Raw genomic sequence first — 56,722 nt, forward strand, 5'->3', positions numbered from 1 at the left:
AATTGCGCCGCCTGCGCGAGCAACGGAACATGACGGCCGAGGAGGTCGCGGACCGGCTGCTGGTGTCCCAGTCGAAGATCAGCAGGCTGGAGAACGGCAGGCGCAGCATCAGCCAGCGGGACGTACGCGATCTGTGCGGGGTCTACGAGGTCGAGGACCGGCGGATAGTCGACTCCCTGATGCAGATGGCGAAGGAATCGCGCCAGCAGGGGTGGTGGCACGCGTTCGGCGACATCCCCTACAGCGTCTACATCGGCCTGGAGACCGACGCCGCCTCGCTGCGCGTCTACGAACCCCAGGTCGTGCCGGGGCTTTTGCAGACGCAGCCGTACGCGGAAGCCGTCGTCGCCGGCGCGCTGCCGGAGGCCACGGCGGCGGACATCGAGCGGCGGGTACAGGTGCGTATGCGCCGCCAGGAACGCATCAAGGACGAACGCAACCCGCTGCGGCTGTGGGCGGTGCTGGACGAGTCGGTGCTGCGCCGCGAGGTGGGCGGTAAGCACACGATGGCCGAGCAGCTCGAATACCTCAACGAGATGTCGCAGCAGCCCCATGTGACGCTCCAGGTGATGCCGTTCTCGATGGGCGCGCACCCGGGGGTGAACGGGCAGTACGCCATTCTCGAGTTCCCGGAGGCCACGGACTCGACCGTCATCTACCTGGAGGGGGTCACCAGCGACCTCTATCTGGAGAAGGCCAACGACGTGCAGAACTACAGCGTCATGTATGAGCATCTGCGGGCGCAGGCGCTGAACCCGGACCAGACCCGGGAGTTCATCGAGACCGTGGCCAAGGAGTACGCCCGCGGCTGAGACGCCGGGGCTGGGAAGAAAGCACCGCGGAACTGTGACGGCCCGGCAATCGCCGGGCCGTCTGGCATGTGCCGGAAGAGGATGCCGAAAAAGGCGGGAAGGTTACACCGCAGCACACCGCGATGTGAAGAGCTGCTTGGAATATGCCATCCGGTTGAGTGAACGGCTCCTTCGTGCGCCCGAATCGCCGCGTAATGTCGTTCACACGTCAGGAGACAACCCGGAACAACCGGAGCAGACATGCCGATTCAGCAGGGAAACACCCACGCGTGGACCAAGTCCAGCTACTCGACCGGCAACGGTGCCTGCGTGGAGGTGAAATCACCGGCAGTGCGCACGGTGGCGGTGCGTGACTCGAAAGAGCCGCAGGGTCCCGCGCTCAGCTTCCGGCCGGAGGCATGGGGCGCGTTCGTGACCCAGGTCGGCGCCGGGGAGTCCGGTATCCGTCAGGCCTGAGGCCGCGCGCCGGAAATCCGTATGGCGTCGGCGGTGGCACGCCCCCGAAGTGCCGCCCGGTGACGCACCAGTGACACAAGAGCCCTCTCGACTGGTCCGCCGTCCCGGCCGAGGGGGCTCGGCTCTGCCGCCAACGCTCAGTGCAGCCGGTCGTCTCAGCGGAGCTGGTCCACATAGGTGTCCGTGCCCGGGATCGTCGGGATGAAGGGCGCGACCAGTTCCGTCCTCCCCAGCCCGGAGTCGGCGACGGCTTCGTCCAGGCCCGTGAAACATGCCTCCCAGCTCTCGCGCGGGTCCTCTTGGAGAAACCACAGCAGGGTCAGCCGGGTGCCGGTTCCCTCCACCTGCTTCACGTACGACATCCGGTCGACGGGCAGCGGGGTGGGACGGAAGACGGTGACCATGGCGGCCGGAGAGTCCTTGAGACGGGACGGGAGGTGGCGGGCTCGCAGCCACTCCAGTAATTCGGCCCGCTCGCCGGGGCCGGCCGCGTCGACGACCTGGAGCACCAGGCCCTGGTAGGGGTGGTCGAGTGCGTGGTGGTCGCGGGGACCGGCGGCGCCGTCGCGGTAGACGGTGGTCTGGTGGTCCTGGAAGCTTGTAAAGACATGGGTGCGGTCGCGGTAGACGCGCCCGTCGCGGTTGAGACGCTTGTTGATGGCGACGGTCCACCGCATGTGTTCGCCGTAGCGCCCCTCGGTGATCCAGTACGTCGACAGATAGCACCCCGTGGTGACCGGCTGCGCGACAGCGGACTCGGCCGGATAGCGCAGCAGTTGGAGGTCCCGGGTGGCCACCCAGCGGCGGCCCGCGTAGATCCAGGGCATGGCCATGGCGCCCGCGATGTAGTGGTCGTCCTCGTACCAGCGGTTGTACGCGTACTCATGGCCCGGGTGCGGTTCCACCATCGTGATGAGGGCGTGCCCGGGGCGCACTCCGTAGGGGCCGACGGAGGCCAGTTCGGCGTAGCCGGCGTGGGTGTCAGCGGGTGGTTCGGCAGGTGTTCCGGTCGTCGGCTCGGTCGCTGGGTCGGTCGCTGGGTCGGTCGGGGTCTCCATCGGGGTTCCTCCGGCTCGTCGGCTCCCGTACGGTGTCTCCGACCGGTCTACCTGACTGGGCGTCAGAATCCGAGACCCCGGCAGGCCGGGACCCACCTCGTATGGAGCTGAGCGGGAGGCGATCCGGCGTGCTGCTTGCGGACAGGACCGTGGTGGTGTCGGGAGTCGGCGCCGGGCTCGGGCATGAGGTGGCCGCCGCCTGTGTACGGGAGGGTGCCCGCGTTGTGCTCGGCGCCCGTACGGAGGCGAACCTGGCGGCCTGCGCCGCCGCCGTCGACCCCGACGGCGCGCACAGCGCCTACCGGACCGTGGATATCCGGGACGAGGAGCAGTGCGCGGCGCTCGCCGCGCTGGCCCGGGAGCGCTTCGGCGGTATCGACGCTGTTGTGCATGTCGCGGCACTCGACACCGTCATGGGCGGGCTCGACGGCGCCGACCTCGCGGAGTGGCAGCGCGTGCTGGACGTCAATCTGCTGGGGACGCTGCGGATGACCCGGGCCTGCCTGCCCGCGCTGAAGGCGGCCGGGGCCGAGCGAGGTGACGGCTCCGTCGTGATGATCGGCACCCAGTCCTCCGTCGCCCCGCCCACGCAGGTGCAGCAGGCCGCCTACGCCGCCTCCAAGGGCGCCCTCGTCTCGGCCATGTACTCCCTCGCCCGCGAACTGGGCCCGCACGGGGTGCGGGTCAACACCGTGCAGCCCGGCTGGATGTGGGGCCCGATGGTGGAGGGGTACGTGGCGTGGACGGCCGAGTCGGAAGGGGTGGCGCCCGAGGTGGTGCGGGGGCGGCTGGAGGAGCGGATGGCGTTGCCGAGGATGGCGGAGGACGGGGATGTCGCCGAGGCCGCGGTGTTCTTCGCTTCCGGGCGGGCGCGCGGGATCACCGGACAGTGCCTGCTGGTGAACGCGGGAGAACTCATGCGGTAGCCGGCGTGCCCGCCGGCTCACGGAAGTGCCGTACGACCTGTGCCGCGACCGCACGTGCCGCGCGGGAGGGCCGGCGGCGTCCGTGGCGTGCCAGGTGGACGGAGATGTCCGGGAGGGCGGGGCCGCGCACTGCGGTGAGCCGGCCGCCGTCCAGCGATCCGGCCACGTTGGCCTGCGGGAGGACCGTCAGACCGAGCCCCGCTGCGACGCAGGAGCGGGCGGCTTCGATGCTGCCGAACCGGGTCAGCCGAGGCCGGGCACCGGCGACCGCCTGGAGCCGTTCGGCCAGCCAGTCGCTGTAGGAACAGCCCTGCTCATGGAGGAAGAAGTGCTCCCGCGCCAGTTCGTGCCATGTCACCGGCCGTGCGCGGCCGGCGAGGGGGTGGTCCGGGGCGCACAGCAGAGCCAGGGACTGGCCGGCAACACGCTCGGCCGCGATGCCAGGGAAGTCGACCTGCTCCTCCAGCAGCAGCGCACAGTCCAGTCGTCCCGCCCGGAGTCCTTCCACGGCAGTGGTCGTCCCGCACGGTTCCAGATGCACTTCCACCTCGGGATGGAGTCCGCGCAGCGCGGTGATCACGCCCGGCAGATGGGCCGAGCAGAGGGTCTCGCCCGCGCCCACCACCACCGTCCCGCTGACCGGGCCGCCCTCGGTGGCCGCGGCGAACAACCGTGACTCGGCCTCCAGCACCTCTTCGGCCAGGGTGAGCAGCCGCCGTCCCGCCTCGGTGAGCAGCGCGCCTGTGGGCAGCCGGTCGAAGAGCCGGGTGCCCAACGCCTTCTCCAGGGCTCTGATCTGCACGGTCACCGTGGACTGGGCGAGCTGCAGCTCGGCAGCGGCGCCGGTGAAGCTTTCCGTCCTGGCGAGCGCGGTGAAAGTCTGGAGCAGCCGGGTGTCCATGGCCGGACCCTAACAAGCCATCGGAGACTTCGATCGCTTTTATGCATATCTATCGTTGGCAATAATGCGGCGCAGGTGGAAAGGTGAGGTCATGACTTCCTCAGCGGCGACAACGCCCACAGCAGCCACTCCTGCTACCGCGGATACCGATGTCCTTCGCTATACCGCGTTCACCTCCGACCCCAGCGGCGGGAATCCGGCCGGAGTCGTTCTCGACGCCGCGGGACTCGACGAGCAGCAGATGCTGGCGATCGCCGCCGAGGTCGGTTATTCGGAGACCGCTTTCGTCACCGCCTGGGACACCCGGCAACGCCGATTCACGCTCCGCTACTTCAGCCCGCTGGCCGAGGTCGCCTTCTGCGGGCACGCCACCGTCGCCGTATCGGTGGAGCTCGCCGAGCGGATCGGCACCGGCGAGCTGGTCTTCGACACTCCTGCCGGGGAGATCAGGGTGGGGACCGTGGCCGACGGCAACGGTGCCGTGCGGGCGACGCTCACCAGCGTCCCCACCCGGTCCCGCCCCGCTCTGGACGCCGAGGTGGATGCCACACTCGCGGCGCTGGGGTGGGCGAGGGCCGACCTCGACGCGGCACTGCCGCCGCACGTCGCCTTCGGCGGCAACGAGCATCTTGTGCTCGCGGCCGGCTCCCGTGCCCGACTGGCCGAGCTGGGCTACGACTTCGAGGCGCTGGCCGATGTCATGCGGCAGTACGGCTGGACGACGGTGCACCTGGTGTGGCGCGAGAGCGACGACCGCTTCCACGCACGTGACCCGTTCCCCGTCGGCGGTGTCGTCGAGGACCCGGCCACCGGAGCCGCAGCCGCCGCGTTCGGAGGCTATCTGCGCACGCTCGGCCTGCTGCCCGCATCGGGCGTGGTCGCCATCCGCCAGGGCGAGGACATGGGACGGCCCAGCGATCTCACCGTCCAGGCGGGGCCGGAGGACGCACGGGTGCGCGTCTCCGGCCACGCCGTACCGGTCACCGGTTGATCAATGACGCACCGCTCACTCGCTCCCTTGATGCCCGTACCGCCGCTCGAACAGCAGCGGTACGGGCATGGAGGGAACTACCGCCAGATGGCTGGTGGAGCGGTGGTTCGCGGCCTGCGGGAGACTGGGCAGTTTCGCCGCTTCCAGGGGGAGGCGGGGTGACTTGCGCTCGTGCCAGAGGCCCGGCACGAAGAGGCTGCGGCCCGCTCTGGGGCGGGTGGCCCGGAGCACCAGCGGGGTCGCGGCCAGCTCCGCCACCGCCTCCTTGAAGCGGGTCGGCTTCCAGCCTGTCCACGCCTTCACATTTCGGTCCGTCGGATCCGGGAGGGCCAGCAGCATCAGGTGCAGGGCCGCCGCGTCCTCGCTCAGACCGTGCTGCTCCGCACACCGGGTCACCAACCGCGGGACGGAGCGGGCCGGATGCTGCTCCCAGCCGACGGGCAGGTCGGCATCAGCGGCCAGATGCTCGCCCAGCGCCGCGAAGTCCTCGCTCAGCAGCAGCCTGAGGTCCGCCAGGGCCGGCAGCCCAGAGGGGGTCGGCAGCCACTGGGAGGGCAGGACGGCGTCCAGGTAGCTGTCCAGCGCTTCGAGCACCGGATCGTCGGCGCCTGACAGCTGTGCCGGATCCACATACAGATGACGGACATCGTGCGTCCTGTCCTCCGCCTCCGTCACGGCAGGGTGCGCGGTGAGCCCGTCGGTGGGCGGCGGGTCGCCCATCAGGTAGTTGCTCTGTACGGAGAAGACCCGAAGCGGGCCCGGGCCCGCCGACAGCTCCTCGCGGAGCCGGGATATGGCCGCTCCGACCGCCGGGCGCAGCGGATCACCCGCGGGGGTGCGGTAGGCGAGCCAGGTGGCGAGGCGCGGCAGCGCGAGCAGTTCGGGCTTGGGGCTGAGAGGTACGCCGGTGGCGAGGCAGTCCGCACCGGCGGCGATCCGGCCCAGCAGCGCAGAGCGCCGCAGCGGCGGCCACCACGGGCTGTCGGCGTCGTGGGTCGGAGGGGTGCTGGGGGGCAGAGGGGCGCTGGGGGACGAGGGGGTGGCGGCGGACGAAGAGGCGCTGGCGGACGACGAGCTGGCGGCGGACGAGGAGATGCCGGGGGACGAAGAGGCGCTGGCGGGCGCAGGGGTGGTGGACGCAGGGGCGCCGACGGGCGAAGAGGCGCTGGCGGACGAAGAAGTGCCGACGGACGACGGGGTGGCGGACGCAGGGCTTTCAGGGGACTGGCCGGTGCCGTCGGTCCGGGGTTCCGCTTCGGTGATCCGGCGGCGGGTGGCGGACTCGCCCGTGGGGGCGGCGAGTTCTTTCTCGGCCAGCGGCATCAGGGCACGCGGTGGGGGCAGCGGCCTGCCGATCTCGCTCAGCCACCATTCGGCGCCGCGCCGCACGTCCGGGCCCTCGGTCCACAGCTGTTCGGGGTCGTCGGGCAGCAGCCTGTCGTAGAGCACCGCAAGGTGTTCGGGGCTGAGGAAGTGGGCGAGTGCGTCCAGCGCCCTCTCGTTCTCCCGTGCCGGCACCTTCCACCGCTGGGCTCCGTAGGCCGCCGTGACACTGAAGGTGGGCTGTCCGACGCCCTGGTGCGGTGCGGAGGGCAGCGCTCCGCGCAGCAGCGCTGCTGCCTCCGGGACGGAGAGACCGAGCCGGTCGGCGAAGTCGGCGGCCAGTTCTGGGCGGGCCGGGGCCGGGCCGTGCTTCTCGTACAGCTCGGTGAAGCGTGCCAACCAGCTGAGCGGCCGCGCGGGTTCCAGCACCCGGGCCCACACCGGTTCGAGGCCCGCGGCGGCGAGCGGGCCGGCTGCGGGGAAGTCGCCCGCGGGCGCGTACTCCAGCATCCGCAGCGGAACGACGTTCCGGCCCGGCGGTACCCGCCTGCGCTCCCGGACCACCACAGCGGCCGAGGTCTCGGTGCGGATCGGCTGGTTGAACAGCGCGTTCAACTTCATGACCGTGGACGGTGCCAGCGCGTACTCGACGATCCGCCACTCGCCCGGGGCATCCGCCGCGAACGGCCAGCCCGCGTACTGAGCCAGTTCCGCCACGATGTTCTTGGGGTCCCGGGTGGTGCCCATCGAGACGCGCAGGGCTTCCAGGAAGGCGTGGCCGTGGAGGTGCCCGATGCTGAGCCGCTGCCAGGCGTTGTCCTGCTGCTCGCTGCCCTGCCTCAGGTCGCCGTCCCAGGGCGGGGTGTCGGAGGCCGCCAGCCGCATCAGCCGACGGGCGAGCGCCTGCCAGGAGTTGTCCTGCTCGGGGGCGGGCGCAGGTGCCGGGGCCCGCTCGGCGTCCGGCGTGAAGCGGCGCACCAGCCGGGCCTGTCCTTCGAGGCAGTTGGCCGCCATCACCAGGAGGTGGCTGATCCGGTGGAAGCCGGCACCCGCCTCCTGCCAGGTGGCGCCATGGGTGAGCTCGGGCAGTTCGTCGCGGAGCAGCACGAAGTTGTCGCCCCTGGCCCCGTCGCCCGGGCTGAGGTGTTCCGTCTTCAGCTTTGCGACGGTCTTCTCCACCCGCTCCCGGTCCAGCTGGGGCGGCAGCTCCCGCATCAGCAGCCCGATGACGTCGACCGCCGCGAACTCGCGGGCCGCCTCGGCGTCCTTGAGCAGCTGGTCGACCGCGCCTCCGACGTGGACGAAGCGGCCCAAGATCAGCACCAGTCCGTCAAAGTCCACCCCGGCGCGCAGCCGCTCCCGCTCGCGGGCGCACCAGGCACGCAGCTCCTCGTGGCCGACCCAGGTGGCGTACAGATGGCCGATCCCGCCCCAGCCCTTGGTCTGGTGCGGGTTGTACCAGCGGTTGGAGGACATGCCGTCGGTCGCCGTGCCGTTCGGCCCCACCGTCATGTCGAGGTCGGCGCGCATCCATGCGCGCACCTCGCGCTGGAAGCGTTCGTCGGCCAGCAGGTGGCGCAGCTCGGGGCGGCGCGAGACCAGCAGGTTGTACGGGGAGGCGGTGGCCAGCCGCTCCGGTGGGTCGCTGACCGGGACGCCGTACTCCAGGAGCAGATCCATCAGGTCGAGGGGGATGCGCTGACGTTCTCTCCAGTCCCGGTACGTCCACTGCCGGAACTCGACCGGTACGCCGTCGGCGGCCGCTTTGGGGGCGACGCGCTCCGTCAACTCGTACATTTCCGGCCATGGAACGCCGTCCATGCCCCTCCGCACGTTGACGCAGTCCGTCAGCCAGGCCGCGGTCGCTCCGTGGGGCAGCCCGGGGCGCTCGCCGGTGAGCTGGGCGAGCGCTCCGGTTCGCTCCAGCAGGGCACGCCACAGCTCCGGCTGTCCCTTGGACGCGTAACCGCGGGGGCGCAGATCCCGGACTGCCGCGCGGACCGTCTCCCCGCAGCGCTCGACCAGCAGGTCGAGGGCGCGCCCTTTGCAGCAGCGGATCCAGAACTCGGTGTCGCCCAGCGAGAGCGCGCCGTCCTCGATCAGCTCGGCCATCATGGTGGCCAGCTCCTCGTCCGGGTCCTGTCCGGCCGCCTTGGCGAGCTTGCGGATGTCGGCCGCCAGCTGCGGGTGCAGTTCGCCGTGGCCGCGGCGCCTGGCGCGCACCACCGCACGGAAACGGGCCGACTGCTGTGCGCTCGCGGTGCCCTCGGCAGCCAGTTCGTTCACCCACGCGCGCAGCACCGTCGCGGAGAGGGCGCCCGCCTCGGCGTAGCGCAGAAAGCGGGAGTACAGCCAGGTGTGGTCGGGAGTGCGGCCGGAGTTGCGCTCGGTCTTGCGGGCCCGGCCGAACCAGGCCGCTGCCTCGGCTTCGAAATCCTTGCCGAGGGCGAAGTCGGCCATCTCGTCCAGCAGTGTGACCGCCAGCGCGGGCGCGGACTCCTCAAGCCCGGACAGGACGCGGTCCATGTCCTTCTTGAAGACGTATTCCCAGTCGCTGGTCTCGTACTGGAGGGCGCGGATCTTCTCCATGGCGAGGCGCTGCTGTTGCGGGTGGGCCGCCAGCACCCGCTCGGGGAAGGGCAGCCGGCCGTCCGGATCCGGGGACTCCTCCGGCAGACCGGTGGCGAAGAGGCGGTCGGGCAGCCAGCCGTCCTCGCCCATCAGCAGATCGCGGTAGGGCACCACGTCCTCAGGCAGCAGCTGGGTAAGGGTCAGCCCGTGCGGGCCCGTGTAGGTGCCGGCGAACAGGCCCTCCTCGCCGTGCTCCTCGGTCAGCGGCACCCCCGCGTCCTCCAGCGCGCGCCGCCACTCCGGGTCGGTCTCGGCCAGCTCGCGCGGGACGCGGGTGCCCGCCTTCGCCCACGCACCGGCCTGCGCCTCGCACGTCGTACGGTGCGCGCTCAGCGCTTTCCGTACGGCGATCAGGGAAAGCAGGCCGGGGTCGCCGGCGAGCTGGGCGGGTACCGTCTTCAGCTTCCGGCCCCGCGGATTGCGGTAGACGATCTCCAGACCGTCGTTCGTCAACTCCGCCGTGTAGCCGTCCTTCTCGACGCTCGCCGCCATGTGCTGCCGCCTTCCCCGCTTACCCCGTTGTCCCCGTTCGTCCCCGTCCGCCCGCCGTCAGGGCACAGGTGTTCCCTGAGCGATCTGCCGTACGGGGATCTTGAGACAACACTACGCACCGCCACCGACAGCCGTCGGCGCCTGTGGAAAACCTCGGTCAAGCGCGCGGATAGCGGGCCAGCCAGGCCGGGGAGGCCTCGCCAGGGCCGTGCAGCGCGGGGCCCTGGGTCATCTCCATGGCGAAGTCGTCGGCCAGCTCCAGAATCGTCGCGCGGCCCTCCAACTCGGCCACCCAGCCGGGCGGCAGGGAGGTCTCACCGTGCATGGCGCCCAGCAGGTTGCCGCAGATGGAGCCGGTCGAGTCGCTGTCCCCGCTGTGGTTGACGGCCAGCAGCAGGCCGTGCCGGACGTCCTCGGCGACCAGCGCGCAGTAGACGCCGATGGACAGCGCTTCCTCCGCCGTCCAGCCCTCACCCAGCGCCGCCACCCGCTCCGGGGACGGCATGCCCTGGCGGACGGCGCCCAGGGCACGTTTGAGCGCCTCGGTGGTCTCCTGGTGCCCCGGGCGGGCGGCGAGGTGCACCAGGGCGCGCTGGACGGCGGTGTCCAGATCGTCGCCCCGGGCGAGCGTATGGACGATCGCGGCGAACGCGCCAGCGGCCAGATACCCGGTGGGATGGCCGTGCGTCTGCGCGGCGCACTCGACGGCGAGCTGGAAGACCAGTGCGGGCTCCCAGCCCACCAGCAGCCCGAACGGCGCCGACCGCATGACCGTTCCGCAGCCCTTGGAGTCGGCGTTCTTCGGCTGCTCCAGGGTGCCCATCCGGGGGTCGGCCAGCCCGCTGAGGCAGGCGTTGCCGGGTGCGCGGCGGGCGTAGAGCCACTCTTCGCGGGCGAGCCAGCCGTCGTCGGCGCGGCGCTCGTCGGGGCCCCAGTCCCGCTGGGTGACCGCCCAGCGGCGGTAGGCGGCGTGCACATCGGTGGGCGGGTGCCAGGCGCCGGTGTCGCGGCGTACATGGGCGCGGATGAGGCCGTCGACGGTGAACAGCGCCATCTGGGTGTCGTCGGTGACGGCACCCCTGCGACCGTAGGCGGGCACATAGTCGGTGACGCCCTGCGGGCCCCACTTCTCCCGGATGGCGGCCAGCGAGTCGAATTCGACACCCGCGCCCAGCGCGTCGCCGATCGCGCCGCCCAGCAGACAGCCGCGCACCCTGCTGCGGAAGTCCTGCTGCTCGGCACGCCCCCATATGGCCGTCGCGCCACCGTCCCCGCCACCCGCACCTGTCACGATTCGCCAGCCCTCCTGAAGCTCGTGGCTCCCGCACTTTATTAAAGATCCGGCCGGACGGAGGGGGTCTGTCGGGAGCCGTCCGGCGCCCTGCCACCGGCAGCGGGTGGCGTCATACCACCGGCAGCAGCTCCGGGAGATGTCCGTCCGAGGCGTGCGCTGCCTTGACGCGCTCCGCCGGCACCTCGCCGTAGCCGGTGGTACGCGGCCGGGCCGGGCGGCCCGCTGCTTCCGCGATGGCGACCAGGTCCTTGATGGAGCGGTAGGAGCCGTAGGAGGAGCCCGCCATGCGGGAGATCGTCTCCTCCATGAGGGTGCCGCCCAGGTCGTTGGCGCCGGAGCGGAGCATTTCGGCGGCGCCTTCGGTGCCCAGTTTCACCCAGCTCGTCTGGATGTTGGGGATCCATGGGTGGAGCAGCAGCCGGGCCATGGCGGTGACTGCGCGGTTCTCACGTGCTGTGGGGCCCGGGCGGGCGATACCGGCGAGATAGACGGGGGCGTTGGTGTGGATGAACGGCAACGTCACGAACTCGCTGAAACCGGACAGCCCCTTCTCCTGCGCCGAGCGCTGGATGTCGGCCACCAGCCGCAGATGGCCCAGCCAGTGGCGGGGCTGGTCCACGTGCCCGTACATCATCGTGGACGTCGAGCCCAGGCCCACCTCGTGCGCCGTCTTGACGACCTCGACCCAGGTGGCGGTCGGCAGCTTGCCCTTGGTGAGGATCCAGCGGACCTCGTCGTCCAGGATCTCGGCAGCGGTGCCGGGGATGGAGTCCAGCCCGGCCTCCTTGGCGGCTGTCAGCCACTCGCGGATCGACATACCTGTACGGGTGGCGCCGTTGACGACCTCCATGGGCGAGAAGGCGTGCACATGGATGCCGGGGACGCGTTCCTTGACTGCACGTGCGATGTCGAAGTAGGCGGTGCCCGGCAGATCCGGGTGGATGCCGCCCTGCATGCACACCTCGACAGCGCCCACGTCCCACGCCTGCTGTGCGCGGTCGGCGACCTGCTCCAGGGAGAGCGTGAAGGCGTCGGCGTCGGTACGGCGCTGCGCGAACGCGCAGAAGCGGCAGCCGGTGTAGCAGACGTTGGTGAAGTTGATGTTGCGGGTGACGATGTACGTCACATCGTCGCCGACCGCGTCCCGGCGTACGTCGTCCGCTGTGCGGCACAGTGCGTCCAGCGCGGGTCCGTCGGCGTGCAGCAGGGCGAGGGCCTGCTCGTCGGTGAGCTTCACCGGATCGTCGGCGGCCTGGGTGAGCGCCTCGCGTACGTCGGAGTCGACGCGCTGGGGCGCCATCCCCGGTGCCGCGCGCTCGCGCAGCTCCTCCCAGTCGCCGTACACCTCGTCGAAGTCGTCCCGCTTCTCGGCGGTGCGGCCCTCGGTGTCGATGGTGCGGTGCAGGTCGGTACGGCCGCTGGGGGCGAGCCCCGCGAACTCCTCGTCCGGCTCCTGCCAGGGCCGCCCCTGGGGGCGTACGTCGGCGCGCGCGAGGCCCGTCTCCGGGTCGGCCAGCGCCTGTACGTGCGGCAGGATGCGCGGGTCCAGCCACGGCTCTCCGCGCTGGACGAACTCCGGGTAGACGGCGAGCCGCTCGCGCAGCTCGAACCCTGCCGCCAGGCTCTTGTCCGCCAGTTCGTCGATGTGCGGCCAGGGGCGCTCCGGATTGACGTGGTCGGGGGTCAGCGGGGAGACGCCGCCCCAGTCGTCGATCCCCGCCTCGATCAGCCGTACGTACTCGGCGTCCACCAGGTTCGGCGGTGCCTGGAGACAGCCGGACGGGCCGAGAATGTGCCGCGCGACGGCGACCGTGGCGACCAGGTCGTCCAGTTCGGCGTCGGGCATCCCGCGCATGGCCGTGTCCGGCTTGGCGCGGAAGTTCTGGATGATCAGTTCCTGGATGCCGTGGTAGGCGCGCTGTACGCGGCGCAGCGCGAACAGCGAGTCGGCGCGCTCCTCGTATGTCTCACCGATGCCGATCAGCAGGCCGCTGGTGAACGGGACGTTGGACCGGCCGGCGTCCTCCAGCACCCGCAGCCGTACTGCCGGCTCCTTGTCGGGAGAGCCGTAGTGCGGGGCGCCCGGCTCGCTCCACAGCCGCTCGGCGGTGGTCTCCAGCATCATGCCCATGGAGGGGGCGACTGGCTTCAGCCGCTGGAAGTCGGTCCAGGAGAGCACTCCCGGGTTGAGGTGCGGCAGCAGGCCGGTCTCCTCCAGGATGCGGATGGCGACGGCCCTCACATAGGCGAGCGTGTCGTCGTACCCCTCGGCGTCGAGCCAGGCGCGCGCCTCGGGCCAGCGGTCCTCGGGCTTGTCCCCCAGGGTGATCAGGGCTTCCTTGCAGCCGAGCTCCGCGCCGCGGCGGGCGATGTCGAGGACCTCGTCCATCGACATGTACATCCCGTGGCCCTCGCGCCGCAGTTTGCCGGGGACGGTCACGAACGTGCAGTAGTGGCACTTGTCGCGGCACAGCCGGGTGAGGGGGAGGAAGACGCTCTTGGAGTACGTGATGACACCGGGCCGCCCGGCCGCGGCCAGGCCCGCGTCTCTGACGCGGGCCGCCGACGCGGTGAGGTCCGCCAGATCCTCGCCCCGCGCCTGGAGGAGCACGGCGGCTTCCGTCCGGTCGAGCGCGACCCCGTCCCGCGCCCGCTTGAGGGCCCGGCGCATCGCGTTGGCCGTCGGCGTCTGTCCGTGTGAGGTCATCCCCCGAGCGTAGCCCCGCCCTCCGACACGGCCGCAGGCGGCGGGAGGACCTGACCTGCGGAGGCCTGATCTGCGGCGGTGGCGCGAGGCGCTGCTCGGTCCGCGGCTTCACAGGTACTGCGCGTAGTCGTCGAGGGTGCGCAGGACCTCCGGCTCGGGTCCTGAGGGGAGTTGCAGCAGGACCTCTTCGGCGCCCAGGTCGCGGTAGTGCCGCAGTTTGCCGGGGGAGGGAAGGACGGAGCCGGGGACGACGGCCGGGGCGCCGGCGCGGCCGGCGGAGCGCCAGGCGGCCTGGAGGGTGGCGATGGTGTCCTTCAGGCCGCTGCCGCCTATGGGCAGCCAGCCGTCGGCGTACTCGGCGATGTGCGCGAAGAGCGTGGGCCCCGCGGCGCCGCCGACCAGCAGCCGTGGGCCGCCCGGGCGTACTGGTTTCGGGTGCGCGAGGGAGGCGCGTACGGAGCCGAACTCACCCTCGTAGGGCGTCGGCTCGGGCGCCCACAGTGCCCGCATCAGCGCGATGCGGTCGCGTACCAGGTCGCGGCGGCGGCGCCAGATGACCCCGTGGTCGGCGGCCTCCTCCACGTTCCAGCCGAAGCCCACACCCAGTGTGAACCGGCCGCCGCACATCCAGTCGAGGGTGGCGATCTGCTTGGCCAGCACGATGGGGTCGTGCTGGGCGACCAGCGTGATGCTGGTGCCCAGGGCGAGCCGTTCGGTGGCGGTCGCGGCGGCGGACAGGGCGACCAGGGGATCGAGAGTGCGGCCGTAGGGGCGGGGCAGAGGGTCGCCCATCGGGGCCGGTGTCTGCCTGCTGACGGGGATGTGGGTGTGCTCGGGCAGGTACAGCCCGCCGAAGCCCCGCTGTTCCAGTTCGCGGGCGAGCCGGGCGGGCCGGATGGTCTCGTCGGTGAGCAGGATGGTCGTCGAGATCCGCATCCCGTCACTGTGCCGGGGGGCGGTGGTGAACTCCATGCCCCCGCAGGGCCTTTGGTCCCGGTGCAGCAGTTGGCGTTTCGGCCACTCCGAGGACTTCTCCCCCTCACCGACCGCGCGTACAACTCCCCCATGGACACCCCGATGGACACTCCCACGGACACGCATATGGGCAGACGTGACGCCCTCCGGTTCTCTCTCGCCGCCGGGGCCGCGAAAGCAGTGACGCTTTCCGGGGCGAGCTTCGCGCGCGCTGACGACGGTGCGACAGTGCGCCGTACGCTGCGCGGGCATCTGCCGACAGGGGCTCCCGATTTCGTGTACCTGCCGGTGGAGATCCCCGAGGGGGTGCGTGAGATCGCGGTCTCCTACCGCTACGACAAACCGGAGGTGCCGCAGGGCACGCCCGGCAACGCGCTCGACATCGGCATCTTCGACCAGCGCGGCACGGCGCTGGGGGGACGGGGTTTCCGCGGCTGGTCCGGCGGTTTCCGGGACTCCTTCGCGATCAGCGCCGAGAAGGCGACGCCCGGCTATCTGGCGGGCCCGGTCCGGGCGGGCACCTGGCATGTGGCGCTCGGCCCCTACACGGTGGCGCCGCAGGGCATGGACTACGAGGTGACGGTCACCCTGCGGCACGGCGAGCCGGGGCACACGCCGCGGCCCGCGTATCCACCCGAGCGTGCCAGGGGGCGGGGCCGGGCCTGGTACCGGGGCGACTGCCACCTGCACACGGTGCACTCGGACGGGCGCCGTACGCCGGAGGAGGTGGCGGCCGCGGCACGCGCCGCCGGGCTGGACTTCCTCACCACCACCGAGCACAACACGACCTCAGGGCACGCCGCGTGGCAGGGACTGTGGGGAGACGATCTGCTGGTGCTGTGCGGCGAGGAGATCACCACTCGTAACGGTCACTATCTGGCACTCGGCACCGACCCGGGCACCTTTCTCGACTGGCGCTACCGGGCCCGGGACGACGCCTTCCCGCGGTTCGCACGGGCCGTGCACCGGGCGAGCGGCCTGGTGGTTCCGGCGCATCCGAACTGTCCGTTCGTGGGCTGCCAGTGGAAGTTCGGCTACGAGCACGCGGACGCGGTGGAGGTGTGGAACGGGCCGTGGACGGCCGACGACGAACTCGCGCTGGCCGCCTGGGACAACATGCTCGTCAGCCGCGACACCTGGCTGCCCGCCATGGGGAACAGCGATGCGCACCGGGAGGGCCAGGACGTGGGTGTGCCGCAGACCGTCGTCCACGCGGACGATCTGGCGCGCGGCCCGCTGCTGGCGGCGATCCGGGCGGGGCGGTCGTATCTGGCCGAGTCGTCGAAGATTTCCGTCGAGCTGAAGGCGACCACTACAAAGGGGGCACACGCCACACTCGGGGAAACGCTACGCGCGGAGCCGGACACCGAGGTGAACGTCACCCTCACCGTGCGGGGCGCACCCGAGGGCGCCACGCTGCACCTGGTCACGGACGAGGGCACCATGCGCACCGGCGGCGGCACGCAGCTCGGCTGGCGGACGACACCCTCGCTCGCCACCTACGTACGGGCCGAGGTGCGGCACCCCGCGAAGGAGGGGTCCGGGCTGCCCGGCGCCATGGCGGCGATGACGAACCCGGTATGGCTGGGAAGGTCCCGGAGGGTCGAGTGAGTCAGTGAGTGAGTGATTCCTCGCTCGTCCGGCCCGCGAGCCACCGCAGTGCGGCCTCCGAGGGGGAGCCGGGCTCGGCGGTGTAGGTGCACAGCGTCTGGTGGGGGTCGACAGCGAGCTGGAACGTCTCATAGGTCAGCTCCAGCTCGCCCACCTTCGGGTGGCGGATGCGCTTGCGGCCTGAGAGCTTTTCGCGCACCTGCTGGTCCTCCCACCGTGCGCGGAACTCGGCACTGGAGTCGAGCAGCTGCGTCAGCACCTCCTTGACCCGCGGGTGGCACGGGTAGCGCGCGCATTCGGAGCGCAGGGCCGCCACCGTCTCGGCGGCAACGGTGTCCCAGTCGGGGTGCAGAGCACGGCTGTCGGGGTGGAGGAAGACCAGCAGCGGGGCGTTGCGCTGCTGCGGCGGCAGGGCTTCCAGATCGAAGGCGATGCGGGCGCCCAGCGCGTTCCAGGCCAGATAGTCGATACCGGGGCCGTGCACAGAGGCGGGCACATACGGTCCCATGGCGTCCAGCAGTCGCTGGATCTCGGGCCGTACGACGGGCCGGGCCTGCGCGCCGTCGGCGAACCGGGGGTCGGCGAGGTTGCGCAGATAGGTGTGCTCGTCGTCGGTCAGCCGCAGGGCACGCGCCAGCCCGTCGAGCACCGGGTCCGAGATGCCCTGTGCGCGGCCCTGCTCGATGCGGATGTAGTAGTCGACGCTGATGCCCGCGAGCTGGGCGACCTCCTCGCGGCGGAGCCCGGGTACGCGGCGCCGGTTGTGGATGGGTGGCAGGCCCAGTTCCTCCGGGTCGAGCGCTGCCCTGCGGGACTTGAGGAAGGCGCCGATCTCCAGCGTCTCCTTCTTCTCCGTGGCCGTCATACGTCCAGTATCCGCCGAGGGTGGTACTGCCGGACCCAGGCTGGGCTTGATCTGGCTGGGGTGTGCGGCCTGGCCGACGCTTGCCAGGAACCCGAACACAGGGGATTCGACAAGCAGACACGACAAACAGGAGTGCAACTGTGCAACGGCGCATTCTCGGCGGTACGGGCATCTCGGTCAGTGACCACGCCCTCGGCGCCATGATGCTGGGTACCGCCAACACCGACCAGGACGACTGCGTCCGCATCATCCACCGTGCTCTCGACAGCGGCATCAATCTCGTGGACACCGCCGACGTGTACGGCAACGGCGCCAGCGAGGAGGTCGTCGGCCGGGCCCTCAAGGGCCGCAGGGACGAGGTCGTCCTGGCCACCAAGGGCCACCTGCCGATGGGTGACGAGCCCAACCACAGTGGCAACAGCCGCCGCTGGCTGACCCGCGCGCTGGACGACAGCCTGCGCCGACTGGGCACCGACCATGTGGATCTCTACCAGTTGCACCGCCCGGACCCGCACACCGACATCGAGGAGACGCTGGGCGCGCTGACCGACTTCGTCCGCGCGGGCAAGGTGCGTGCTGTCGGCACCTCCACGTTCCCCGCCGAACTCCAGGTGGAGGCGCAGTGGGCGGCACAGCGGGGCGGTCATGTGCGGCCGCGTACCGAGCAGCCGCCGTACTCGATCCTGGCGCGCGGTGCCGAGGCCGCGCTGCTGCCGACCGCGCAGCGCTACCGGCTCGGCGTGCTGGTGTGGGGGCCGCTGTCCGGCGGCTGGCTGTCGGGACGTATCCGCTCGGCCGACGACATCGATCTGCGCGCGGGCCGTACGGCCATCGAGCGGCACAAGTTCGATGTGAGCCGGCCTGCCAACGCGCGGAAGCTGGAGGCGGTGCACGCACTGGCCGAGCTGGCGGAGGAGGCGGGCATCGAGCTGCGGCACATGGCCACCGCGTTCGTCCGCAGCCACCCGGCCGTCACCTCGGTGCTGCTGGGGCCGCGCACGATGGAGCACCTGGAGACGCTGCTGCCGGGCACCGAGGTGACGCTGAGCGCGGATGTGCTGGACCGGATCGACGAGATCGTGCCGCCGGGCACGGATCTGAACCCGGAGGACAGCTACTACACGCCGCCCGCGCTGGCGGACGCGGCGCTGCGGCGGCGCTGAACTGCTCGCGGGGCCAGTGGGGGTGTGCCGCGGATTTGTTCACGGTTCCAGTGGTTGCGCCGACCGTCCGCGTGTGACGATCGTACGCCTGACCGACCGCGGGGGCGGTCGGCCACCGAACAGCCCTGGAGACACTCACGATGCGCACACACCGGGCAGCCGTCTGCCTTGCCGCCGCGACCCTGCTGCTGGTCGCGGGCTGCTCCGACAGCGAGGACGACAGCGACGCGGCCGGTGGCGGCTCCTCCCGCTCTCAGGCCGCTCCCGAGCAGGAGGATTCCCAGGTCACCGTCGAGCTGCGGGTCACCGGCGACTCGCCTGCCAGCCTCTACATCCCGGGTATCAAGTACCAGGCCGGTGACGATCCCAGCGGCGACCACGACCTCGACCTGGACAGCGTCAAGACGCCGTGGTCGAAGAAGTTCAAGTTCGAGCCGGGCAGGTCGCTCTCGCTCCAGGTCGCCTCGAAGGAGCCGAAGAAGGAGATCGGCTGCCAGATCCTTGTCGACGGCGAGGTCAAGGCCGAGGAGCTGAAGAAGAACAAGCCCGGCTACACCCTCAACACCACGTGCACCACGACGTCATGACCGCCGCTGCGGACTGCCCGGTGCTCACCTCGTACTGACGGTCTCGGTGTCGCGTCCCGAGCGCAGGACCTTGCCCGGCACGGCGCCGGTCACCTTGTCGTCGCGGATGGTCTCCACACCGTTGACCCATACGCCGACGACACCGACAGCGCGCGAGTCGAGCCGGGGGCTGTCGCCGGGCAGGTCGTGGACGAGGGTCGCCTGGCCGGCGTCGATCCGTTCGGGGTCGAAGAGCACCAGGTCGGCGTGCCAGCCCTCGCGCACCTGACCGCGCTCCCGCAGGCCGAACAGCCGGGCGGGTTCGTCGGTGAGCATCTGCACGGCGCGCTCCAGGCCGACCAGCTTCCGGCCGCGCAGACAGTCACCCAGAAAGCGCGTCGTGTACGGGGCCCCGCACATACGGTCCAGATGGGCTCCGGCGTCCGAGCCGCCCAGCATGACGTCCTCGTGCTCCCAGGTCTGCCTGCGCAGTTCCCAGCTCGCCGGGTCGTTGTCGGTGGGCATCGGCCACAGCACCGTACGCAGCTCGTCGTTGGCGCAGATGTCCACCAGGCAGCCGAACGGGTCCTGACCGCGCTCGGCGGCGATGTCGGCCACCACACGTCCTGTCAGCCCCTCGTTGGCGGCCGAGTAGGTGTCGCCGATGACGTACCGGTCGAAGCGGGCCAGTCGCCGGAAGACGCCTGCCTCCTTGCTGTCCGCACGGCGCAGCATTTCGGCCCGTACGCCCGCGTCGCGTAGTTTCGCGATGCGTTCCGGGACGGGCAGCCCGAGGATGTCGCCCCAGCCGGGGATGAGGTTGAGCGCGCAGAAGGTGCCCAGCGACATGTTCATGGGGGTCAGAATGGGCATGGTGAGCGCGACGACTCGGCCGCCCTCCTTGCGGGCGTGCTCGGCGGCGGCCAGTTGCCGTGGCACCCGTTCGGGGACGGCGGCGTCGATGGTGAGCACGTTCCAGTTCAGCGGCCGTCCGGCAGCGGCTGACATCCGGGCGAACAGGTCGATCTCGTCGTCGGAGAACTGGTCGAGGCAGCCGGCGACGATGGCCTCGATCTGGGTGCCCTCGTGGTCGGCGACCGCGCGGGAGAGCGCCAGCAGTTCATCCGGCTTGGCGTGCCGGGAGGCGACGGGGTTGCCGTCGCCGTCGGAGTGGGTGGACGACTGGGTCGTGGACAGGCCCCAGGCGCCCGCCTCCATCGCCTCGTGGAAGAGCCGCAGCAGCTGCGCCAACTGCGCCTCGTCGGGCTGTCCGCCGATGGCGTCCTGGCCCATCACATGCCGCCGCAGCGCGCAGTGGCCCACCATGAAGCCCGCGTTGACCGCCGTGCGGCCCTCCAGCGCGTCCAGGTAGTCGCCGAAGGAGTGCCAGTTCCAAGGCGCGCCTTCCTCCAGGGCGACCAGGGACATGCCCTCCACCTTGGACATCATCCGCCGTGTGTAGTCGGCATCCTCGGGGCGCTCGGGGTTGAGCGGGGCCAGCGTGAAGCCGCAGTTGCCGCCGGCGACCGTGGTGACGCCGTGGTTCATGGAGGGGGTGGCGTACGGGTCCCAGAACAGCTGCGCGTCGTAGTGCGTATGCGGGTCGACGAACCCGGGGGCGAGCACCAGCCCGGTGGCGTCCTGGCTGCTGCGGGCCTCCTCGCGGAGCGTCCCTGGCTCGGCGACGTAGGCGATCCGGCCGTCCCGGATGCCGATGTCGGCCCGGTAGGAGGGCGCCCCGGTGCCGTCGACGACGGTGGCGCCCGTGATGAGGTGGTCAAGCATGCTGCGGGGTCCTCCTTCGGTCGTCCTGCCGTCTCCGCGGCGCCGAGCGCGGGCGGGTCGGCTGTCGCGCGCCGGGCGCGGGTGGTCGGCTGTCGCGCGCCGAGCGGGGTGTCAGCTGTTGTGCCGCGCCGAGTGGTGTGTCAGCTGTTGCGCGCCAAGTGGGGTGTCAGCTGTTGCGCGCCGCGTCGCGGAAGCGGGTGGTGCGGTGCACCGGGTCGGTGTCGATCTGCGGGATCACGTGCTCGCCTATGAGCTTGATCGTGTTCAACGTGTCCTCGTACGGGATCCCGATGGGCAGTCCGAAGGAGAGCTGGTCGGCGCCGGCCTGCTCCCAGCGCTTGCACTGCCGCAGCACCTCTTCGGGGTTGCCGCAGATCATCAGCTCCTCGGCGATGAGCAGCTCGACGACCTCCTCGGTGTAGTCCGGGATCAGCTCCGGCCACTGCGGGATGCCCTCGGGCCGGGGGAAGGTGTCGTGGTAGCGGAAGAGCAGCGACTGTAGGTAGTTGAGGCCGCCGTCGACGGCGATCCGCTTGGCCTTCTCGGTCGTCTCGGCGCAGATCGCGGTGGACGTCACCATGACGTTGTCGTTGACATAGCCGCCGATGGGCCGGGCGTCCTTGACGGCTCCCTTGTAGGACTCCAGCACCCACTCCATGTCGGAGACCTTCTGCACGCTGAAACCGAGCACCCCCAGCCCCTTCTTCGCGGCCATCGCGTACGAAGAAGGCGAGCCGGCCGCGTACCACATGGCGGGGTGTGAACCCCCGTACGGCTTGGGCAGGATCTTGCGTGGGGGCAACGACCAATGCTTCCCCTGAAACCCCTGGTACTCGTCCTGGAGCCACATCCTGGGGAACTCGGCGATGGTCTCCTCCCAGATCTCCTTGGTGTGGTTCATGTCGGTGACGCCCGGCAGGAACCCGAGGATCTCGTGCGAGCCGGCGCCCCGTCCGGAGCCGAACTCGAAACGGCCGCCCGTCAGATGGTCGAGCATGGCGACCTTCTCCGCCACCTTCACCGGGTGGTTGACCTGCGGCAACGGGTTGAAGATCCCGGAGCCGAGGTGGATGCGGTCGGTGGCGTGCGCCAGGTAGCCGAGGAAGACGTCGTTGGCCGACAGGTGGCTGTACTCCTCCAGGAAGTGGTGCTCGGAGGCCCAGGCGTACTTGAAGCCGGACTTGTCCGCCTGGATGACGTATTCGGTCTCCTCGACCAGCGCCTTGTGCTCGGCCTGCGGATCGGCCTGGGCCCGCGCGGCGGGCACATACCCCTGAACAAAGAGACCGAACTCCACGGTGTCATCTCCTTAGACGGTCCTTGGACGGCCGCCGTTTCTGACGTTCCGTCAGATTGCGATGGGACCGACTGTGGCACCGCCGGGTGGGACCGTCAATACGACGGAGAGCCCCACTGCGGGCCAGGGGCACCCGCCGCCGACGCGGACGGCCCGCCTGCACGGACGCGCACCGGCCCTCTCTGCGGATCGCGCACCGGCCCTCTCTGTGGATAGGGAGCGGCCAGTGCGCAAGTGACGGAAAAGTGAAGAAGTGATCATGAAATGCTGAAGGACTTGCGAAGTCTTCCTGACGGAAACCGACGCACCCTCCCGCGCACCGGCACAGCCATTCCACAAGCGAAGGAGCAAATGCGCTGGTCCGGCGAGGGGTTGTGCCGAGCGGCCGGGCAGGCCTCAGAGCACCGAGACGCCCGCCAGCCAGCCGCCGTCGATGACGAACGGCTGGCCCGTGACGTACGAGGAGTCCGCACAGCTGAGGAAGAGGGCCAGCCGCGCGACTTCCTCAGGGCGGCCCATCCGGCCCTGGGGGATCAGCTTGGCGTAGAAGGCTGCCGTGCTGCCGTTGTCCTGTGCCCCGGCGGCGTCGAGGTGGAGGCCGTTCTCCGCCGCCTTCGCCGGGTTCGTCATCGGGGTGTCGATCGCGCCGGGGCACATGGCGTTGACGCGCACGCCCCGGCCCGCGAGTTCCATCGAGGCGACGCGGGTCATGCCGACGATCGCGGCCTTGGTCGCCGCGTACGCGGTCAGAAAGGCCATGCCGGTCAGCGCGGCGTAGGAGGCCGTGTTGACGATGGTGCCGCCGCCCGCCCGCTCGATGCGCGGGGCGAGGGTCTTCATGCCAAGGAAGCAGCCGGTCTGGTTGACGTCGACCACCTCGCGGAACTCGGCGACGGGTGTCGCGGCCAGCTCGTTGAAGCGGAGGATGCCCGCGTTGTTGATGAGGCCGTCGACTTTGCCGAAGGCGCCTTCGGCGGTGTCCGCCGCGGATTGCCAGTCGGCCTCTTCGCGGACGTCCAGGTGTACGTAGCGGGCCCGCTGCGGACCCAGCTCCGCGGCCACCCGTTCGCCCTCGTCGTCCAGTACGTCGCCGAGCACCACCTTGCCGCCTTCGGCGGCGAACAGCCGGGCTTCCTCCGCGCCTTGGCCGCGTGCTGCTCCGCTGATGAGGACGACTCTGCCGGTCAGTTTCCCCATTGGTGCCTCCTTGGGTTGGTACGGCACTTCTTCGCCGGAGCCGCCCCCGCCCGCCCCCCGGCCCCTCCCTTGGCCCGGCAACGGGCTGCCCCAGCCCGTGGTACGCGGGGTGCGAGTCCTCCCCCAAGCTCTTCGAGCAGGGAGGTACCCCCATGGCTGGTGGGGGCACCTCCCGGCCGGAGGCTGGGGGAGCAGTTCCCCGCGCTCCTTCGGGGCACGTCTTCCTCATGCCAGCCGCGGGGCGACCTGCTCCGCGAACAGGGCGAGCTGGTCGAGGAGTTCGTCGAGGGATCTGGAGCGGAAGCGGAGTTGGAGCTGCGTGACGCCCATGTCGCGATAGGGCCGGAGGGTGTCGGCGAGGGAGGCCGGGGAGCCGTGACGGGTGCGGCGTCCCACGTCCCAGGCGGGGCGGCCCACATAGAGGGGCTCGGCGATGGCGCCGACGGTGAAGGGGTGCTCCGCGAGTCCCGCCGACTCCCGGAGGCGGCGGATCCGCGCGATCTTGGGCGGCAGATCCTCGCGGGGGTCGCCCTGGGGGAGCCAGCCGTCGCCGCGCAGCGCCGCACGGCGTACCGCGGGGGGCGAGGAGCCGCCGACCCACACCGGGGGGCGGGGCCGCTGCGCGGGGCGCGGTTGCTGCCCCAGGTCGGCGAAGGAGAACCGCTCCCCCGCGAAGACGGGGAACTCCTCCTCGCCCAGGGCGGCCTTCAGCGCGTCGACGGTCTCGTCCAGCACCGCGCCACGTGCCTCGAAATCCACGCCGAGAGCGTCGAATTCCTCCCGTACGTGCCCGGCTCCCACGCCCAGGAGGAGGCGCCCGCCGGAGAGATGGTCGAGCGTGGCGTACTGCTTGGCGCTCGCCAGCGGATGCCGCAGGCCGACGACGGCGACATGGCTGAGCAGCGCGACGCGTTCGGTGGCGGCCGCCAGGAAGGAGAGCGTGGCCACCGGGTCGTACCACACGGTGCTCATGGCGCCGGCCAGCCTGCGTGGCACGGCGATGTGGTCACAGCAGCCGATGTAGGCGTATCCGTGCTGGTCGGCCGCGCGGGCCACGGCCAGCAGTTCGGCGGGGCCGGCGGCGGCCTCCCAGGATTCGGCGTAGAGGGTGCTCTGCGACTGGACCGGCAGCTGGATTCCGAACGCCAGCTGTCCGGGAGGGAAAGTCAGCACCCGGCCATGCTGATACCTGACGGCCCGTCAGGCAAGAGGGCTGCCCCGGCCGCGGACCGCTCGACTGAGCGTCGCTCAGGAGTGCTAGCCTCGTGCGCCGCGCGCTGCGCGCGTTTGCTGTCGGCAACCAGGAGTGCGGGTTCCGCATCCTGCTGCGCGCACAGCGCCACTGAGGGAACATGGCGGCACTGCTGTTTCCTGATCAGTTCGCGTTCAGTTGTGATCAGATCGCGGACTGGCCCGGCCCGCACGACAATCCAATCGCTCAAGGACGCCGATGACCGAGATACCGGTGGCGCTGACCGTCATCCTGTCCGTGGGGACGGCGGCCGCCGTGGCACTCGCCCTCCTGCTGGCGCGTTCGGCGCGGGAGGCCAAGCGGCTGCGGCAGCGCTCCGCCACCGCGGAGAAGGACCTGCAGGAAGCCCGGCACCACCAGGCGGTCCTCGCCCGGCGCGCACAGGCGACGGAGGCCGAGGTCCGGCATCTGGCGGGCGCCCGCATCCCCGACCTGACCGCGGCGCTCGCCCACCCCAACGTCCCCGTACGCGGACTGCTCGACGCCACGTTCCAGGGCACGGATCTGGACCGTGCGCTGACCACGGTCATGGAGCAGGTCAGCGACGCCGTCACCAAGGAGCGGCTGCGGGTGGACGGCGCTGCGCAGGCCTCCATGCGCGGTGCGACGACCACCATCCAGGCGCTGCTCTACCAGTTGCAGACGCGGTTGCAGACGATGCAGGAACGCTACGACGACCCGTTCGTGGCGGAGGATCTGCTGGCCGCCGACTTCCTCAACGAGCAGGCGCTGCGCCGTATCCAGTCCACCGCGATCGTCTGTGGTGCCTGGCCTGGGCTGACCCGGCAGAACTCGCACCTGGGCGACATCGTCGTCGGTGCGATGTCGCGGCTCAGCGGCTACGAGCGCGTCCAGGTCACCAACCAGCTGCGGGACCCGGTGGGCGTGGTGGCGCGGGCCGTGGAGCCCGCGGCCGTGGTGCTCACCGAACTGCTCGCCAACGCACTGCACTACTCGCACCCCGAACTTCCCGTGGCCGTGACGATCCAGCAGGGCAACCGCGGCGCCTCGGTGATCATCGATGATGCCGGTGTCGGCATGCACGCAGAGGAGATGGAACGCGCCCAGCGGATGATGGCGGGCCAGGAGAACGTGCTCCTGACCGAGCTGGGCGACCCGCCCAAGACGGGCTTCGCGACGGTGGGACAGCTCGCCCGGCAGTACGGCTTCACGGCGTCCGTCGAGGCGTCCCCGTACGGCGGCGTACGGGCCATCGTGCACATCCCCGGCGAACCGCTGCTGACGCTGCTCGACGAGGAGGAGCAGCCGATGTCCCCCATGGCCCCGGTGCCGCGCTCCGGCACGAGTGCCGGAGCGTCGGTCCCCTCGGCGCGGCCCGACCAGGCCGCCCAGCGTCCGGCCCAGCCCGAGCCCGAGCACACCGCGACCGTCCACCTGAACCGCTCCGCGAGCCGTACGCCCTCACGCACGCGGCCGTACGGCCAGGAGCAGGGCGGCCCGGCCGAGCCGCAGGCGCAGCCGTCCGAGGACGAGCTGCCGCGGCGCAGGCGCCGGAGGCCGGTGCCGGAGGCCACACTGGGCACCGCTCCGGAAGCGGCGGCCCCCGACGCCGAACCGGCCGGGCAGCCCGCCCCGGCCGCGCAGGCCCAGGCCCCGGAGACTTCGCCGGAGGAGAGCGCGGAGCGCTGGGCAGCCTTCCAGCGCGGTACCAACTCGGGCCGTGCGGCCGTCGACGAGGCCGTCGACACGGGTGAGTACCCGCAGGTGGCGGCGCCCCCGGCGGCGAGCCAGGGCCTCGATCACGGCAACGCGGTCCCCGACGACCACTACGCCGATCCTCGTTCCGCTGAAGGGAATCCGCAGGAATGACAATCCCCGCACGCAGGTCACTCCGGGACGACACCTCATGGGTGCTCGGTCCCCTCCTGGAGCTCCCGCACGTCATCCACGCGGCCGTCATCTCCGGCGACGGCCTCATCGAGGGGCGCTCGCCCAATCTGGAGCGGGACGCGGCAGAGGGCGTCGCCGCGATGCTCTCCGCGCTCCAGGGCGCCGCGCGTACGACCACGGCGGCGTTCGCCGGTACGTACGAGGCGCGGCTGCGGCAGACCGTGGTGGAGTCCGACCACGGCTGGGTCTTCGCGATCCCCGCGGGTGAGAACACCACGCTGGCCGTGTTCGCGGGGCCCGACGTGAACATGGGCGTGGTCACCCACCAGATGCAGGTACAGGTCGCGTCGCTGGGAGCGAAGACCATGAGCACCCCGGCGAGGAACGACACGGCGATATGACTCCGCCGCCCCGTGACAGCAGGCGCCTGGTGCCTGCGTATCTGGCGACGACCGGACGAGCCCGGCCCAGCCGTAACACGCTCGACCGCCTCACCGTGCTGCACGGCGCGGCGGACCCGTCGACGGTCTCCGGGCTGCGCCCGGAGGAGATCCGGCTGTTGGAGCTGCTGCGCGGTGGTGCGCTGTCGCTCGCCGAGGCCGCCGCGCATCTGCGGCTTCCGGTCAGTGTGGTCAAGGTCCTGGTGGCCGACCTGGTGGACGCGGGCCGTCTGATGGCCCGCGCCCCGATCCCCGACGCCGAACTGCCGGAGCGGCAGATTCTGGAGAAAGTTCTCAATGGACTCCGCACTCTCAAGTCCTCCTAGTCCGGACGCCCCGTCGGGCTCCGGGGCGCAAGGCGGCTCCATGTATCTGGACGACAGGCCGCAGACGCTGGTGAAGCTGCTGGTCGCGGGGCCGTTCGGGGTGGGCAAGACCACCTTCATCCGCTCGCTGTCCGAGACGCAGCCGCTGCACACCGAGGAGGTGATGACGCGTACCGGTGCGCTGGTGGACGATCTGGCCGGGGTGCGCGACAAGACCACCACCACGGTCGCCATCGACTTCGGGCGGCTGACGCTGCCGGGGGATCTGGTGCTGTACATGTTCGGCACCCCGGGGCAGCGACGGTTCCGCCCGCTGTGGCAGGACATCGCGCGGGGCGCGCTGGGCGCCCTGGTGCTGGCGGACACCCGTCGCCTCGCCGACTCCTTCGAGGTGATGGACATGATCGAGGAGGCGGGGCTGCGGTACGCGGTGGCCGTCAACTCCTTCCCCGACTCCCCCCAGCACCACCCCGACACCCTGCGGGACCATCTCGATCTGGCGCCGGACACACCGCTGGTGGTGTGTGACGCGCGCGATCGTGACCAGTCGGCTGACGCGCTGATCGCGCTCGTCGGCCATGTCCTCGACGCCCTCGACAAGCAACAGCAGCAGCAATCCGCCCAGCCGCACAGCCAGTCGCAGCAGCAGCCCCAGGAGCCCTCTTGAGCACCGCCCCAGCGCCGGGTCACCAGCCTTCCGGCCAGATGCCGCCGCCGCTGTCCCGGCCGAACCACGAGGTCACCCCGCTGTACGGGGAGGAGTTCGCGGCCGACCCGTACGCCGTCTACGAGCGGCTGCGCAAGTACGGTGCCGTCGCCCCCGTGGAGATCGCCCCCGGGGTGGGCGCGATGCTCGTGATCGACTACCGCGCCGCGCTCGACCTGTTGCACGACCCGGCCACCTGGTCGAAGGACTCCAGCATCTGGCTGGACAGCGTGCCGGAGGACTCGGCCGTGATGCCGATGCTGCGGGGCAGGCCCAACGCGCTGTTCACCGACGGCGAGACGCACGCCCGCTACCGGAAGGTCATCTCCGACAGCTTCGCGCGGCAGGAGCCGCACGAGATGCGGCAGGACGTCCGGGAGGTCGCCGACTCCCTGATCGCGAGCTTCGCCCAGGACGGCCAGGCCGATCTGGTCGGCCAGTTCGCACGCGTGCTGCCGCTGCTCTACTTCAACCGGGCCTTCGGTCTGCCCGACGAGAGCAGTGAGCTGCTGATCCAGGGCATCGCCGGGATGTTCGACGGCAAGACACCCGAGGAAGCAGCGGCCGCCGACGCCGCCTACACCCGCTACATCACCGAGCTGACCCAGCTCAAGCAGCGGGAGCCGGGGCAGGATCTGACGTCCTGGATCATGCAGCACCCCGCGGGGCTGACCGCCGAGGAGGTCGTCCAGCAGATCGTGGTGACGCTGGGCGCCAGCTACGAGCCGCTGTCCAACCTCATCGGCAACGCGCTCAGCCGGATGCTGGTCGACGACCGCTACTACGGCAACCTCTCCGGTGGTGCCCTGACGGCCCGCGACGCGCTGCACGACGTGCTGCGCAACGAGCCGCCGATGGCCAACTACTCGGCGCACTACCCCCGCCGGGACATCTACTTCCACGGTGTCTGGATGCGGGCCGGCCAGCTCGTGCTGGTCTCCTACGCGGCGGCCTCCACCCAGAGCGGCCGGGCGGCACCGGGTGAGAGCACCGGCGCGGCGGGCTCCGGAGGCGGGGCGCACCTGGCGTGGGCGGCCGGTCCGCACACCTGCCCCGCGCAGCAGCCCGCACTGCTGATCGCCACGACCGCCATCGAACGGCTCACCGCCTGGCTGTCGGACATCGAGCTGTCGGTGCGTTACGACCAACTGAAGTGGCGGCCCGGCCCGTTCCAGCGCGGACTGGTCTCGCTGCCCGCACGGTTCAGCCCCGTCAGCCCCGACACCGCAGGAGGAGCTCCGTGGAAGCACAGCAGGACACGGTCCGCCTAGACCCACTCGGCCGCGACATCCACGGCGAGGCCGAGCAGATCCGCCGCTTAGGCGCGAGCGCGACACTGGTCGAGCTGCCGGCAGGGGTGCGCGCCTGGTACGTCAGCGAGTTCGACGTACTCAAGCAGCTGCTGCGGGATCCGCGGGTCTCCAAGGATCCCCGCCGGCACTGGCCAGCCTGGCAGCGCGGCGAGTTCCGCGACAGCTGGCTGCTCACCTGGCTGGACCGCGAGAACATGCTGTGCTCCTACGGGGAGGACCACAAGCGGCTCCGCAAGCTGGTCGCCCCCGCGTTCACCGCCCGGCGTACGGCGGCCATGCTGCCCCGGGTGGAGCGGATCACCGGCGAGCTGCTGGACGCGATGGAGCGGGACGCCGAGCGGGACGGCACGCTCGATCTTCGCTCGGCCTTCGCCCACCCGCTGCCGATGAACGTCATCTGCGAGCTGTTCGGGGTGCCGGAGGACCAGCGGCCCGAGATGAAGCGGCTGATGGACCTGATCATGGACACCACGCTGACGGCCGAGCAGGCCGGGCAGACGGCGGTGGACATGATGGCGGCCTTCACCGCGCTGGCCGAGGCCAAGCGCGCCGAGCCGGGCGAGGATCTGACCAGCGTGCTGGTCTCGGCCCGGGACGAGGAGGGCGACGCGCTCTCCGAGAAGGAACTGCTGGACACCCTGCTGCTGATGATCGGCGCGGGGCACGAGACCACCGTCAACCTCATCGGCAACGCGGTGCACGCCCTGCTCACCCACCCCGACCAGCTCCAGCTGGTGCGGGAGGGCAGGGCCTCCTGGGACGACGCGGTCGAGGAGACCCTGCGCTGGGCGCCCAGCATCGCCAATCTGCCGCTGCGCTTCGCCGTCGAGCAGATCGAGCTGCCGGACGGCACCACCATCCGGCAGGGCGATGCCATCGTCTCCACGATCGCCTCGGCCAACCGTGACCCGGCCAAATACGGCGACACAGCCGCCGAGTTCGACATTCTGCGTACCGACGGCGAGCACCTCTCCTTCGGGCACGGCGTGCACTTCTGTCTGGGCGCGCCGCTGGCCCGGATGGAGGCGCGTACGGCACTGCCCGCGCTCTTCGACCGGTTCCCGAAGCTGTCACTGGCTCAGCCGGCCGAGGAGCCGCCGCAGGTCCCCTCGGCCATCGCCTTCGGTTATGCGGAGCTGCCGGTGCGGCCGCTGGGCTGACCGCCTCGGCGCCCCTGAGCCGGAGGCGGCGGGGAGCGGACGGCCCGGAGGACAGGGCCGGGCAGCCGCTCCCCGCCGCTTCCCCGCCGCTCCCGCGCCCTCAGGGCCCCGCCCACAGCCCGTCGTCCGTCAGCCCGAGCAGGTCGATGGCGTTGCCGCGTACGATGCGCTCGACCAGCTCGGCGGGCAGGTGCCCCATCTGCGCCTCGCCGACCTCCTTGGACTTGGGCCAGGTCGAGTCCGAGTGCGGGTAGTCGGTCTCGTACAGGACGTTGGGCACGCCGATGGACTCCACGTTCCTCAGCCCGAACGCGTCGTCGAAGAAGCAGCCGTAGACGTGCTCGGCGAACAGTTCGGAGGGCGGGCGCAGCACCTTGTCCGCCACGCCTCCCCAGCCCCGGTTCTCCTCCCACACCACATCGGCTCGTTCAAGGATGTACGGAATCCAGCCGATCTGGCCCTCCGCGTACATGATCCTCAGGTTGGGGAAGCGGTCGAAGATTCCGCTCATCAGCCAGTCGACCATCGAGAAGCAGCAGTTGGCGAAGGTGATGGTGGAGCCGACGGCGGGCGGTGCGTCGGCCGAGGTGGAGGGCATCCGGCTGGAGGAGCCGATGTGCATGGCGATGACGGTGCCGGTCTCGTCGCAGGCCCGCAGGAACGGGTCCCACGCGTCGGTGTGCACGGACGGCAGCCCCAGGCGCGGCGGGATCTCGGAGAAGCAGACGGCTCGTACGCCGCGCGCCGCGTTGCGCCGTACCTCCTCGGCGGCCAGCTCGGCGTCCCACAGCGGTATGAGGGTGAGCGGTATCAGGCGTCCCTGCGCGTCCGGGCCGCACCACTCCTCCACCATCCAGTCGTTGTAGGCCCGCACTCCCAGCAGGCCCAGTTCGCGGTCCTTCGCCTCGGTGAAGGTCTGGCCGCAGAAGCGGGGGAAGGTGGGGAAGCACAGGGCCGACTGGACGTGGTTGACGTCCATGTCCGCCAGCCGTTCGCGCACGTCGTAGGAGCCGGGGCGCATCTGCTCGTAGGTGATCGCCTCCAGCCGCACCTCGTCCCTGTCGTAGCCGACGGCCGTGTCCAGCCTGGTCAGCGGGCGGTGCAGCTCCTCGTACACCCACCAGTCGGCGATCGGGCCGTCGTCGCCGGGCTCGCCCATCTTCGGTGCGAACTTCCCGCCGACGAAGGTCATCTCCTTCAGTGGCGCACGGACGATACGGGGTCCGACCTCGCGATATCGGGACGGCAGCCGGTCCCGCCACACGTGCGGGGGTTCGACCGTGTGGTCGTCCACCGAGATGATCCTGGGGAAGGTCTCCATGCGGCCACGGTAGCGCTGACCTGACGGGCCGTCAGCTCCCGTGCGGCGCCTTCTTCCGGGCCGCCCGCCGGTTCGTCCGGACACCCGGCGTCGCGACCCGCATTCGAAGGCAGGTGCGGGCCGAATTCAAAGGCTTCGTAGAGAGGCTGGTACCTGAGCTGACGTAATTGCCATGAACAAGGCAGACTGACCTCTGCGGGGAACGGAGGAGTGCGGAGCTGCAGGGGAGCACACCAATGGGCGCCGGGGACCATACGCGAGTCGGAACGGAGCACCAGGAGCACCAGCTTCGCTTCGCTGTGCTCGGTCCCGTCCGCGCCTGGCGTGGCAACCAGCCGATCGGCATGGGCTCGCCCCAGCAGAAAGCCCTGCTCGCGGCGCTGCTGCTGCGTGGCGGGCACACCGCAACCGCCGAGGAACTGATCGACAACATCTGGGGCGAGGAGCCGCCCGAGCAGGCCAAGGCGGCGCTGCGCACCTACGCCTCCCGCATCCGCAAGGCTCTCGGCGCCGATGCCGAGCTGCTGGTCAGCGAGTCGGGTGGCTACGCCATACGTACCGGAACCGAGGCCGCCCTTGACGTAGAAACTGCACACGAGCTGGCCGTACGCGCCGAGAAGGCCGCCTCGGGCGGCGACCGCGCCCAGGCCCGCGAGCTGTACGGCGCGGCCCTCGCCCACTGGGACGGCGAACCACTGGCCCACCTTCCCGGGCCGTTCGCCGAACAGCAGCGCGTCCGGCTGGAGGAGTGGCGGCTGAGCCTGCTGGAGCTGCGGCTCGATCTCGACCTCCAGGTCGGCTGCCACGCCGAGACCGTCAGCGAACTGACGGCGCTGACTGCGGCGCACCCGCTGCGCGAGCGCCTCCGCGAGCTGCTGATGCTCGCCCTCTACCGCAGCGGACGGCAGGCCGAGGCGCTGGCCGTCTACGCCGACACCCGGCGGCTGCTGGCCGAGGAACTCGGCGTCGACCCCCGCCCCGAGCTGACCGAGCTCCGGCAGCGCATCCTGGAGGCCGACGACGAGCTGGCCCACCAGAACGACACCCGCTCGCCCTCCGCGGCCACCACCGTCACCAAGCCCGCACAGCTGCCCGCGACCGTGGCCGACTTCACGGGGCGCGCGTCCTTCGTCGCCGAACTCGGCGACCAGCTCGCCCAGGCCGAGGGCACGGTGATGGCCGTCTCAGCCGTCGCCGGCATCGGCGGCGTCGGCAAGACGACGCTTGCCATCCATGTCGCACACGCCGCCGCCGACCGCTTCCCCGACGGCCAGCTCTACGTGGACCTGCAGGGCGCCGGGGCCTCCCCCGCCGACCCCGAAGCGGTCCTCGGCTCGTTCCTGCGCGCGCTGGGCGTCGCCGACTCCGACATCCCCGGCGGCGTCCAGGACCGCGCCGCGCTGTACCGCTCGCTGCTGGCGGGCCGCCGCGTGCTGGCACTGCTGGACAACGCGCGGGACGCCGCACAGGTGCGGCCGCTGCTGCCCGGTACGTCGGGCTGCGCGGCCCTGGTCACCAGCCGGGTACGGATGGTCGACCTGGCCGGGGCGCATCTGGTGGACCTCGATGTGATGAGCCCCGAAGAGGCCATCGCCCTGTTTACCCGCATTGTGGGCGAGGAGCGGGTGCTCTCGGAGCGTGAGGCCGCCATGGACGTGGTGGCCGCCTGCGGGTTCCTGCCGCTGGCCATCCGGATCGCGGCCGCCCGGCTCTCGGCCCGCCGCACCTGGACGGTCTCCACACTCGCCGCCAAGCTCGGTGACGAACGGCGCCGGCTGGACGAGCTCCAGGCCGGCGACCAGGCGGTCAAGGCCACCTTCGAACTCGGCTACGGCCAGCTCGACCGCGAACAGGCCCGCGCCTTCCGCCTGCTGGGCCTCGCCGAGGGTCCGGACATCTCGCTGGACGCCGCCGCGGCACTGCTGGACCGCACCCCGGAGGACACCGAGGACGTACTGGAGTCGCTGGTCGACACCTCCCTCCTGGAGTCCGCCGCACCCCGCCGCTACCGCTTCCACGACCTGGTGCGCCTCTTCGCCCGGGCCTGCGCGGAACGCGACGAGCAGCCCCCGAGCGAGTGCGAGGCCGCCTTGGGGCGGCTGCTGGACTTCTACTTGGCGACGGCGCGGAACTACTACGTGTTGGAGCGTCCAGCCGAAAAGCTCGTCGACCATCTGGAGGTCACCGCGCAGGACGGCCTCCAATTCCCCGACCACGGTGCGGCGATCGAATGGCTCTTCGCCGAATCGGACTGCTTCCTCGCCTGCGCCGCTCAGATGGCCACAGGGGCGACGCTGCGCCGGGCGGTGGACCTGCTGATGGCCACGAGCGCCCTGGCGGAGGCGGGCAGTTACGGGCGGCAGTACGAGCAGGGTGCCACCGCGCTCAAGCGGGCGGCGCAGGAGGCGGGTGACGCGCACGCGGAGGCGCGGGCCCGTTCGGTCCTCACCGGCATGCACCTGGCAACGGGGCGCTTCGACGAGGCGGACAAGGAAGCCGAGCAGGCGGAACGGCTGGCCGAGCAGGCGGACGACCCCATCTCCTGGTCCTACGCACTCAACGACCGCGGCCTGGTGGCCAACTACCAAACCCGCCCCCTGGAGGCCGAGCGCTTCCTGAGCAGTGCACTGGAAGCCTTCCGCTCGTACGGCAACCGGCCCGCCGAGGCCAGCGCGCTGTGCAACCTTTCGCGAGTCCACACCGAGCTGGGCAAGACCGAGACCGCCATCTCACTCGCGGAGCAGGCGCTCGCCATCCATGACCACTTGAGCGTCTCCATGCGCCGGGCGACGACGCTGTACGCGCTCGGTATCGCCCTCACCACCGCGCAACGGCTGCCGGAGGCCGAGCAGCGCTTCCGGGAGGCCCTGGGCATCTTCCAGCAGAGCCGGCAGCGGCTGTGGGAGGGGATGGCGTACTTCCGGCTCGGCGAGGTGCAGCTGGCGGCTCACCGCCCGGCGCAGGCAGCCGAGTTGGCCGAACAGGCCATGTCGATCCTCCGCAACGTCGGTGGCCCGTGGCGCCGGGCCAACGCGCTGACGCTGCTGGGACGTGCGCTGGAGGCGTTCGGGCACGACCGTCGCGCACAGGCGTGCTGGCGCGAGGCTCTGGAGCAGTACGAGAGCCTGGGCACCCCCGAGGCGGCGACCGTACGCGAGCTGCTGGGCGAGGCAGCCCCGGTCTAGGTCAGTCGCGCAACGCCTTCACCAACGAGACGTTCATCGATCGTTTATCGCCTCCCGGCATGCTTTAAGCAGTCGATCCGGCGCCTCGGGGGGCAGGCGGATCGAACAGGGGGAACCGACCAACCCCCCGATAGGGTGAACGGCCCTGACCCGTCCGCCCGGCGGCCCACGGGGGAGTCGCTGGGCGGGCATCTGCCCACAACCCAAGAGGGGAAAGCCACCATGAGCGACCACGAAGAGAAGGTCACGCCCGAGAGCGGCGAAATGACCACCAAGGAGCGCAACCAGACCATCAAGCGGAAGAAGACCGCAGAGGGCGGCTCCGGTCAGATGAGCACCACTGAACGCAACCAGACCATCAAGCCCGCCAACTGAGGCTCGCTCTCCGGGGGACGCAGGGGGTTCGGGGGAGACCCCCCGGAGAGCGCACGACCATCAAGCGGGGGCTGCCCACCCGGAGGGGGACCAGGCGGGCTGTCCCACGGGGGAAATGCGAGGGTCGCGGCCGACGACACGGAGGGGGAGTCGTCGGCTGCGGCCCTCGACGCATGCGCGCTCGTTTCCCGGAGCGCCGCAGCGTCAAAGAAATGAGTAGAACGCCCATTCGTTCCCGGAGGTGCTCCCCATGACCCGCCCCAAGAAGATTCTCGCCGTTTGCGCCCTCGCCTTCGCCGCCGCAGGTGCGTCGACCGCCCCGGCACTGGCGGGCGATCACTCGTCGGCCGGCACCGACGACCGCGTGCAGACCATCTCCATTCTGGAGCGCAACACCACGATACTGCCGGCCACTACCGGCGCACCCACCCTCAACACCGGCTCCGCAACCGCGTCTTGATGACCTTTCCGCTCGCATTACGGGGCAGCTCCGCGACGAACTCGACCTCGCGGGGGACCTTGTAGTTGGCCATTTCCCGGCGGGACCAGGCGATCAGATCGTCGGCGGTGACCGTCGCGCCGGGATGGCGTACGGCGAAGGCCTTGGCGACCTCGCCCAGCCGGGGGTCGGGGATGCCGATGACTGCGGCCTCGGCGATGTCGGGGTGGCGGGCGAGGAGTTGCTCGATCTCGGCGGGATAGGCGTTGAACCCGCCGACGATGAACATGTCCTTGATCCGGTCGGTGATACGCAGATTGCCGTCGGCGTCCAGGACGCCGACATCGCCGGTGCGCAGCCAGCCGTCCGGGGTGAGGACCTCGGCCGTCTCGTGCGGCTCCTCGAAGTAGCCGGACATCACGTGGTAGCCGCGCACCAGCACCTCGCCGGGTGTGCCGGGCGGCTGCTCAGCACCGGAGGGGGCCACAACCTTCACCTCCGTATCCGGTATGGCCCGCCCCGAGGTCCCGGCGACGACCTCGGGCGGGTCGCCGCGCCGGCACATGGTCACGGTGCCGGACGCCTCGGTCAGCCCGTAGGCGGTCAGTACGGTGCCGACCTTGAGCTCGGCACGCAGCCGCTCGACCAGTTGCAGCGGTACGACGGCCGCGCCGGTGACCACCAGGCGGAGTGCCGACAGATCGTGCTTGTGGCGGGCCGGGTGGTCGAGCAGCGACTGGTGCAGCGTCGGCGGCCCGGGCAGCACGCTGACCCGCTCGGTGGCGATATGCGCCAGTGCCGTCTCCACGCTGAAGACCGGCTGCGGAATCATCGTCGCACCGCGCAGCAGACAGGCGATGATGCCCGCCTTGTAACCGAAGGTGTGGAAGAACGGGTTGACGATCAGATAGCGGTCGCCCTCCGTCAGTCCAGCCAGCTCGCTCCAGCAGTCGTAGACCCGCAGCGTCTGCTCATGGGTGATGACGACGCCCTTGGGGTGCCCGGTGGTGCCCGAGGTGAAGGTGATGTCGGACGGCGAGCTGGGACTGACCTGCTCCGCGCGCTCCCGGACCGCACTGCGGGGCACCGTGGCACCGCCGGCCAGGAACTCCCCCCAGGTGCGGAAGTTCTCCGGCGCGTCCTGGGCCAGCACCACGACCTCGCGCAGGTGCGGCAACCCCGGCAGCGGGCCCGCGCCCAGCCCCTCGGCGGTCGCACGGCGCAGCGAGGCGACGTACGAGGTGCCCAGGAACGTGCCGGTGACGAACAGCAGCCGGGCGCGGGTCCTCTCCAGCACATAGGCGGCCTCGGCGCCCTTGAAGCGGGTGTTGAGCGGTACGAGGACGCCGCCCGCGGTGACGGCACCCAGCGCGGCGACGATCCACTCCAGCGTGTTGGGCGCCCAGACGGCCACCCGGTCGCCCGGCTCGAGACCTCGGGCCAGACAGCCGACGGCGGCCTGCTCGATCCGCTCCCCCAGCTCCTCGTACGTGATCCGGGTGCGCCCCTCGACGACGGCCTCGCGCGGCCCGTACCGCTCGGCGGCGGCCCGCACCAGTTGGGGAACGGTCCGCGGGATGCTCCGCGAGGGGGTCCGCTGGGCGGTCCCGTACGCGGGCGAGGAGTCCGTACCGCTCACCGTGCGCCTCCCTTTGCCGGGCCGATGGGCGTCACTGGCTGACGCCGGACACCTGACACACCGTCAGGTTAGCGGTAGCCTCCCGCACTGTCAGCACCGGAGCACGCCCAGAGCACGTCCGGGAGGACGCCATGAAGGACGCCACGGCGATCGTCGGCATAGGCCAGACGCCGTTCGCCAAACGGCTCCCCGAATCCGAGAAGGCGCTCGCCTGTCGCGCGATCCTGCGGGCACTGGACGACGCGGGGATCGCGCCCGCCGAGGTGGACGGTTTCGCCTCGTACACGATGGAGGAGACCGACGAGGTCGAGGTGGCCAAGTCGATCGGCGCGGGCGATGTGACGTTCTTCTCCAAGGTCGGCTACGGCGGCGGCGGTTCCTGTGCGACTGTCGCGCACCTGGCCGCCGCGATCGCCACCGGACAGGCCACCGTCGGTGTCGCCTGGCGCTCCCGCAAGCGCGGCTCCGGCGGCCGGCCCTGGCGCAACACCACCGTGCAACTGCCCACCCCCGCACAGTGGACGCGCCCCTTCGGACTGCTACGCCCCGCCGACGAGATCGGCATGCTCACCCGGCGCTATATGCACGAGTACGGCGCCACCCGCGACCACCTGTTCAACGTCGCACTGGCGTGCCGTAACCGCGCCAACCAGAACCCCGCCGCGATGATGTACGAGCGGCCGCTGACCCGCGAGATGTACATGACCTCCCGCTGGATCAGCGAACCGCTGTGCCTGTTCGACAACTGTCTGGAGACCGACGGCGCACTGGCGTGCGTCCTCGTCTCCGCCGACCGGGCGCGCGACTGCCGCAGCAAGCCCGTCTATGTGCACTCCGTCGCACAGGGCCTGCCCGCGCAGCACCACGGAATGGTCAACTACTGGACCGAGGACCCGCTGCGCGGCCCCGCCTGGACGGCGGCGCAACAGCTTTGGAAGCACGCCGATCTGTGTCCACAGGATGTGGATGTCGCCCAGATCTACGACGCCTTCACCGCGCTCGTCCCGCTCTCCCTGGAGGGGTACGGCTTCTGCGGGCGCGGCGAGGGCGCGGCCTTCACCGAGGGCGGCGCGCTGGAGATCGGCGGGCGGCTGCCGCTCAACACCTCCGGGGGCGGGCTCAGCGAGGCGTACGTACACGGTTTCAACCTGATCACCGAGGGAGTCCGCCAGCTGCGCGGCACCTCCACCGCCCAGGTGCCCGACGCCGCCACCTGCCTGGTGACGGCGGGCGAGGGCGTGCCCACCTCCGCGCTGCTGCTGAGGAGTTGAGAGCCATGACCACCGAGTCGAAGGAAACCGGGATGCTGCTGCCGGTGCCCGATGACGACGGAGCCCCCTTCTGGTCGTACGCCGCCGAGGGCGAACTGCGCGTACAGGCGTGCGCCGGCTGCGGGGTGCGTCGCTTCCCCCCGCGGCCGTGCTGTCCGCACTGCCGGTCGTTCGAGTGCGAGTGGCAGCGGATGAGCGGGCGCGGACGTATCTGGTCCTATGTGGTGGCCCATCCGCCACTGCTCCCCGGCTACGCCGAAGCAGCCCCCTACAACGTCCTGGTGGTCGAGCTGGCCGACGACCCGTCGATCCGGCTGGTGGGCAACCTGGTCGCCGCACCGGACGCCCCACTGGGCTCGGTGGCCGCCGACAAGCTGCGCATAGGAGCACCGGTACGGGCCGTCTTCCGGCAGGTCGGCGAGGGCGAACAGCGCACAACAGTGCCCCGCTGGGTGCTGGAGCGCCCATGACCATCCGGATCGAGCGGCAGGACGGCGTCGCGACAGTGACACTGGACCGGCCGGAGAAGCACAACGCGCTCGACCTGGCCGACGCGCAGGCCCTCGCCGCCGTCTGGCGAGGTCTGCGTACCGACCGTTCAGTACGTGCGGCAGTGGTCACCGGGGCGGGCGGCCGGGCCTTCTGTACGGGCATTGACCGGGCCGCGGTCGCGGAGGAGGGCTCCGTCCCGCAGCCGCACGCGCCCTTCGCCATCGAGGATCCGTTGCTTTCTATCGGCCCGAAGAGCAACGACCTGTGGATCCCCGTCATCGCCGCCGTCGAGGGCATGGCCTGCGGCGGTGCGTTCTATCTGCTGAGCGAGGTTGAGTTCCTCGTCGCCACCGAGGAGTCCGCCTTCTTCGATCCACACACCAGCTACGGCATGGTCAGCGCCTACGAGGCAATGGGGATGGCGCAGCGGATGCCGTTCGGCGAAGTCGCACGCATGTCCCTGATGGGAGCCGCCGAAAGGATCTCGGGCCGCCGCGCCTACGAGACGGGCCTGGTCTCCGAACTCACCCCCGCAGGCGGCGCCCTGGACGCCGCCCTGCACTGCGCCCGCACCCTGGCCTCCTATCCGCCCGGCCCCGTACAAGGCACAGTCCGCGCCCTATGGGCCACCAAAGAAGCCGCCCGCACCCAAGCCATGACCCTGGCCCCACCCCTGATCACCCTCGGCAACCTGCCACCGGAACAACAGACGGAGCTCTTCCGAGCGCGGGGCACCCCGTTCCGCACCCGGTAACCACGCGGAGCGCGCCCCTCCCCCGCACAACTTTCCCGCCGACGCGGCGGTCAGCCACAGCGGCGAGGGTCCGGCGGAATTGTCGATGCCCCAACCACCGCGTCCGGCCTACCGAACGGACGTGACCTCGCACTGGGTGACCTTCCGCACCACCTCAGGGCGCTCCATCGGCACCTCGACCGAACTGCTGCGGCCGGCCCGCACAGTGGCAATCGCGGAGCCCGTGTCGACGACTGCGCCGTCCGCGTCGCGGAAGGTGACGTCGACGGTGAAGGTGCCGGTCCGGCCGCCGGAGTTGCGGACCCGGACGGTGGCACCGGGCTCGTTCTTGCCCCTCAGCTTCTTGCCCTTGGCCGCGGCACACTCGGTGACCGTGCCGGACCCGCTGGCCTGGCTGCGGCCGGAGCCGCCGGTGGTGGTGCTGGAGGTGCTGCCGGAGGTGGAGTCGTTGTCGTAGCGGCTGGAGCTGTGGCTGTTGGACTTCTCGCTGCTGCACCCACCGCCACCGTCCCCGCCACTGCTGCGGCTCTTGCCGCCGCCCCCGCTCGACGAACGGGCCGGGCTGAAACCGCTCAGCGCCACCAGCACGATGGCGACGGCGGCGAGCAGCTTGAGGTGACGCATCCGCTTCATAAGACTCCCCCGATGAGTACAGGTGCCGCGACGCAGGCGCCGGAGCCGACGCCCCGGGCGGCGCTTGTCGCGTGCAGTACAACTCTTGTCACCGGCCCAAGACGCCCGCAGTGGCGAGGGGGTTCCCGGCGGCGTAGCGTCGATTGCGGATCACGCACCCGTGCGGCGCCGGGCGTGGCGCCGGAAAGCGAGGCGAGACCATGATCCGGAATCTGCTCGGGTCGCTGCTCGCCCTCATCGGAGCGGCGGCCGCCGTATACAGCCCCTTCCGACCGTGGTACGACGGCCGCCTCGGGCGTGATTTCCGCCTCGACGAGCTCTTCCAGGGCGGAGGTATCACCGGCGCCGACGCGGCCCTGCTCACTGGGATGTTCGTGCTGATGGTGGTCGCGGCGGCGGTGGCCGTACTCGGCGTACTGCTGCAATCACGGCTGACCGTGGTGTCCGCGGGCGTGCTGTGCCTGGGGTTCACCATCCTGTGGATGGTGCGGCAGGGCCAGGCCGCCGGCAGTCTCTCCGCCGGCAACACCGGAGGGCTCGCCTCGGGTGCCTGGCTCGCGCTCGGCGGGGCGTTCCTGCTGCTGCTCGCCGGCGCCGTGCTGCCGGGCCGCCGTGCCATGGCCCGGCGGCGCGTCGCGGAGCCAGGCGCCGCGGGTGCGGCTGCCGCGGGGGCGGGCGTGGGAGGGGGCGCCGTTGCCGGAGGGCCCTTCCGCGGGGAGCCGGGCTGGGACGAGGACACACTGGAGCAGCCGTACGCGGGTCCCCCGCCGCCGCAACAGCCGTACCCGGAGCAGCAGCCGTATCCGGGGCAGCCCGGGATGCGTGGGGCGCCCCCGCAGGAGCCGTACCCGCCTGGACCGCCGCCCCCCGAACCCGGGGCCCCGCCACCGGGACAGCCGTTCAAGGGGCCGGAACAGCAGTACGCACGGCCGCAGGCCGCCCCCGAGGAACGCGAACCGTACGAGCCGCAGCCCGGCACCCAGGGAGCGCCGCTGGACGAGCCGTACGAACCGCGCCCCGAGGCCGAAGGCGCACCACGCCCCGAGGCCGAGGGCGAACCGCGCCCGGAAGCCGAGGGCGAACCGCCCGACAACACCCGCCGGTTCCCCACTGCGCCGCCTCCCCCTGAGGAGCAGCGCCCCGAGGACGAGGACACCTGGCCGCACCGCGGGCGCGACGCGGCCTGACCGCGGGCAGCGGCCGCCACCGCCCCGAGCGGCGGCGGGCCCGGCGCGGGCTCAGCCGGAGTGCCGGGCCTGGCCGGTGCCTTTCGTCGCGTCCAACGCGTAGACGCAACGGTCCTTGCTGCACGCGTAGACCACGCCCCCGACGGCCACCGGCGAGCCGGTGATCTCCCCGCCGGTGGCCAGTTTCCAGCGCAGCTGGCCGCCCACCGCGTCCACGGTGTACAGGCAGTGGTCGGCCGAACCGAAGTGGACCCGGCCGTCCGCGACGACAGGTGCGCCCACCACATCGGCGCCCGTCGCGAAGCGCCAGCGGGGCGTTCCGCTGACCGCGTCGAGGGTGTACAGGGCACTGCCGCTGCCGAGATGCACCAGTCCGTCGGCGGTGACGACCGGTTCGGTCGAGTGCCGCGCCTCGGTGGCGATGCGCCAGCGGTCGTGGCCGTTGCCGGAGTCGAGCGCGTACACGGTGCCGAGGTAGTCGGCGAGGTAGACGCCCCCGCCCGTCACCCCGGGGCCCGGGACGAAGGCGGGCGGGCTCAGGAAGGCGGCCGGAGCGTCGAACCGCCACCGCTCCTGCCCCGTCGCGGCGTCCAGCGCGAACACCCGGGAGCCCGCGCACACATACACCGTCCCGTCCTCGGCGGGGGTCACCCGCACGGGAACACCGCCGGTGGCGGAGGCGTCGCCGACCGGGTACGTCCAGCGTTCGTCGCCGGTCCGCGCCTCCAGCACGTACAGCCGCCCGTCCGCCCAGGTGTAGACGGCGCCGTCGACGATGACGGGCCCCGCCTCGGGGGTCTCGAAGTCGGCCTGTGCGCCGGTCAGTTCCCATAGCTTCTCGCCGCTGGCGGCCTCCCACGCCTGTACGCCGCCGCCACGGGTGCCGGTGACCACGGTGCCCCGGTCGACCTGGAGCGAGTACACCCAGCCGTCGGTGGCCAGCCGCCAGCGCTCGGAGCCGTCGGTGGCATCGAGCGCGTACAGGCTGGGCCCGTCCGAGGCGTGCACCCGGCCGCCGGAGACCGCCATCGACCAGGCGACCTCGCGCGTCTTGAACTGCCTGCGCCCGCTTGCCACGTCCAGTGCGTGCACCTCGAACGACGTCACGTACACCAGGTCGTCGGCAACGACGGGCGAGCCCCACACATCGTTCGACATCCGGAACCGCCAGGGCCGCCAGCGCTGCGGCTCGCCGCCACCCGCTTGCCCGGGCCCCGCGGACGGCGACGGCGACGACGGCGACGGCGACCCGGTGGGCGGCTTCTGCAGCGGTGGTGCAGCGGGCGACGCGGCGGATGCCGGCTGCCCGGGTCCATGGTCGGAGGCCCCGGCATGCCGCGGCCCCGGAGCGCCGTACGGGCGGGCCAGCGGATGCGCGGCCGGCGCGGCATGAGCGGCCGCGGGGGACGCTGCGGGGGGTGCGGAGGCCGACGCGGCAGCCGACGCTCCCGGCGCTGCGGAGGGCGCGGGCTGCGGAGGCGGCTGCGTGTATGGCGGCGGGACGGAGGACTGCGGAGTGCCTTCCTGGCCCCCGCCAGGCGGGCGCACCCAGCCGGAGGTCCCGGCGGCCTCGGCCTCCCGGCCGGTCTCGTCCGGGCGCCGCGGGCCAGGACCGATCGGCACCTGTGCGCCGGGCAGCTGCACGGACTCCCCATCGGGGTTGCCCGGCTGGGACGCGGGCCGCGAGACGACGGGACCGGCGCCGCCGGAGCCCTGGCCGCCCGCCTCGGCGCCGCCGGAGCCGCCCGGGGCGCCGGAAGCACCGAGGGAGCTGCCGACAGCGCGCGGCCCCGGCGGGATGCCCTGGTCCCACTCGGCGACGGCAGCACCCGGTCCACCGGCAGCCCCGGCCGCGGCCCCGGAAGCCGCGGCTCCGGACGCCGCCTGAGCCTGGCCCGCTGCCGCGCGCCCTGCGGCCGGGGGCCCACCTGGCCCAACGGACCCCAGCGCCGAGCCACCCTCGCCAGCGCCAGCGCCACCGGCACCGGCACCGGCCGCCTCCGGGAAGCCGCCCGCGTTGCCGGAGGCGCCCGCGTTGCCGGAGGCACTCGCACCGTTCCCCGCGTCCTCGGCGCCCTCACCACCCGCCGGGGCGCCCGCAGCCGCCGCGGCAGCCGCGTTCTGCCGCCGCATCGCACGCCCGCCCCTGCGGCGCTCGATCAGCGAGACGGCCGTGGACGGCAGCCACGCCGACACGGTGCCGCTGTCGTCGCTGCCGGCGCCGAACAGATGCGGCGCCAGCTGTGCCTGGAGGTCGGCGGGCGTGGGCCGCTCCTCGGCGTTCATCCGCATACAGGACTCGATCAGCGGCCGCAGCTCGTCCGGCAGCCCTTCCAGATCGGGGCCCTCGCGCAGCAGCATGAAGACCGTCTCCACCGGGTTGGCCCCGTGGAACGGCGCATGACCGGTGGCGGCGAAGACCAGCGTCGAGGCGAGCGAGAACACATCGCTGGCCCCGGTGACGCTGCGGGAGTCCCGCGCCTGCTCGGGCGACATATAGGCGGGCGTACCGACGGCGACGTTGGTCATGGTCAGCCGGGTGTTGGAGACACCCGAGGCGATACCGAAGTCGATGACGCGGGGGCCGTCCTCGAGGACGAGCACATTGGACGGCTTGAGGTCGCGGTGCACCAGACCGGCCCCGTGGATGGACTGGAGCGCCTCGGCGACGCCCGCCGCCAGCCAGCGCACGGCCTGTACGGGCAGCGGTCCGCACTCGGTGACTATTTCCTCCAGGGAGGGTGCGGGCACATAGGCGGTGGCCAGCCACGGCACGGCGGCGCGGGGGTCCGCGTCCACGACGGCGGCGGTGTAGAAACCGCTGACTGCGCGGGCCGCCTCGACCTCTCGGGTGAAGCGCACCCGGAAGAGCTGGTCTTCGGCCAGCTCGGTGCGCACCGTCTTGATCGCGACCCGGCGGCCGGATGCCGAGCGTGCGAGGTAGACCAGCCCCATACCGCCGGAACCGAGACGGCCCAGCACCTCGAACGGGCCGATCCGCCGCGGATCGTGCTGTGTAAGCTGCTCCACCACTTGTCCTGCCACCTCCCCGTAGGGGCCGTAAACTCTGCCCGTTCCCGCCCCGTGCAGCCTCTCACTGCCGTGCCGGACCTGGCGGTCCGGACGCCGATTCTTCCTGGCGAACGCGTTGGTTGCGAACCCGGGGGCGGCACGTAAGTGTCTTCGTGGCCCGACATAGCCCGGGATGACCCGGAGAATCCGGCACGCCCCGTTGGCTGCGCATCACCCCAATTGCCCTCAACCCGGTCAGCAATCCGAGCACACCCCGTTTGCCCGCTGACGAATCGCGAGCCGATCACCCCTCGGTAAGCTGACGGCATGACAGGACAAGTGCGAACCGTCGACGGCCGGGTGGCCGGACGCCGCGGTCAGGCGACGCGGCAGAAGCTGCTCGACTGCCTCAGCGAGATGCTCAGCACGTCGCCCTACCGCGACGTCAAAGTCATCGACGTGGCACGGAGAGCGGGCACCTCTCCGGCGACCTTCTACCAGTACTTCCCCGATGTCGAGGGCGCCGTCCTGGAGATCGCGGAAGCCATGGCCAAGGAGGGTGCGGGCCTCACCGAACTGGTGGCCGGGCGCTCCTGGGCCGGCAAAGCGGGCAGGCAGACGGCCGAGGACCTGGTGGAGGGCTTTCTGACCTTCTGGCGCAAGAACGACGCGATCCTGCGCGTGGTCGATCTCGGCGCCGCGGAGGGCGACAAGCGGTTCTACAAGATCCGCATGAAGATCCTCAACTCGGTCAACAACTCCCTAGCCGATGCGATCAAGGACCTCCAGGCTCGGGGCCGGGTCGACAAGGACATCAACGCCGCGGCTGTCGCGGGCTCCCTGGTCGCCATGCTGGCCTCCGTGGCAGGCCACCAGAAGGGCTTCCAGACCTGGGGCGTCAAGCAGTCGGACCTGAAGCCGAGCCTCGCGCTGCTGGTCCACCTCGGCGTGACCGGCAAGAAGCCCGCCAAGTAGCCGACCGTCAGTCTCTTTCCCGGCGTCCGAGGCGGAAGATACGGATCTGCCGTTCGATCCGCGCCTGATAGACGGCGTACGGCGGCCAGAACCGCAGCAGTTCCCGCCACGCCTCCTCCCGCTCGTGCCCTTCCAACTGTCGTGCCCGTACGGGAATATCCCGTCCTCGGTAACTGATCCACGCCTCCGGGTTCCTGCGCAGATTGACGGTCCACGCAGGGTGGCCCGGCCTGCCGAAGTTGCTGCCCACCAGCAGCCAAGTCCCCCGCTCCTCCTCGGGCATGCACGCCAGTGGCGTACGCCGCTGCTGCCCGCTCCTCGCGCCCGTCGACGTCAGTACGACTCCGGGCAACAGCTGGTTGCTGAGCATCGTCCGCCCGCCCGACAGCCGGTGCACGACCCGGTCGAGAACGGGGATCACATACGGTGCGATGCGCGCGAAAGCCCTGGTGGACGAGATCTTCTGGACCAGCTTCACACCGCTCCTCCCAGCCATCAGACGGCGACCGCCTCTCGCTCTCCCTCAGCCGGCCCGAACAGCGCCGCGCGCTCCGCGGCACGCGCCCGCAGCCGGTGCACGGGACCGAACAGCAGCTCGTCGCCTGCCGCTCGTTTGAAGTACAGGTGCGCTTCGTGCTCCCAGGTGAAACCCACCCCGCCGTGCAGCTGCACCGTCTCGGCGGCGGCCGACCGCAACGCCTCCAGCCCCTGCGCGAGCGCCAGCCCGCCTGCCGTGGCGGCCTCCCCGTCGGACAGACCGGCCGGTCGGTCTGCTGCCCATGCCGCGTAGTACGCCGCCGAGCGCGCCGCCTGCACCTGTACGTACACATCCGCCAGCCGGTGCCGTACCGCCTGGAACGAGCCGATGGGCCGCCCGAACTGTTCCCGCACCTTGACGTACTCGACGGTCCGTGCCAGCGCGCCGTCCGCCGCTCCCACGGCCTCGGCGGCCAGCACGGCGGCAGCCCGCGGCCCGGCCGCCGCGAGTGCGGGGCAGATGTCGTCGCTGCTTTCGCCGAGCAACGTCGCACTCACGTCCCGTAGTTGCGTTCGCGCCACCGTGCGCGTCTCGTCCAGCGCGGTCTGCCGGGCGCGCACCAGGCCGCTCGCGCCCCCGTCAGCGCAGTCGACGAGGAACAGCAGCGTACGGCTGCGCGTGTAGCCGCCCGTGTGCGCGGCGACGAGCAGCAGCCCGGCGCTGTGGCCGCCGAGCACCTGGTCCGCCTCCCCGTACAGCCGCCACCCCTCCCCCGCGCCGCCTGTGCGGTACGACGCCTGCACGCCGCCCGCGCGCCCGCCGCCGGCCCAGCCGTGGCCGGAACCGGTGAGACCGAGCGCCGGGACCAGGGCGCTGCCCGGCACGGCGAGGGCGGCGGTCAGCTCACCGGAGGCGAGGCGCGGCAGCAGCAGGGCGCGCTGCTCCGGGGAGCCGAGCGCGTCAATGAGCGGGGCCACGAGCACGGCCGTGGGCAGCAGCGGCGAGGGCAGCAGGACGCGGCCCGCCTCCTCGAAGACGAGGGCGAGTTCGAGAGTGCCGCAGCCTGCCCCGCCGTACGTCTCGGGCAGTGCCAGCCCTGACAGGCCGAGCTGCCGCGCGAGGGTCTGCCACAGGGCGGTGTCATATCCCTCGGGGGTGCGCACGGCTGCCTTCACCACGTCGGGCCCACAGCGCCGCGCGAGCAGGTCCCGCACGGTACGCCGCATCTCGTCCTGCTCCTCGGTGAACGCGGTGTCCATCGGCAGCGCCCCCTCACGGGCTCGGCAAACTGACGGAGCGTCATATTACGGAGTACTGGTCGAGATGCCCAGAGTCGCGCACCCATGCCGCCCTCTGCCGCCGTCGACCGGAGCTGATGTACCGTCAGCTCCATGCCGGTTGCCTCGGGACCGCACCGCTCAGCTGAAAGCCACTCCACCTCTGGTCGCTCCGCCTCCGGTCGCTCCGAACGCCGCGTCGCGGTCGGCGGGGTCGCGCTGTGTGACGCCGGGAACGGCGAGGCGGCGAGTGCCGAAGCGGCGACACCGTACGCGCTGCACGCGCAGGCCGCCCGCCGTGCCCTGGCCGACGCGGGGCTCGACCGGTCCCGGGTGGACGGGCTCGCCTCGGCCGGACTGGGCACCCTGGCGCCGGTGGAGGTCGCCGAGTACCTGGGGCTGCGGCCCACCTGGGTGGACTCGACCTCCGTCGGCGGGGCCACCTGGGAGGTGATGGCAGCACACGCGGCCGATGCCATCGCACAGCGCCGTGCCGACGCCGTACTGCTCGTCTACGGCTCGACCCCCCGCGCCGACCTCAAGGCCGGCCGCCGCACCGCCAATCTGTCCTTCGGCACCCGCGGCCCTCTCCAGTTCGAGGCTCCGTACGGGCACACGCTCATCGCCAAGTACGCGATGGCCGCCCGCAGGCACATGCACCAGTACGGCACCACCCTCGAACAGCTCGCCCAGGTCGCCGTCCAGGCCCGCGCCAACGCCGCGGCCAACCCCGAAGCCCTCTACCGCGAACCGATCACGGTGGACGACGTACTGTCCGGGCCGCTGATCGCCGACCCGTTCACCAAACTGCACTGCTGCATCCGCTCGGACGGCGGCTGCGCCGTACTGCTCGTCGCCGAGGACCTGGTGCCGGACCTGGCCGGCCGGCCGGTGTGGATCCTCGGCTCGGGTACGGCGGTCTCCCATACGACGATGTCCGAGTGGGAGGACTTCACCGTCACCCCGGCCGCCGTCTCGGGACGTACGGCCTTCGCACGCGCCGGAGTCGAGCCGCACGACATCGATCTCGCCCAGATCTACGACGCCTTCACCTATATGACCCTTGTCACGCTGGAAGACCTCGGCTTCTGCGCCAAGGGCGAGGGCGGCGCGTTCGTCGAGGAGGGGCGACTGCTGCGGGACGGCGCACTGCCGGTGAACACCGACGGCGGCGGCCTGTCCGCCTGCCACCCGGGAATGCGCGGCCTGTTCCTCCTGGTCGAGGCGGTACGGCAGCTACGCGGCGAGGCCGGCGAGGGCCGGCAGGTGCGCCGACGCGACGGAACACTGCCCGAACTGGCCGTCGCCTCCGGGACAGGCGGCTGGTTCTGCTCGTCGGGAACGGTGGTGCTGGGACGCGCCCCGTAAGGGGCGCGGGGAACTGCTCCCCCAGCCTCCGCCGGGAGGTACCCCCAGCAACCACAACACACCCGCAGTCCGCAAGCGCCGGGCAGGGGCAACCCCCTACCGGCACCCCCCTACCGGGACAACGGAGCGGGCCGGGCAAGATCCGCCGGACACGCCTACAACCGCTGGTACATGATGTGCAGCCCCACATACCCGTGCTCCGGGTGCAAGAAGCCCTCCTCCAAGGTGGCGACGATCTCAAAGCCGAGCGACTTCCACAGCGCCACCGCACGGGTGTTGGCCTCCACGACGGCGTTGAACTGCATCGCCCGGTAGCCCTCCCGCTTCGCCCAGTCCAGCACATGCTCGCCCAGTGCCCGGCCGACGCCCTTGCCGCTGCTGTCCGGATCGACCATGAAACTCGCACTGGCGATGTGCGACGCACCGCCCATGTGGTTGGGGTTCATCTTGGCGGAGCCGAGCACGGTGCCGTTCTCGTCCACGGCCACGACGGTGCGGCCGGGCGGCTGGAGCATCCAGCTCTGCCGAGCGGTGGGCTCATCCATGTCGCGGGGATAGGTGTAGGTCTCTCCCGCCGCGACGATGCGCTGGAAGAAGGGCCAGACGGCCGGCCAGTCGGCTTCGGTGGCTTCTCGTATCTGCACGGGCCCAGCATGCGGCACATGATCCGTGTGCTGCCAGCGACCAAGAACTGTCCAGGGCGATCATGTGCCTCGCCAGGCCGCTCTCCTCGCCCGATCTACGCCTTGCAGGCGAGGAGCAGGACCTCTTCGAACTGCCGCCGGTCAGTGGGCTTCGGCTGGAGCACCGTACGGGCTTCCTCGGTCAATCCGTGGTCGCGCAGGAGCGCGGCGAGACGGTCGGGGGACCAGCGGTAGGCCGTTACCACCGCGTGATCGTAGGCCTGCGTCTCGTGGTGAGGGCCGTCGGTGGCGGAGAAGCCGATCAACAGATGCCCGCCGGGAGCCAGGACCCGGGCGATCTCGGCCAAGACGGCGGGCACGTCCTGCGGCGGCGTATGGATGACGGACCACCGCGAGAGCACCCCGCCCAGCACACCGTCCTCGATGTCCAGCGCGGCCATCGAGCCGACCTCGAACCGAAGTCCGGGGTACGCCTCGCGAGCGAGCTCGACCATCGCCGGGGAGGCGTCGACACCGAAGGCGTTCAGCCCCAGCCCGCTCAAGTGAGCTGTGATGTACCCCGGCCCACAGCCGAGGTCCGCGACCTCACCGCCACCATTGGCCTGCACCAGTTCCGCGAAGGCGCTCAGGTGGGCGCGCTCCAGCGGACGGTCGCGCAGGGAGTCGTGGAACATCTGCGCGTAGGTGGGTGCGATGGCGTCGTAGGACTCACGGGTGGCACGCAAGGTCTGGAGTTCGGTCACCCGGGAACGGTAGCGGGCGGAGGACACATGCGCTTCGGGAACGTTCGACGGAGGACATGTGCGGCCGATCACACGCTCCTCAGCCGGCTCCGATCGTGATCAGAGAGCCGGATCCGACGCCCCCACGATCGCCCGCAGCGCCGCAAGGTGCCCCCGGTAGGCATCCCGTCCTCGCCGGGTCAGGCGGAGCCACACACGCTGCCGGGTGTCACGGACGGCCTTGCGCTGCTCGACGTATCCGGCGTCCATCAGCACGGTCACGTGCTTGCTCAGCACGGAGGCGGAAACGTCGAGTTGCTGTTGCACCAGGCCGAACTCCGCCTCGCCCGCCGCGTCCAGCAGTGCGCAGATGCGCAGCCGGTTCGGGGCGTGGACGGTGGCGTCGAAACCCTCCATCAGTCCGTGGGTGTCGGCGCTCACGCGGTCTTCCGGTGCAGACGGACGAAGGCGAGGTGGAAGCCCACGGACACGGCGGCGCTGATCAGCGAGGCCGCGAACAGCCACACAGGCCACCCCGTGACGCGGAACGCGACCCCCGCCCCCACCAGCAGCACGGGCATGCCCACCATGAGCGGCACGGTGGCCCGCTTCGGCAGCACGTCCAACCGCAACGCCACCCCGGTCTTGTTCCGCCAAGCCTTGCCCGCGACGACGAACAGCGCCATATACACCGCGGTGATCGCCAGCATGATGCCCATCCAGGCCGGACGCGGCAGCAGCCAGTCCGAGTCGGCCGTGACGCCTCCGTAGGTGATCGGGAGTGCGGCGATGTAGAGCGTGAGCGTGATGAAGAACCAGTTCGGCCATGGCGTGGCCGACAGTGCGCCGGTGGAGGCCCGGATGTGCTCGGTGTCCGCCAGCGCGGAACGGGCCTGCTCGGGTGTCAGCCGTACCCCGTGAGTTTCCATGACGGAAAGAGTAGCGGCGAGTTTCCATTACGGAAAGGGGCGAGTATCCGGTATCGGGGCCGTGCTTGCCCCCTGCTCCCCCAAGCTCTTCGAGCAGGGGGCAGACTGCCAAGCACAGCAGGGGGACGCGCCCCGAAGGGGCGCGGGGAACTGCGCGACAAGCCACAACGCAGCCGCAGCCCGCGGACGACGGGCAGGGGCACCCCTCCCAGAACAACGGAGAGGGTCAATCGGCAAGACCCGCCGGGCAAGCCAGCCCTAGTTCCGGGCAGGCCGGAAGACCGGTACGGCCAACTGCTGGGCGCTCTCCGTGTCGTCCGCGTCGCCCACCGCCCGGAACGCGACACGGAGCTCCATCCCAACCCGCAGCGCCTCCGGCGCACAGTCCGTGATCTCCGTCATCATGCGCGGCCCTTCCGCGAGCTCCACCACGGCAGCAACGTACGGCACTCGCGTTCCGAACGGTGGCAGATCGTTACGGTGCACGACGGACCAGGTGTAGAGCGTGGCGTACCCGTCGGCCTCCTCCCAGACGACGTCCTCGCTCCAGCAGTGCGGACAGAACTCGCGCGGGTAGTGGTGCGCGAGACCGCAGCCTTGTGCACGGCAGCGGCGGAGCAGCAGTCGACCCTCGGCCGCCGCCTGCCAGTAGGGCGCGGTGAACGCGTCGATGTCCGGCAGATCGAACCGCTGCTGCGCCGCCTGTACTGCCTGTGCCACCTGTGCCGCCGTTCCGCTCACGGAGCCCCCTCACGCTGGTGCCGCCGCGCACCGGATGCCCGGTCGGCGGTCGGTCGGCCGTACCGGCCGGTCGGTCGGTCAGTAGGTCGGTCAGTCGGTCAGTGCCGAGCTGACGGTGAGTCAGTTCTAGGCGTTACCGCGTACGCCCGCAAGGGTGGGCGCCCAGCCCTAGGATTGTCGTCATGCCCACGTCCGAAAGCGGCACACCCGTCCACATTCTCGGGGCCGGACCCGTGGGCCTGGCCACAGCCGCGGCCCTGCGGGAGCGCGGCATCAGCGCGGTCGTACTGGAGCGGACCGACACCGTCGGCTCCTCCTGGCGCAACCACTACGACCGACTGCGCCTGCACACTGCCCGGACCCATTCATCCCTCCCCGGCCTGCCCCTTCCGCGCGCGTACGGGCGCTGGGTCGCCAGGGACGATGTCGTGCGGTACCTCGAGCAGTACGCGGCGCACCACCGGATCGAGGTGGCGACGGGCGTCGAGGTGCACAGGCTGGACCGTGCCGACGACGAGGAGGGCGCGGAGGCCCCCGAGGGCGCGCGCTGGGTGCTTCACGCCAACGGAGGGCGGCGGCTGACCGCACCCGCCGTCGTCGTCGCCACCGGCTACAACCACACGCCCTATCTGCCCTCCTGGCCCGGGCGCGACGACTTCACCGGCGAACTGCTGCACGCCTCCCGCTACCGCTCCCCCGCCCCCTTCGCAGGCCGCGACGTACTGGTGGTGGGCGCGGGCAACACCGGGACGGAGATCGCCGCGGACCTGACGGAGGGCGGGGCCGGGCGCGTCCGCCTCGCCGTACGGACGCCCCCGCACATCCTGCGCCGCTCCACCCTCGGCTGGCCCTCGCAGCGCAGCGCGATCCTGTGCCGGAGGCTGCCGGTGCGGCTGGTGGACCGGATGGCCGCGCAACTCACCAAGCTTTCCGTCCCCGACCTGACTTCCTACGGGCTGCCGCGCCCGGAGGCGGGCCTGTACACCCGGGCCCGCCAGGGCGCCATCCCAGTGCTGGACGCAGGGCTGGTGGACGCGGTGCGGCAGGGGAAGGTCGAGCCGGTGGCCGCCGTCGAATCCTTCGACGACGGCAAGGTGCTGCTGGCGGACGGGGACACGGTGACCCCCGAAGTCGTCATCGCCGCCACCGGATACCGGCGCGGCCTGGAGGACCTGGTCGGCCACCTTGGCGTCCTCGACCCCCGCGGCCTGCCCCGCGCACACGGCCGCCGCACCCACCCCGCCGCCCCCGCCCTCTACTTCACCGGCTTCTCCAACCCCCTCAGCGGCAACCTCCGCGAACTGTCCCTCGACGCCCGCCGCATCGCCAAGACACTGGCCCAAGCCACCCTGTGACCCACCGCCCCTCACCTCCCCTCTTCCCGCAGCCCCTCTCCTCCCCGCCGCCTCTCTCCCTCCCGCCGTCTCCTTCTCCCGGCCCCCTTCTTCACCCGCCACCCCTCCCTCCCGGCGCTCTCTTCTCCGCCGCCGTCTCTCCTCTTCCCACCGTCTCGCTCCTCCCCGCCGTCCCTCCTCCCCGCCGTCCCTCTTCCCCGCCGTCCCTCTTCCCCGCCGCAACGGCGGGGCGCGAATCGGACGTGACCGGCGGTGCCGAACCGGCCTCAGCCGGTGAGTTCGGCACCGCCGATTACGTTCGTGCCACCTAAGCGCCGTTGCGGCGGGAAAAGGTGCGCGGCGAAGCCGGACCGCGGCGGAGACAGGTGCGCGGCAGCGCCCGACCGCGGCGGAAAGAAGTGCGCCGCAAAGCAAGACCGCGACGGAAACAGGTTCGCGGCGGCGATCCGGGCCGCAGTCTTCCTGACGCCCTGTCAGTTCAGTAATCTGACAGGGCGTCAGTTCCAGCATCGGCGCGAGGCGCCAGTCCGCGGCAGGCCACCACACGGGAGTGGGCGAGAGAACATGCTCGGATCGACTCACGGGACCCTCACCATGACCCCCCGCTCGGCCCGGGTGCTGGCCTGCGGCGAGCGGACCGGCGGCGGCGCCGTGCACGGCAGAGCCGACGAGGCCGCCGCTGTCGAGCTCGACGTCAGCGGGCGGCCGCTGCACGCGCCGGTGCCGGACCTGGACCGGTTCTTCCGCCCGGAGGCCGTGGCCGTCGTCGGCGCCTCGGACGCCGAGGGGCGGCCGAACGCGGGCATCACGCGCCAACTGATGGCGTGGGCCGAGCGGGTCGGCGCGCGCCTGCACCCGGTGCACCCCAGCCGACGCGAGGTCTACGGAGTGCCCTGCGTCCCCACCGTCACCGCGCTGCCCGAGCCGGTGGACGTGGCCGTACTGCTCGTCGCCGATCCGCTGCCCGTGGTCGAGCAACTGGCCGACACCAAGACCAGATTCGCCGTCGCCTTCGCCTCCGGTTTCGCCGAGACCGGCGAGGAGGGCGCAGCCGCGCAGGCCCGGCTCGCCGAGGCCGCCGCGCGCTCCGGGGTGCGGCTGCTGGGCCCGAACACCAACCTCAACGCCTTCGAGCAGTTCCGCGACGACCTCAAGGGCCCCGCCATCGCGCTGATCACACAGTCAGGGCACCAAGGGCGGCCCCTCTTCGCCCTCCAGGAGCTGGGCATCCGGCTCTCGCACTGGGCACCGACCGGCAACGAGGCGGACCTGGAGACGGCCGACTTCCTCTCCTACTTCGCCACCCTGCCCGAGGTCGGCGCCGTCGCCGCATATCTCGAGGGGCTCAAGGACGGCCGCGGCTTTCTGCTGGCGGCCGACCGTGCTGCCCGCGCCGGCGTGCCCGTCGTCGCCGTGAAGGTGGGCCGCACCGAGGCCGGTGCCCGTACCGCCGCCTCGCACACCGGGAAGCTCACCGGCGCTGACGCCACGGTGGATGCGGCGATGCGGCAGTTCGGCGTCATCCGGGTGTCCGGCCTGGACGAACTGCAGGACACTGCCGCACTGCTGGCCCGCGCCCGGCCGCCGCGAGCCGAGGGCGTGGCCGTCTACGCGATATCCGGCGGCACGGGCGCGCACTTCGCCGACCTGGCGACCGCCGAAGGGCTGGACCTGCCCACGCTCTCCGCCGAGAAGCAGGCCGAACTGCACCAGTGGATCCCCGAGTACCTCTCCGTAGCCAACCCGGTCGACAACGGCGGCCACCCGGTGGGCGACTGGCGCGGCCGGAAGATCATCGACGCGATCCTGGCCGATCCTGATGTCGGCGTACTCGTCTGCCCCATCACCGGCCCCTTCCCCCCTATGAGCGACAAGCTGGCCCGGGACCTGGTGGCCGCCGCCGAGGAGACGGACAAGCTGGTGTGCGTCGTATGGGGCTCTCCGGTCGGCACCGAGGACGCCTACCGGCACACGCTGCTGGGCTCCTCGCGGGTGGCGACCTTCCGTACGTTCGGCAACTGCGTGCGCGCCGTCCGCGCCTACCTCGACCACCACCGCTTCACCCGCGCCTACCACTCCCCGTTCGACGACGCACCCCGCACCCCATCCCCCTCGCTGCGCAAAGCCGAGGCACTGCTGCGCCCCGGAGAGCAGCTGAGCGAGCACGCGGGCAAGCAACTGCTGCGCGCCTACGGGATCCGCGTCCCCCGCGAGCAGCTGTGCACCAGTGCGGCGGGTGCGGTGCGGGCAGCAGCACAGGTCGGCTACCCGGTCGTGATGAAGGCGTCGGCGCCGCAGCTCGCGCACAAGAGCGAGTACGGCCTCGTCCGCCTCCAGCTCACCTCCGCCAGCCAGGTGCGGGACACCTACCGCGAACTGACGGAGATCGCACGTGCCGAGGACATCGAGCTGGACGGGGTGCTGGTGTGCCAGCTGGTCGACCCGGGTGTGGAGATGGCGGTCGGCATCACCCACGACGAGCTGTTCGGTCCGACGGTGACGGTGGGGCTGGGCGGCGTGCTGATCGAGGTTCTGCGGGATGTCGCCGTGCGGGTCCCGCCGTTCGGCGAGGAACAAGCCCGCGCGATGCTCGGCGAACTGCGGGGCGCGGCACTGCTGGACGGCGTACGCGGCAGACCGCCCGCGGACACCGACGCGCTGGTGGAGGTCGTTCTGCGGGTGCAGCGGATGGCCCTGGAGCTGGGCAGGAACAGGCCCGGCTCGGACAGCGGTGGTGGGCTGGCGGAGCTGGACATCAACCCGTTGGTCGTCCTCCCGCGCGGGCAGGGCGCGGTGGCGCTCGACGCGCTGGCCGTCTGCCGCTGAGCCCACCACCGACCGGCGCAGCGGCGCCCGTGAAAGGAGCTGCACGTGACGTCCTCCCCCCGTGACATGTCGTCCGGTCACCCCCTGGTGACCCAGGACGAACCCCTGGAAAAAGTTGTAGCGCAGGCCACTGACAACGCCGTCTCGTGGATCACCCTCGACCGGCCGCGCGCCATGAACGCACTTACCTGGGAGCAGCGCGAGCGGCTTATCGCGCTGCTCGCCGACGCCTCCGCCGACCCGCACATACGGGCCGTCGTACTCACCGGGCGAGGCCGCGGCTTCTGCGCGGGCGCCGATCTCAAGGGCGCCCAAGGCGGCGGGGAACGGGTCGCGGGCGATGTGGCCCGTACGCTCGAACGGGGTGCGCAGCGGCTGATCGCAGCCGTGCTGGACTGCGAGAAGCCGGTGCTCGCGGCGGTCAACGGCACTGCGGCGGGGCTCGGCTGCCATCTCGCGCTCGCCTGCGATCTCGTACTGGCCGCGCAGGAGGCGTCGTTCGTGGAGGTCTTCGTACGCCGCGGCCTGGTGCCGGACGGGGGCGGGGCCTATCTGCTGCCCAGGCTGGTCGGGCCGCAGCGGGCGAAGGAGCTGTTGTTCTTCGGGGACGCGCTGCCCGCGGCGGACGCCAAACGGCTCGGCCTGGTCAACCGGGTCGTGCCCGCCGAAGCGCTGGAGAAGACGGCGCGGGACTGGGCGGAGCGGCTGGCAGCCGGGCCGACCCGCGCACTGGCGCTCACCAAGCGGCTGGTCAACTCCTCCCTGGACGCGGACCGTACGGCCGCCTTCTCCGCCGAGGCATGGGCCCAGGAGATCAACATGACCACCCGGGACGCGCGGGAGGGCGTTGCCTCCTTCACCGAGCGGCGCAGACCGGACTTCGAGGGACGATAGAGCGCCATGGTTACTCTGGAGTTGCCGAACTCACAACGGCAGCAGGGACCCTGTACCGTCCGGACCTTCCGAACCGACGAAGCAGCGGGTGCAATGAACCCATGATG

47 protein-coding genes and 1 pseudogene (2 of these 48 cut by a window edge) are annotated in these 56,722 nt (G+C 71.4%); 26 read left to right on the plus strand and 22 right to left on the minus strand.

Going from position 1 to position 56,722, the window contains the following annotated elements:
- Positions 1-812, plus strand: the 3' portion of a protein-coding gene (locus tag ACQEU8_RS33580; protein WP_433107861.1) for a helix-turn-helix domain-containing protein. 49 nt of this gene lie to the left of the window's left edge; the window shows 812 of its 861 coding nt (coding positions 50-861); the start codon falls outside the window, past its left edge; its stop codon occupies positions 810-812.
- A 240-nt stretch (positions 813-1,052) separates the two neighbouring features.
- Positions 1,053-1,268, plus strand: coding sequence for a DUF397 domain-containing protein (locus tag ACQEU8_RS33585; RefSeq protein WP_433107863.1), 216 nt, complete (start codon positions 1,053-1,055; stop codon positions 1,266-1,268).
- A 155-nt stretch (positions 1,269-1,423) separates the two neighbouring features.
- On the opposite strand, the gene ACQEU8_RS33590 is transcribed toward ACQEU8_RS33585, so the two are convergent.
- The gene (locus ACQEU8_RS33590) at positions 1,424-2,326 is read right to left on the minus strand and encodes a hypothetical protein (RefSeq protein ID WP_433107865.1); all 903 of its coding nucleotides are present in this window, start codon (positions 2,324-2,326) and stop codon (positions 1,424-1,426) included.
- A 101-nt stretch (positions 2,327-2,427) separates the two neighbouring features.
- Between ACQEU8_RS33590 and ACQEU8_RS33595 the strand changes: the two genes are divergently transcribed.
- A complete protein-coding gene (locus ACQEU8_RS33595) occupies positions 2,428-3,252 on the plus strand; it encodes an SDR family oxidoreductase (RefSeq protein ID WP_433107867.1) in 825 nt (274 codons plus the stop codon).
- On the opposite strand, the gene ACQEU8_RS33600 is transcribed toward ACQEU8_RS33595, so the two are convergent.
- The gene (locus tag ACQEU8_RS33600; protein ID WP_433107869.1) at positions 3,242-4,153 is read right to left on the minus strand and encodes a LysR family transcriptional regulator; all 912 of its coding nucleotides are present in this window, start codon (positions 4,151-4,153) and stop codon (positions 3,242-3,244) included. The genes ACQEU8_RS33595 and ACQEU8_RS33600 overlap by 11 nt on opposite strands.
- Before the next feature lie 91 nt (positions 4,154-4,244).
- Here ACQEU8_RS33600 and ACQEU8_RS33605 point away from each other — a divergent pair, with 91 nt between their 5' ends.
- Positions 4,245-5,144: a PhzF family phenazine biosynthesis isomerase gene (locus tag ACQEU8_RS33605; RefSeq protein ID WP_433107871.1), complete on the plus strand. Its 900-nt coding sequence runs from the start codon at positions 4,245-4,247 to the stop codon at positions 5,142-5,144.
- Positions 5,145-5,159: 15 nt separating this feature from the next.
- Here ACQEU8_RS33605 and ACQEU8_RS33610 read toward each other — a convergent pair whose 3' ends face one another.
- From ACQEU8_RS33610 to ACQEU8_RS33625, 4 genes are all read right to left on the minus strand, one after another.
- The gene (locus tag ACQEU8_RS33610) at positions 5,160-9,590 is read right to left on the minus strand and encodes a hypothetical protein (protein WP_433107873.1); all 4,431 of its coding nucleotides are present in this window, start codon (positions 9,588-9,590) and stop codon (positions 5,160-5,162) included.
- Between the two features lie 157 nt (positions 9,591-9,747).
- Positions 9,748-10,881 (minus strand): ADP-ribosylglycohydrolase family protein, encoded by a 1,134-nt coding sequence (locus ACQEU8_RS33615; protein ID WP_433107875.1) that lies wholly within the window; start codon positions 10,879-10,881, stop codon positions 9,748-9,750.
- Between the two features lie 112 nt (positions 10,882-10,993).
- On the minus strand, positions 10,994-13,591 hold the full coding sequence (locus tag ACQEU8_RS33620) for a bifunctional FO biosynthesis protein CofGH (protein ID WP_433107877.1): 2,598 nt from the start codon (positions 13,589-13,591) through the stop codon (positions 10,994-10,996).
- 108 nt (positions 13,592-13,699) lie between these two features.
- Entirely contained in the window at positions 13,700-14,527 is an 828-nt protein-coding gene (locus ACQEU8_RS33625; protein ID WP_433107879.1) for a TIGR03619 family F420-dependent LLM class oxidoreductase, read from the minus strand.
- Between the two features lie 165 nt (positions 14,528-14,692).
- Here ACQEU8_RS33625 and ACQEU8_RS33630 point away from each other — a divergent pair, with 165 nt between their 5' ends.
- Entirely contained in the window at positions 14,693-16,177 is a 1,485-nt protein-coding gene (locus ACQEU8_RS33630) for a CehA/McbA family metallohydrolase (RefSeq protein WP_433108907.1), read from the plus strand.
- A 1-nt stretch (position 16,178) separates the two neighbouring features.
- On the opposite strand, the gene ACQEU8_RS33635 is transcribed toward ACQEU8_RS33630, so the two are convergent.
- On the minus strand, positions 16,179-17,042 hold the full coding sequence (locus ACQEU8_RS33635) for a helix-turn-helix domain-containing protein (protein ID WP_433107881.1): 864 nt from the start codon (positions 17,040-17,042) through the stop codon (positions 16,179-16,181).
- Positions 17,043-17,182: 140 nt separating this feature from the next.
- On the opposite strand from ACQEU8_RS33635, the gene ACQEU8_RS33640 reads away from it, so the two are divergent.
- Both ACQEU8_RS33640 and ACQEU8_RS33645 read left to right on the plus strand, forming a co-directional pair.
- Positions 17,183-18,205, plus strand: coding sequence for an aldo/keto reductase (locus ACQEU8_RS33640; RefSeq protein ID WP_433107883.1), 1,023 nt, complete (start codon positions 17,183-17,185; stop codon positions 18,203-18,205).
- 140 nt (positions 18,206-18,345) lie between these two features.
- Positions 18,346-18,792 (plus strand): MmpS family transport accessory protein, encoded by a 447-nt coding sequence (locus ACQEU8_RS33645; protein WP_433107885.1) that lies wholly within the window; start codon positions 18,346-18,348, stop codon positions 18,790-18,792.
- A gap of 24 nt (positions 18,793-18,816) precedes the next feature.
- On the opposite strand, the pseudogene ACQEU8_RS33650 reads toward ACQEU8_RS33645, so the two are convergent.
- From ACQEU8_RS33650 to ACQEU8_RS33665, 4 genes and pseudogenes are all read right to left on the minus strand, one after another.
- A pseudogene (locus ACQEU8_RS33650) lies at positions 18,817-20,586 on the minus strand (N-acyl-D-amino-acid deacylase family protein); the annotation flags it as partial.
- A 136-nt stretch (positions 20,587-20,722) separates the two neighbouring features.
- Positions 20,723-21,853 (minus strand): LLM class flavin-dependent oxidoreductase, encoded by a 1,131-nt coding sequence (locus tag ACQEU8_RS33655; protein ID WP_433107887.1) that lies wholly within the window; start codon positions 21,851-21,853, stop codon positions 20,723-20,725.
- A 396-nt stretch (positions 21,854-22,249) separates the two neighbouring features.
- Positions 22,250-23,050: an SDR family NAD(P)-dependent oxidoreductase gene (locus ACQEU8_RS33660; RefSeq protein WP_433107889.1), complete on the minus strand. Its 801-nt coding sequence runs from the start codon at positions 23,048-23,050 to the stop codon at positions 22,250-22,252.
- Between the two features lie 225 nt (positions 23,051-23,275).
- Positions 23,276-24,223, minus strand: coding sequence for a TIGR03619 family F420-dependent LLM class oxidoreductase (locus tag ACQEU8_RS33665; protein ID WP_433107891.1), 948 nt, complete (start codon positions 24,221-24,223; stop codon positions 23,276-23,278).
- A gap of 277 nt (positions 24,224-24,500) precedes the next feature.
- On the opposite strand from ACQEU8_RS33665, the gene ACQEU8_RS33670 reads away from it, so the two are divergent.
- From ACQEU8_RS33670 to ACQEU8_RS33695, 6 genes are read left to right on the plus strand one after another with little or no spacing between them, the layout of a single operon-like run.
- Positions 24,501-26,132, plus strand: a complete 1,632-nt coding sequence (locus tag ACQEU8_RS33670; protein WP_433107893.1) for an ATP-binding protein — start codon at positions 24,501-24,503, stop codon at positions 26,130-26,132.
- Entirely contained in the window at positions 26,129-26,554 is a 426-nt protein-coding gene (locus ACQEU8_RS33675; RefSeq protein ID WP_433107895.1) for a roadblock/LC7 domain-containing protein, read from the plus strand. The genes ACQEU8_RS33670 and ACQEU8_RS33675 overlap by 4 nt, the downstream gene beginning before the upstream one ends.
- Complete coding sequence (locus ACQEU8_RS33680) at positions 26,551-26,919, plus strand: DUF742 domain-containing protein (RefSeq protein WP_433107897.1); 369 nt, start codon at positions 26,551-26,553, stop codon at positions 26,917-26,919. The genes ACQEU8_RS33675 and ACQEU8_RS33680 overlap by 4 nt, the downstream gene beginning before the upstream one ends.
- Before the next feature lie 40 nt (positions 26,920-26,959).
- Positions 26,960-27,586: a GTP-binding protein gene (locus tag ACQEU8_RS33685; protein WP_433107899.1), complete on the plus strand. Its 627-nt coding sequence runs from the start codon at positions 26,960-26,962 to the stop codon at positions 27,584-27,586.
- Positions 27,583-28,896 (plus strand): cytochrome P450, encoded by a 1,314-nt coding sequence (locus ACQEU8_RS33690; protein WP_433107901.1) that lies wholly within the window; start codon positions 27,583-27,585, stop codon positions 28,894-28,896. Before ACQEU8_RS33685 ends, ACQEU8_RS33690 begins: the two co-directional genes overlap by 4 nt.
- On the plus strand, positions 28,866-30,098 hold the full coding sequence (locus tag ACQEU8_RS33695; RefSeq protein WP_433107903.1) for a cytochrome P450 family protein: 1,233 nt from the start codon (positions 28,866-28,868) through the stop codon (positions 30,096-30,098). Before ACQEU8_RS33690 ends, ACQEU8_RS33695 begins: the two co-directional genes overlap by 31 nt.
- Positions 30,099-30,198: 100 nt before the next feature.
- Here ACQEU8_RS33695 and ACQEU8_RS33700 read toward each other — a convergent pair whose 3' ends face one another.
- Positions 30,199-31,419, minus strand: a complete 1,221-nt coding sequence (locus ACQEU8_RS33700; RefSeq protein ID WP_433107905.1) for an amidohydrolase family protein — start codon at positions 31,417-31,419, stop codon at positions 30,199-30,201.
- Positions 31,420-31,655: 236 nt separating this feature from the next.
- Between ACQEU8_RS33700 and ACQEU8_RS33705 the strand changes: the two genes are divergently transcribed.
- From ACQEU8_RS33705 to ACQEU8_RS33715, 3 genes are all read left to right on the plus strand, one after another.
- Positions 31,656-34,604, plus strand: a complete 2,949-nt coding sequence (locus ACQEU8_RS33705; protein WP_433107907.1) for an AfsR/SARP family transcriptional regulator — start codon at positions 31,656-31,658, stop codon at positions 34,602-34,604.
- A gap of 222 nt (positions 34,605-34,826) precedes the next feature.
- Entirely contained in the window at positions 34,827-34,979 is a 153-nt protein-coding gene (locus ACQEU8_RS33710; protein WP_433107909.1) for a hypothetical protein, read from the plus strand.
- Between the two features lie 250 nt (positions 34,980-35,229).
- Positions 35,230-35,439: a hypothetical protein gene (locus tag ACQEU8_RS33715; protein ID WP_433107911.1), complete on the plus strand. Its 210-nt coding sequence runs from the start codon at positions 35,230-35,232 to the stop codon at positions 35,437-35,439.
- On the opposite strand, the gene ACQEU8_RS33720 is transcribed toward ACQEU8_RS33715, so the two are convergent.
- Positions 35,411-36,997 (minus strand): FadD3 family acyl-CoA ligase, encoded by a 1,587-nt coding sequence (locus tag ACQEU8_RS33720; protein WP_433108909.1) that lies wholly within the window; start codon positions 36,995-36,997, stop codon positions 35,411-35,413. The genes ACQEU8_RS33715 and ACQEU8_RS33720 overlap by 29 nt on opposite strands.
- 191 nt (positions 36,998-37,188) lie before the next feature.
- Here ACQEU8_RS33720 and ACQEU8_RS33725 point away from each other — a divergent pair, with 191 nt between their 5' ends.
- Genes ACQEU8_RS33725 through ACQEU8_RS33735 form a run of 3 tightly spaced genes read left to right on the plus strand, consistent with a single transcriptional unit; the run spans position 37,189 to position 39,574 of the window.
- Complete coding sequence (locus ACQEU8_RS33725) at positions 37,189-38,328, plus strand: lipid-transfer protein (RefSeq protein ID WP_433107913.1); 1,140 nt, start codon at positions 37,189-37,191, stop codon at positions 38,326-38,328.
- Between the two features lie 5 nt (positions 38,329-38,333).
- A complete protein-coding gene (locus ACQEU8_RS33730) occupies positions 38,334-38,798 on the plus strand; it encodes a Zn-ribbon domain-containing OB-fold protein (protein WP_433107915.1) in 465 nt (154 codons plus the stop codon).
- Positions 38,795-39,574, plus strand: coding sequence for an enoyl-CoA hydratase/isomerase family protein (locus tag ACQEU8_RS33735; protein ID WP_433107917.1), 780 nt, complete (start codon positions 38,795-38,797; stop codon positions 39,572-39,574). Before ACQEU8_RS33730 ends, ACQEU8_RS33735 begins: the two co-directional genes overlap by 4 nt.
- A 108-nt stretch (positions 39,575-39,682) precedes the next feature.
- On the opposite strand, the gene ACQEU8_RS33740 is transcribed toward ACQEU8_RS33735, so the two are convergent.
- A complete protein-coding gene (locus ACQEU8_RS33740; protein WP_433107919.1) occupies positions 39,683-40,207 on the minus strand; it encodes a hypothetical protein in 525 nt (174 codons plus the stop codon).
- Positions 40,208-40,407: 200 nt separating this feature from the next.
- On the opposite strand from ACQEU8_RS33740, the gene ACQEU8_RS33745 reads away from it, so the two are divergent.
- The gene (locus ACQEU8_RS33745) at positions 40,408-41,394 is read left to right on the plus strand and encodes a hypothetical protein (protein WP_433107921.1); all 987 of its coding nucleotides are present in this window, start codon (positions 40,408-40,410) and stop codon (positions 41,392-41,394) included.
- A 51-nt stretch (positions 41,395-41,445) separates the two neighbouring features.
- Here ACQEU8_RS33745 and ACQEU8_RS33750 read toward each other — a convergent pair whose 3' ends face one another.
- Positions 41,446-44,427 carry a PQQ-binding-like beta-propeller repeat protein gene (locus ACQEU8_RS33750; RefSeq protein ID WP_433107923.1) on the minus strand — a complete coding sequence of 994 codons (2,982 nt, stop codon included), beginning with the start codon at positions 44,425-44,427 and terminating at the stop codon, positions 41,446-41,448.
- A gap of 306 nt (positions 44,428-44,733) precedes the next feature.
- Here ACQEU8_RS33750 and ACQEU8_RS33755 point away from each other — a divergent pair, with 306 nt between their 5' ends.
- Entirely contained in the window at positions 44,734-45,381 is a 648-nt protein-coding gene (locus tag ACQEU8_RS33755; RefSeq protein ID WP_433107925.1) for a TetR family transcriptional regulator, read from the plus strand.
- 7 nt (positions 45,382-45,388) lie between these two features.
- On the opposite strand, the gene ACQEU8_RS33760 is transcribed toward ACQEU8_RS33755, so the two are convergent.
- Positions 45,389-45,877: a nitroreductase/quinone reductase family protein gene (locus ACQEU8_RS33760; RefSeq protein WP_433107927.1), complete on the minus strand. Its 489-nt coding sequence runs from the start codon at positions 45,875-45,877 to the stop codon at positions 45,389-45,391.
- Positions 45,877-47,118: an acyl-CoA dehydrogenase family protein gene (locus ACQEU8_RS33765; protein ID WP_433107929.1), complete on the minus strand. Its 1,242-nt coding sequence runs from the start codon at positions 47,116-47,118 to the stop codon at positions 45,877-45,879. Before ACQEU8_RS33765 ends, ACQEU8_RS33760 begins: the two co-directional genes overlap by 1 nt.
- A 132-nt stretch (positions 47,119-47,250) precedes the next feature.
- Here ACQEU8_RS33765 and ACQEU8_RS33770 point away from each other — a divergent pair, with 132 nt between their 5' ends.
- Entirely contained in the window at positions 47,251-48,504 is a 1,254-nt protein-coding gene (locus ACQEU8_RS33770) for a thiolase C-terminal domain-containing protein (protein WP_433107931.1), read from the plus strand.
- 155 nt (positions 48,505-48,659) lie between these two features.
- Here ACQEU8_RS33770 and ACQEU8_RS33775 read toward each other — a convergent pair whose 3' ends face one another.
- From ACQEU8_RS33775 to ACQEU8_RS33795, 5 genes are all read right to left on the minus strand, one after another.
- Positions 48,660-49,148 carry an N-acetyltransferase family protein gene (locus ACQEU8_RS33775; protein ID WP_433107933.1) on the minus strand — a complete coding sequence of 163 codons (489 nt, stop codon included), beginning with the start codon at positions 49,146-49,148 and terminating at the stop codon, positions 48,660-48,662.
- A 95-nt stretch (positions 49,149-49,243) separates the two neighbouring features.
- The gene (locus tag ACQEU8_RS33780; RefSeq protein WP_433107935.1) at positions 49,244-49,891 is read right to left on the minus strand and encodes a class I SAM-dependent DNA methyltransferase; all 648 of its coding nucleotides are present in this window, start codon (positions 49,889-49,891) and stop codon (positions 49,244-49,246) included.
- Between the two features lie 99 nt (positions 49,892-49,990).
- The gene (locus tag ACQEU8_RS33785) at positions 49,991-50,311 is read right to left on the minus strand and encodes a transcriptional regulator (protein WP_433107937.1); all 321 of its coding nucleotides are present in this window, start codon (positions 50,309-50,311) and stop codon (positions 49,991-49,993) included.
- Positions 50,308-50,799 (minus strand): hypothetical protein, encoded by a 492-nt coding sequence (locus tag ACQEU8_RS33790; protein WP_433107939.1) that lies wholly within the window; start codon positions 50,797-50,799, stop codon positions 50,308-50,310. The genes ACQEU8_RS33785 and ACQEU8_RS33790 overlap by 4 nt, the downstream gene beginning before the upstream one ends.
- A gap of 258 nt (positions 50,800-51,057) precedes the next feature.
- Positions 51,058-51,540, minus strand: a complete 483-nt coding sequence (locus ACQEU8_RS33795) for a Zn-ribbon domain-containing OB-fold protein (protein ID WP_433107941.1) — start codon at positions 51,538-51,540, stop codon at positions 51,058-51,060.
- A gap of 182 nt (positions 51,541-51,722) precedes the next feature.
- Between ACQEU8_RS33795 and ACQEU8_RS33800 the strand changes: the two genes are divergently transcribed.
- From ACQEU8_RS33800 to ACQEU8_RS33815, 4 genes are all read left to right on the plus strand, one after another.
- Positions 51,723-52,895: a flavin-containing monooxygenase gene (locus tag ACQEU8_RS33800; protein ID WP_433107943.1), complete on the plus strand. Its 1,173-nt coding sequence runs from the start codon at positions 51,723-51,725 to the stop codon at positions 52,893-52,895.
- Between the two features lie 564 nt (positions 52,896-53,459).
- Entirely contained in the window at positions 53,460-55,721 is a 2,262-nt protein-coding gene (locus ACQEU8_RS33805) for an acetate--CoA ligase family protein (protein ID WP_433107945.1), read from the plus strand.
- Between the two features lie 66 nt (positions 55,722-55,787).
- The gene (locus tag ACQEU8_RS33810) at positions 55,788-56,615 is read left to right on the plus strand and encodes an enoyl-CoA hydratase/isomerase family protein (protein ID WP_433108911.1); all 828 of its coding nucleotides are present in this window, start codon (positions 55,788-55,790) and stop codon (positions 56,613-56,615) included.
- Between the two features lie 101 nt (positions 56,616-56,716).
- Positions 56,717-56,722 carry the 5' portion of a flavin reductase family protein gene (locus ACQEU8_RS33815; protein ID WP_433107947.1) on the plus strand. Its footprint extends 678 nt past the window's final position, so the window shows 6 of its 684 coding nt (coding positions 1-6); its start codon is at positions 56,717-56,719; the stop codon falls past the right edge of the window.

The sequence above is a fragment of the Streptomyces sp. CA-250714 genome, assembly GCF_050936705.1.
In the GTDB taxonomy this organism is placed as follows: Bacteria; Actinomycetota; Actinomycetes; order Streptomycetales; family Streptomycetaceae; genus Streptomyces.

Bases quoted from the DNA above. Each gene is read 5' to 3' on its own strand.
- ACQEU8_RS33585 (WP_433107863.1), top strand. From the start codon at position 1,053: ATGCCGATTCAGCAGGGAAACACCCACGCGTGGACCAAGTCCAGCTAC.
- ACQEU8_RS33590 (WP_433107865.1), bottom strand. From the start codon at position 2,326: ATGGAGACCCCGACCGACCCAGCGACCGACCCAGCGACCGAGCCGACG.
- ACQEU8_RS33595 (WP_433107867.1), top strand. From the start codon at position 2,428: ATGGAGCTGAGCGGGAGGCGATCCGGCGTGCTGCTTGCGGACAGGACC.
- ACQEU8_RS33600 (WP_433107869.1), bottom strand. From the start codon at position 4,153: ATGGACACCCGGCTGCTCCAGACTTTCACCGCGCTCGCCAGGACGGAA.
- ACQEU8_RS33605 (WP_433107871.1), top strand. From the start codon at position 4,245: ATGACTTCCTCAGCGGCGACAACGCCCACAGCAGCCACTCCTGCTACC.
- ACQEU8_RS33610 (WP_433107873.1), bottom strand. From the start codon at position 9,590: ATGGCGGCGAGCGTCGAGAAGGACGGCTACACGGCGGAGTTGACGAAC.
- ACQEU8_RS33620 (WP_433107877.1), bottom strand. From the start codon at position 13,591: ATGACCTCACACGGACAGACGCCGACGGCCAACGCGATGCGCCGGGCC.
- ACQEU8_RS33625 (WP_433107879.1), bottom strand. From the start codon at position 14,527: ATGCGGATCTCGACGACCATCCTGCTCACCGACGAGACCATCCGGCCC.
- ACQEU8_RS33630 (WP_433108907.1), top strand. From the start codon at position 14,693: ATGGGCAGACGTGACGCCCTCCGGTTCTCTCTCGCCGCCGGGGCCGCG.
- ACQEU8_RS33635 (WP_433107881.1), bottom strand. From the start codon at position 17,042: ATGACGGCCACGGAGAAGAAGGAGACGCTGGAGATCGGCGCCTTCCTC.
- ACQEU8_RS33645 (WP_433107885.1), top strand. From the start codon at position 18,346: ATGCGCACACACCGGGCAGCCGTCTGCCTTGCCGCCGCGACCCTGCTG.
- ACQEU8_RS33660 (WP_433107889.1), bottom strand. From the start codon at position 23,050: ATGGGGAAACTGACCGGCAGAGTCGTCCTCATCAGCGGAGCAGCACGC.
- ACQEU8_RS33670 (WP_433107893.1), top strand. From the start codon at position 24,501: ATGACCGAGATACCGGTGGCGCTGACCGTCATCCTGTCCGTGGGGACG.
- ACQEU8_RS33675 (WP_433107895.1), top strand. From the start codon at position 26,129: ATGACAATCCCCGCACGCAGGTCACTCCGGGACGACACCTCATGGGTG.
- ACQEU8_RS33680 (WP_433107897.1), top strand. From the start codon at position 26,551: ATGACTCCGCCGCCCCGTGACAGCAGGCGCCTGGTGCCTGCGTATCTG.
- ACQEU8_RS33685 (WP_433107899.1), top strand. From the start codon at position 26,960: ATGTATCTGGACGACAGGCCGCAGACGCTGGTGAAGCTGCTGGTCGCG.
- ACQEU8_RS33700 (WP_433107905.1), bottom strand. From the start codon at position 31,419: ATGGAGACCTTCCCCAGGATCATCTCGGTGGACGACCACACGGTCGAA.
- ACQEU8_RS33705 (WP_433107907.1), top strand. From the start codon at position 31,656: ATGGGCGCCGGGGACCATACGCGAGTCGGAACGGAGCACCAGGAGCAC.
- ACQEU8_RS33710 (WP_433107909.1), top strand. From the start codon at position 34,827: ATGAGCGACCACGAAGAGAAGGTCACGCCCGAGAGCGGCGAAATGACC.
- ACQEU8_RS33715 (WP_433107911.1), top strand. From the start codon at position 35,230: ATGACCCGCCCCAAGAAGATTCTCGCCGTTTGCGCCCTCGCCTTCGCC.
- ACQEU8_RS33725 (WP_433107913.1), top strand. From the start codon at position 37,189: ATGAAGGACGCCACGGCGATCGTCGGCATAGGCCAGACGCCGTTCGCC.
- ACQEU8_RS33730 (WP_433107915.1), top strand. From the start codon at position 38,334: ATGACCACCGAGTCGAAGGAAACCGGGATGCTGCTGCCGGTGCCCGAT.
- ACQEU8_RS33735 (WP_433107917.1), top strand. From the start codon at position 38,795: ATGACCATCCGGATCGAGCGGCAGGACGGCGTCGCGACAGTGACACTG.
- ACQEU8_RS33740 (WP_433107919.1), bottom strand. From the start codon at position 40,207: ATGAAGCGGATGCGTCACCTCAAGCTGCTCGCCGCCGTCGCCATCGTG.
- ACQEU8_RS33745 (WP_433107921.1), top strand. From the start codon at position 40,408: ATGATCCGGAATCTGCTCGGGTCGCTGCTCGCCCTCATCGGAGCGGCG.
- ACQEU8_RS33755 (WP_433107925.1), top strand. From the start codon at position 44,734: ATGACAGGACAAGTGCGAACCGTCGACGGCCGGGTGGCCGGACGCCGC.
- ACQEU8_RS33760 (WP_433107927.1), bottom strand. From the start codon at position 45,877: ATGGCTGGGAGGAGCGGTGTGAAGCTGGTCCAGAAGATCTCGTCCACC.
- ACQEU8_RS33765 (WP_433107929.1), bottom strand. From the start codon at position 47,118: ATGGACACCGCGTTCACCGAGGAGCAGGACGAGATGCGGCGTACCGTG.
- ACQEU8_RS33770 (WP_433107931.1), top strand. From the start codon at position 47,251: ATGCCGGTTGCCTCGGGACCGCACCGCTCAGCTGAAAGCCACTCCACC.
- ACQEU8_RS33790 (WP_433107939.1), bottom strand. From the start codon at position 50,799: ATGGAAACTCACGGGGTACGGCTGACACCCGAGCAGGCCCGTTCCGCG.
- ACQEU8_RS33800 (WP_433107943.1), top strand. From the start codon at position 51,723: ATGCCCACGTCCGAAAGCGGCACACCCGTCCACATTCTCGGGGCCGGA.
- ACQEU8_RS33805 (WP_433107945.1), top strand. From the start codon at position 53,460: ATGCTCGGATCGACTCACGGGACCCTCACCATGACCCCCCGCTCGGCC.
- ACQEU8_RS33810 (WP_433108911.1), top strand. From the start codon at position 55,788: ATGTCGTCCGGTCACCCCCTGGTGACCCAGGACGAACCCCTGGAAAAA.